Genomic DNA, 53,181 nt, shown 5'->3' with positions numbered 1-53,181 from the left:
GACCCTCGTGTAAAGTGCGGTCGTTTCCAGTTTGGAATGCCCGAGCAATGCCTGGATGATCCGAACATCGACACCGTCTTCGAGGAGATGGGTGGCGAAGCTGTGGCGAAGGGTATGGGGGCCGACCCGCTTGGCGATGCCCGCCGCCATCGCTGCCTCGACGACGATGCGGTGTAATTGTCTGGTGCTGACCGGCTTGAGATAGTGCTGCCCCGGGAACAGCCAGCCATCGGGGTGCATCACCCCCTGACGCTTGCCCACTCTCCACCATTCGCGCAGCAGCAACAGCAGATCATGGGCCAGCATGGCATTGCGATCTCGCCCGCCCTTGCCGCACTCGACCTTGAGCAGCATGCGCTCGCTGTCGATATCCCGGACCCTCAGGCGCGTGACCTCCGCAGCGCGCAGACCCGCACCGTAGGCGACTGACAGCATCGCCTGGTGCTTCAGGCTGGTCGTGGCCTGAAGCAGGCGTGCGACCTCCTCGCGGCTCAGTACCGTGGGCAGGCCGCGAGGGTGCTTAACGTGATGAAGCTTGCGGGCCAGATCCGGTCGGTCGAGTGTGCGGATATAGAAGAACCGCAAGGCCGAGACGACGGTGTTCATGGTCGTCACGCTCATGCCCGCCTCGCGCTGGGCAATCTGGAAGCGGCGTAAATCTTCGCCCGTTGCGGTGTCCGGAGGTCGGCCCAGAAAGGCCGCAAACCGGGCAACGTCCCTTACGTAGTTGCGCTGCGTCGCTCGGGCAAAGCGACGCAGATCCATATCTTCGAGCATTCGCTCGCGAAGGGTCTTCGTGGAAACTTCCGTGATGGCGTTGGTCATGGGTCGACTCCTCGGTTGAAGGAGTCGCAAAGGTCTGCCTCTGGCAGCCGCCGCTCAATCGAAGGGCCGTGGCAGCAGCTGCTCTACACCTCGCCGATTAGCGCCATTCCCGCGACAGCGGGTTCGTACAAGTCGGCGTTTGCCGCAACTTAAGGGCTTGCCGCCGCGGTTTCCCGCGGGAAACCGCCGGCCAGATGATCAATGAGTGCACGGACCGCGGGAGGCAGACCTCGCCGCGTCGTGAAGACCAGGTGCACGATCCCCTGAAGGCCGCGCCAAGCAGGCAAGACGCGAACAAGGTTACCTGCCTGCAATGCCTCGCGGCAGACATGATCGGGCAGGATCGCAACGCCCAGACCTTGTATCGCGGCGCTCCGCACCGCACCCATGTCCGCGCATCCCATGCGGGGTTCGACACGGACGATCTGCTTGCAACCGTCGTCGGCTTCCAGATGCCACTCTAGCTCGTCTGCAGAGTCATCGGTCGTCAAGACAGGCAGATGCGCCAAGTGTTCGATGCCGCCGATCTGGCTAGCCAGTTGAGGGCTTGCGACCAGGATACGTGTCGAAAGGCCAAGCGAGCGCATTGTGAGCGCTGCGTCCCCTGTCAGCGCGGCGCGGACGCGCAGGGCAAGGTCGATCCGTTCTTCTATCAGGTCGACCGCGCGGTCCGTCGCAATTAATTGAAGCCGCACCTTCGGATAGTGAGCGAGAAAGGACGAAATGAGATCGGACATCAGTTCGATCATGCCTGTCGGGCAGCTGAAGCGGATGCGGCCATGCGGTTCTGCCTGCGCCTGCAGGACAAGCGCTTCGGCTTGCTCGGCTTCGGCCAGGATCGCGCGGCATCGCTCGTAGAACGCCTGTCCGGTGTCGGTCACCCGGAAACGGCGGCTCGAACGTTCGATCAACCGGAGACCGAGCCGCTGCTCGAGGCCCGCGATGCGGCGGCTGAGTTTCGACTTGGGTTCCCGAAGTGCGCGTCCGGCTGCAGCGAAGCCGCCATGCGCCACGACCTCAGCAAAATAGGCATAGTCGTTCAGGTCGATCCGCATCATCGTTCCTCCAGCGGAACGCTAAGTGCCATAATTGCCGGCTACACGCATCATCGTTCTGACCGCATATCGAATGGGCAACGGCGCAAGGCCAACTGCTTCAAGGAGAATGACGATGACGGACAGGTTCAACAACAAGGTGGTCGTGGTAACCGGCGGCACCAGCGGTATCGGTCTCGCCACCGCCAAGGCCTTCGCTGCCGAAGGCGCCTCTGTTTTCATCACCGGTCGCCGGCAGGAAGCCCTGGACGCGGCAGTCAAATTCGTCGGCGGCCAGGTCACAGGCGTGCGCGGCGACATGGCCAATCTCGCCGACATCGATCGCCTCTATGATGCGGTCCAGCAAAAGCATGCGCTGATCGACGTGGTCTTCGCCAACGCAGGTGGCGGCGAGATGCTTCCCCTCGGCGCAATCACAGAGGAGCATTACCAGAGCATTTTCGACACCAATGTGAAGGGCGTGCTCTTCACGGTTCAGAAGGCCCTCCCCCTGCTCAAGGACGGCGCCTCGGTGATCCTGACGGGCTCGACGACCAGCGTGTCGGGGACGCCGGCCTTCAGCGTCTATTCCGCCACGAAGGCGGCGGTGCGCAATTTTGCCCGCAACTGGATCCTCGACCTCAAGGATCGCCGCATCCGTGTCAACACGATCAGCCCCGGCGTCACGGATACTGCCGGTCTCGATGAGTTGTTCGGCGGCGGCGAGCAGGCGGCGGGCGCCAAGGACTATCTGGCGACCCTGATACCGGCGGGACGTGTTGGCCAGCCCGAGGAAATCGCCAAGTCCGTGCTGTTCCTCGCCTCCGATGACGCCAGTTTCGTCAACGGCATCGAGCTCTTCGTCGACGGCGGCCAGGTTCAGATCTGATCACGGAAGCGCCGGGCAGCGCGTTGCACCGCGACCGCTGCCCAACTCTTGCTTCACCAAGAATATATATGATGTCCCAAGAAAATGTGACGAGCAGGATCCGCGAACTCCTCGAGCGCAATCTTCAGGAAGTCTTCGGCGAAGGCGACGATGCTCGCCGGCAGGCTGCTATCGCAGAGCTCTGGACCGAAGACGGCATCCTATACGCACCGTCAGGTGTGATCGCCGGTCGGGCTGCGATCGGCAGGTTCGCGGGAGATCTCCGCTCAGCCCACCCGGACTTCGTCTACACGCCGCATGGCAAGCCGCAGATCCTTCACGATGCCGGTCGGCTTGCCTGGGGATCGGGGCCGCCCGGACAAGCACCAGCTTATACCGGCTGGGACGTCATTATCGTTCGCGACGGCAGGATAGCGGCACTCTATGTCTTTCTCGACGAAAGCTCGGAAGAGTTCCGCCGCGCCCAGAATATACCGTAACGTCGCACAACGGACAGCTGAGCGCGAAACCTAAGTGCTTTGCAGCACTTTGACTCCAGTGGCCCGTCTCACCTTGGCAAACCGTCTGAACGAGCGTCGGCTCCTGTCGGTCAGAACTTGCGGCGTGAACGGCCGCAAAGTCGGCGAAATCAATCGATTGACCAGAGTTCTTTAATGTCTCCCTCAGGGCCGAACCTCGGCCTCGCGAAGCATCCGGATGATCTACTCCGCTAGGTACGTCTTCCGTGCCATTCCTCACTCATTCCAAGCGTAAAGTAGCCGGTTTTCTAACTCTCAAAATGGACCACTTTTCCCGCGACAGGCCAGTCACCTGATACAGCGTGTGCAAAAGCCGCATATGACGGTCTCTTCATATGACGTTCTCTTCATGCTTTGGCCACAGGCTGACCCCCAAGGATATCCTCCGGGGTCTCTTTAACGGACATCATGCCCGCCTCGGGATTGTTATCATAGCCTGGAGCGAACATGACGGTGGTCCAGCTACTGCCGCGACTTAGCGAGACCACGTGGTCTAAATTCAGGTAGATCGCTCGATCTTCGTTATATGCCGTGCACTTGACCCAGGTAGTCATCTCGCGTCCTCGCTTTGAGCTGGTTACGATATGGGGTTGCCGCCGGGCGGCTTCCATGCCGGCGTTGACGCATTTCGGCGGCATTTCCGCCGACCGACGCGCCTATCTCATTCTTTCTCGCGGCGGTTGGACCTTTCGTGGTCCCCATCATTTACCTTGTACAGGTGTGCGAGATCGTGGGCTGGCAAACGAGCTCGATCGCATCGCCTTCACAGGAGAGCGAAATGACAAAGACACTCACGGGACTATTTGACGACTATGACGATGCGCAGAATGCCGTACGGAACCTCGAAGCCGCTGGTGTTCCTAACGACGACATCAGCATCGTTGCCAACAATGCGAACGGTAGGCACCCGGCAGCCTCGGAAGCCGGCGAAGATGCGGGTGTCGGCGCGGGAATCGGTGCGGCTGTTGGCGGTGTCGGCGGTTTGCTCGCTGGCCTTGGTCTGCTCGCCATTCCTGGCCTGGGTCCGGTCGTCGCGGCTGGCTGGCTAGTGTCGGCATTAGCCGGTGCCGTAGGGGGCGCTGTCATCGGCGGCGCTGCCGGGGGGTTGGTCGGCGCTCTGACACATGCCGGCGTGCCCGAACAGGATGCGCATGTTTACGCGGAGGGGGTTCGCCGTGGCGGCACGCTTGTGACGGCCAAAGTCCCCGACGATTTGGTTTCGCCTGCGCAAGGTATCCTGAACGGTGACCGGAGCGTTGACGTGACGGCGCGCGGGAGCGCCTATCGCGAACAGGGTTGGGCCGGTTTCGACTCTGAAGCGCCCGAATATTCGGCTGACGAGGTCGCGGCTGAGCAAGCTCGGTATCGGTCGCTTTGAGCCAGCATAGAGGAATCTGAAATGAAAAAGCTCATCATAGCCTCTGCAATGACACTAGCGCTTTTGACAACTGCGGCCGCGCAGGGTGGACCCACTCAGTCGACAACTGCCATAAAGACGGCTCATACCGTCAACGCTGGCGCCGCTGAAACCGGTCGCAACTCTTTTACCGAGGGACAGGCCCGCGAACATATCGCTCACGCCGGCTTCGCTTCGGTCTCTCATCTAACAAAGGGAAATGATGGCGTTTGGCGCGGCACGGCTCGGAAAAGCGGCCATAACGTCCAGGTGGCTCTCGACTTTAAAGGTAACGTCTCAACGTCTCACCGATAGACGATAACGACTCTGTGGTGGAGGTGCTTTCCGCGGGCAGCGCCTCCACCAATCGCTCCACGAACTGCTTACGCATGCGGTCTAACCTCGACGGTGAGCCAAGGTGACGAACTGGACAGCTCCTTAGCCGTGGATGACTTTGGCCTCCATCGCCCGGATGGCGTTGCCGGGTTGCCCGATTTCGGACCTGCCAGAGGATGACGACGAGATCGCTGCCTTGCAGGTGACGATGACGTGTTCTGCGGGCCGATCATCTACGCCGACAGAGGAATGCGTTTCCGGCTCGCCTTGCGCCAGCGTCGACCCGGAATGAACGAGGCAATTGCAAGGTAGAATATGGCCGTTACGCCAAGCAGTAGGAAAAAACCACGACATACGAGAGTGGGCCACGGGAATGGCTATTGCGCGCCAAAGGCCTAGCTACCGCAATGAAAATCATCGCCAGTTTCAAGCTGCGCGCAGGCGGAGCCTTTTCGAACATCTGCATTTCCCCGCCGCCCTGCGGTTAGCAACATCTCCATCAGATCTGCTCATGTCAACTGGTCGCGCCCTACCTAGCCCCGCCTGCGCATATTCCCCCGCGGATTTTCAAATTAACCACTGAGGGCCTCACAACGGCGCGGCGTCTATGACGTACAGGCGTGGGGATGCCTGTTCTCTTGATGATACGTGATACAACCTTTCCCCCGCTTCGGCGGGGGTTTCTTTTCGTAAGCGAGCTATTTCATGTCGGAATTCGTTTGCGACCGCCTGAGCAGGTCTAGCCGAGCGTCGGCCAGTCGCTCTTGCCGTTTCCGTTCCGCGGAGATGCGCTGATTCCGGCGTTCTGCTAGCGCAGACCAGCGCAATGATAAAAGTCCGAAGCCTGCCAGAGCCGCCCCCACGGCCAGCATGATATAAGCCTGCATCCATTGCGCCCCTTTCCCAAGGGACTTACAAACCCATCACGCCTTGACGTTAACTTAGGTTATAAACACCAGTTCTGTGGCCGATCCGTTCCAATGTGAGACTGTCGCGAACTGTGCGAAAAGCCAATTTCCGATCGGTCTGAGCCTCGCCTAGGTCCGCCTTGTCCCGGATTGATACCCCCCGTGGCAAACGCACACTCTGCCCCCGCTTCGGCGGGGGTTTCTTTTGCGGATTGAGAATACACAACTGGTTCTTACTGCAAGGGAGGCTACGGATTGCGCGCGTGCGCGGGAACGCTTGCCAACAACATAGCAGGACCCTGGGACTAAGGCCCTCGCTTCAGCGGGGCTTTTCTTCGCGCGCTGTCGGCCTGGAGTCGATCTTGAGCCTCGCGCGACCGCTGTTTGCGTTCCGTCCAGTAAATGGTTGCCAGACCGCTGGCCGCTACCAATGCCCCGATAGCCATAACGAAAACTGCCTGCATATTTGCGCCCTTTTGAAGAGCGCTTGGCAGACCGCGGCGCTGGACGCGTTAACATGGATTATTGCGGTGTGCTGCCGCCTCGAACTGGTCAATGGCTTGGGGGCCTAGATCGCGACGACAGCACGGGTGCATAGGCGCCGGAAAGTGTTAAGCATTTGTGATATTAGGAATTATCAACCGTGACGGGCCTGCGCTGACGACGGTCATGCCTTTAGCTCGGCCTCATTATCGGGCGTCTTAGGATCGGTAATGTGCGGGTTGGCTGCCGTCCTGAGTGGATCTGCGGAGCCATCGGTGGACGGCAGCCAAGGCTTATACTCAACTCAAGCCCAACCGTTCCGCAGCTCGCCGCTTTGTCCGGCCAGATTTAACAACGGTTAATATACCGGCCTACAAGAGACGGGATGGAAATAGGCCGCAGGCAAGCGGTTGTCGCAAATTCAGAGGGACTTCGATGGCGGTATCAGAGGGTGTGATCGTCTCCCCCTATGGAGCGAACGGGGAAATGCGAAAGCTGTGGCAGATGGAGGCCGATGTCATCGAATACGCAATGCGTCGTTACGGTGGCAATGTGGCCGAAGTCGCCCGTCGGCTTCAAATCGGTCGCTCAACACTCCGTCGTAGACTGGAGCGATACGAGGACGTGAAACGCCGGTCGGTGAGCAGCGATCTTTCGGCCGACGCCTTATTCCAATCGGCCGCTTAAGTCAGTTCATAGAGAGGCAGGGTTCGCCGGCCTGTTGATGCGACGGCAGAACGGCAAGGTTGACTTATTTGTCTTTGCGCCACCGCTTTTCGGAAGCCATGCGAGCTGCTTCAGAACGCTCTTCCGCCGTCATTGTTACCATGCGTTGACTGCCCCCTTTTCTGCCTCGCTCTGCAGCTACAGCGCTTTTCCGCTCCGCGCCTTCGTCTCTAATAAGCGCTTGCGCCTCGGCGCGAAGTCGAACCTCCGACGCCAGGTCGTCCCACCTCTCGGCAGATCTCAAGTGTTGTTCGCGGACGTTGGGGAGGATCGCTGTCTCGGCGAGGGCTCGTTCCTCTCCCGCACGAACCAGACATTCTGAAGGGCTTTGTGCTGCCATTAGATCAATCCTTGCGTACGACGCACTCGCGAACTTATTGCCGCACTTCCCAATAGTTTGAGCGTGCATGGTCTACTCAACAGAGCAGCTCAACGCCGGTTCCGTAAGTTCGGCCGAATTTCGCGGACAGAGCAAGAAACCCTGGCCAGCCTCTGTGGGGCCAGCGCTTCATCGACAGTGATGATTTTTCCAGTAGCGATCCCAGGCCAGCGCCCACTGATTGCGCACCCTCGCGCACGACACGTCACACCGGCAGCAGTCGTGCACGATGCTCCCGTTCTGTTTCCGCCTGCGCCCATTCCCCTCGGGGCATCGGCAGGCTTCTCTTTGCACAACCTGCAAAACCGCTTCGGCTCAAATCGCTGGAAGCGCCGGACCAGGGTGTAACTCGGCAGGACAGCGTGTAGAGCTTGCCCGCCTGGAGCGGAATTGCCGGCCGCGTCGGCCAGCGCCGTCATGTACTGCGTGCCTGGCGAAGCGCTAATCTTCTTCGGCATGCAGTTGCACCAGAAGTATTCCGCCGCTCGCCCGATGACGTCGATGTGATCGTCATATCGGACCCTTCCCGCTGGACGAATATCGCCGTTTGGGAATCGCACTCAGATGGTAAGAAAGGGCTCCCCCATGAACAAGGCACTACGCATGCATTCAGCCTGAGGCGATGTCCTTCGTACTATTATTATCTCCACAAGGCAGGCCGAGACGGCCGCCCGCCCATGGAGGGGACAATGAAAAGACTACCTATCGCAGCCGCACTGGCCGCAGCGACAGTGATTGCGGCGTTGCCCGGCGCAGCTGCAGCCCAAAGCCGGTTCAGCGTTACGTTCGGCAGCGGCTATCCGGGTTATTATGACGCCTATGGTAGATACTACGATCCATATGATGGTTACCGCGATCCCTACTACCAACATGATGCCCGGCGCGCCTGGATCGAACGCCAACGTTGGGAAGAACGTCAGCGTTGGGAGCAGCGTAGGTATTGGGAGCAGCACCGAAGGTGGGAAGAACGGCGCTGGCACCGAAATCATGATGATGACGACGATGATTAGGACTGAGCGATAGCCGGACGTACGACTCGCGATCGGGCGCTGATCGGCGCCCGATTGTTCCGTCAACAACCGGATGTGCTCGCTAGCTCGCTGCGCGATGTTCCTCACGTGCCACTTCGGAGATTTCGTGCGCAGCGTCCGCGTTCATCATCGCAATCCCAATTCCGACGATCAGGTCTGGCCACGCAGAACGCCAAGCCAGTGCCGTCACCAACCCGCCGGCAATGATTGCAATATTGGCGTAGACATCGTTGCGAGCCGAGAGGAACGCGGCCTTGGTCAGGCTGCCGCGATGATGCCTGAACTTTGCAAGCATCATCGCGCAGATAAGGTTGATCACCAGCGCGCCGACGCCAGCGAGTGTTAGCGGAACTGGCGAAGGCGCCAGCGGTTGGTGGACCTTGGACCATGCGGTCCATAGCGTCGCCAGACCGGGAACAAGCAGCACGAGCGCCAGCGCCATGCCAAGCCGCGCGCGAGCACGGACCGACCAAGCGAGCGCCAGGGAAATCAGCAGGTTGACCGATGTGTCCTCGAGAAAATCGATGGAATCAGCGAACAGCGACACCGCGCCGATCGCGCGGGCAATCGCAAATTCGACACCGAAGCAGACGAAATTTAACACTGCCACGATCAGGACCATCCGGCGCAAGGCTGGCTGGTACATGTCCTGCGGCGTTGAATCGATCATGTTGATCTGCCCCCTTCTGAGTGGTCCAAAATCATTGTTATTTTGGATCATGAAGGAGTTTGGAAATGGGCAAGAGGCACAAGCCGGAAGAGATTATCGGCAAGTTGCGTGAGGCGGAGATCGTCCTGGCGCAGGGTGGGACGACCGCGGATGCGTGTCGACGGATCGGGGTTACCGAGCAGACCTATTATCGCTGGCGCAAGGAATATGGCGGCCTGAAGACCGACCAGGCGCGGCGCATGAAGGATCTGGAGAAGGAAAATCTGCGTTTACGGCGGGCGATCTCTGACCTGACGCTCGACAAGCTGATCCTGCAGGAGGCGGCGCGGGGAAACTTCTGAGCCCTGCGCGGCGACGGCGGTGCATCGATCATGTGCGTGGCACACTGGCAGTATCCGAACGGCGGGTCTGCCAGGTGCTTGGCCAGCATCGATCGACGCAGCGCAAGGTACCGCGCGGGGCAGATGACGAGGGAGCGCTCACCGACGACATCGTGACACTGGCACGCCAATATGGTCGCTATGGCTATCGCCGGGTGACGGCGCTGCTGCGTGATGCGGGATGGACGGTGAACCGCAAACGGGTCGAACGTATCTGGCGGCGCGAGGGCCTGAAGGTGCCGCAGAAACAGCCCAAGCGGGGCCGGCTATGGCTGAACGATGGCTCGTGCATCCGGCTGCGACCTGAGTACCCGGGGCACGTCTGGGCCTACGACTTCGTCGAGGGGCGCACCCATGATGGCCGCAAGTTCCGCATCCTGACGATCATCGATGAGGCCAGCCGCGAATGCCTCGCCCTGATCGTGGCGCGGCAGCTCAAACACGAAGAAGTGCTGGCGGCCCTGGCCGACCTGTTCATCGCGCGCGGTCCGCCTGCCAATATCAGGTCCGACAATGGCAGCGAATTTATCGCGACGGCGGTCCAGAAATGGTTGGCGCAGGTCGGTGTGAAGACGCTCTACATCACCCCGGCGTCGCCATGGGAGAACGGCTACAACGAGAGCTTCAACGGCTCGCTTCGCGACGAGCTGCTCAACGGCGAGATCTTCTACAGCCTCGCCGAGGCAAAGGTGCTGATCGAAGCCTGGCGGCGGCATTACAACACGATCCGCCCCCACAGCAGCCTTGGCTACCGACCGCCGGCCCCGGAAACGGCTTCTCCGCCATTGCCGCCTTCCGGTTCCGCTTCGCTCCACCTCCAGGCGGCAATGGCAACGGAGGCGACAATGCACTAACAATCAGCACGGACCACTCAGTGGGGGCCGGTCAATGTCGCTCATAGCTTTTCAAGCAATGCAGCGGTACCAACATCTTCTTGATGATAAAGACGTTCCCAGAGGCCGCTTACGGCCTGCCCATTATCTCCCAATCGCCACGCTTTCACGATGGGATCGACTTGCGAACCGTGAGCATCAAGCCAACGCGGGGTAATTATGACTGCGATCTATGCCGTCGCACCGTTCGCCGCGCAACGTCGGCTTTCGGGTGGCCGCTCGGGCATACCGAATGGCAGAAAAGGCGGCGATCCCCGCACTGATCAACCTGTCCTGGGAATTTCAGAGTCTGCCTGAGACTTCAGAACTTCCTCGTCGTCAACGATCAGCTTCTCGATGAGCTCCAACAAGGCGGATATGCCAAATGGTTTGCTCAACAGGGTGATATGAGAGAATTGAGCGCCGACGAAGCTGCGTGGGTGCGCGGTTGTGATAGCCCAGGGAATCTGCAGTTGATCCAACCGCCGGCCAACCTCAAAGGACATTTCGTTGTCAATTTGAAGATCGAGGATCGCCGCGTCGATACCCCCCATTTCGACAAGCCCCAGTGCCTGCGGCACGGTTCTCGCGGATCCCCTCACCTCGTGCCCAGCCAGTCTCAGTGTGTCTTCGATGAGCAACGCATTGAGTGCGTCATCCTCAAGTATCATCACGGTCGCAGGGCGAGTAGCGTGCTTTAGGCAGTTCGGCATCATGAGCCTTTCAGAAGGCCCCCACACGTAAGTGGTGAATGAACATCCTTTCCAAATGGTTAAAGCGCGCGCTGTCTTGGTGGATTAACGTCAGATCATCGCTAACGCCGGTGCGTTGTCCTGGTCCGTACGCGAGAGGCGCTCAAATCACAGACCTTGCCGAGCAGTACGAGGGTCGAGCGGAAACTCTCCGCAGATCCTCACTAGATATCTGCTGGCCAGTGATCGGTGAGCACTCAAGACGCCCGGTGTGCTGCCGTCGCTATCCGGTCAATGGCTTGGGGGCCTAGATAATGATGGCAGCACGCTGGCATTGACACCAAAACGTCTTATCCTTCTGTGTGCCGCGGGTTTAGGTTGGGGCTCAGCACCTTGGTCAGAGGTGCTGACCAAGATCGCAGAGGTTCGATTCAGGGTCGATCGTTTGCGGTCAAATTCTGAACCACGGCCGCCCCCTCGCTGTTCCAAGGGTAACAATTTTAATGCCCAACAATTGAGTTAAGGTTGGTTGGCAATTGGCTTTTTTCTCGCGCTCGGCGGCAGATCTTCGATCTCCATTTCATCCTGCCACGCTCAGAGACCATTACGCCTAAAAAAGCCTCGCGTCCCGGCACCATTTCAGCTCTCGGTCGTTTTAGTGCGGATGCGCCGGTCACCCGTCGGCAAACGACGCGTCATGGGGGCTGCTGGTCACTTCGGCCAACTAAGAGTCTCTCGGGAGGAATTGATGAAATTCACTGTTGCATCCAGCGCTGCGATCGCGCTCTCCATGATGGCGGCTTCTGGCGCCCACGCTGTAGTCGTCGGTAGTCTCGGCAGCAGCGGGTCTCCGTTCGTCACGATCGACTCGTTGGGCACGCGGTCCGGCGGCACGATCTACACCTCCGACCAGCCTTTCGCGGATATCCCGAAGGGCGGGGTCTACAACAACCAGTTTCTGGCCGTTGGGCAGACCGCGGGCTCCCCGTCGATCATTACATTTGCAAACGCCCTGAATTACCTGAGCTTCCTGTGGGGCTCCCCGGACACCTACAATCAGCTGACTCTTACCACCAACCTGGGCAATACGTTCAACTTTACGCCGCAAGGGCTGAACTTTGCAGTGACGGATGGCAATCAGTCGTTCTCTCAGTACGTCCAGTTCAAAACGGCTGGGGGCGAATTGATCACGTCAGCCAAGTTCGACGCGACGCCTCTGAAGGATGCCTTCGAAGTCGCGAACTTCAGCACCGGCGTGCCTGAACCGGCCTCTTGGGCGCTGCTAATACTGGGCGTCGGCTTTACAGGTGCAGCTTTGCGCCGCCGGCGGTCGGTCTCGGTCAAATACGCCTGACTGACTTCCAAGCGACCGAAAAGCAAAAGGCTCGGCGGGAACGATCCCGCCGGGCCTTTTGCTTGGGACCGTTCAGGTCGGCAAATGATCGCAAGCATCAAGTGTTTGGAATCTGCCAATGTCCAATTGGCGATCCGGGATTAATCGACCTCGAAGCGGCGCGACGACCTTGGCCCGCGGACCGCCTTTTCGTCCGCTCGAGCTCAGGTCTGTCCGCACCGAGAAACGGAACCGACATTCCGTTGGAGCCTTGGGTGCGATGATTACTTTGACTTCCACGGTTGGCAGTGCTCGCCGGCCTCAAGAGATGCACCAGAAGCGCTTAAAACGGGAATTGCAGCGAGCTGTCGCCATGCCTTGGCTGCCCTTTGCCAATTGATCCGGATTTGAGGGGCAATCGCCAAGTCCGCTTCCATACGACACGCGTCAGCTTGCCTACGGTAAAAAGCGGATTGCGGCATCGGGCTATCAGGGCAAACGCTTTCGCTCTTCGATACCAGACGCATCAGCCGAAGATCCTGGGCCGATTATCCCATCTAACGATCATTTCAAGAGCCTCCGATAGAGCGTCGTTCTGCCCACACCGAGATCGCGGGCGGCTTTGCCCAAGGAACCTCCGTTTACGCGTAGGGCCAGGTCTATAAGGTCAGCCTCGATATCGATCATCGGCCGTATATGGCCATCGTCTTCGAAAAGCCTCACGTTCGGCCGATCGGGCGGAAGTGGTGCGCGGAACGCTCTTACGCATGCGGGATGCTGCAGTATCTCGCCCATGCTATCCTCGCGATCAAAAGGAATGGGGACTTCCAACTTTAGGAGCGCAAATCGAGCGGCTGTTGATCCGCTTACGACGGAGACATGCCCTGCGATTCCAGTTTGCGGTAAAGCGTAGATCGCCCGATCCCGAGCCCGCGCGCTGCCTCCGCTACGCATCCACCGTAGATGCTGAGAGCAAGGTGGATGAGGTCGGCTTCAATCTCGTCGAGCGTTCGAACGTGACCGTCATCGTCGAGAATTGTGATGCCCACCTTTTCTCTGGGGCCTATCCGTGCAGCAGCTGTCCTTCCATCTGACCGTCCGTACATTCGCGATCCTCCTTCCTCTTCGACAAAAAAACGGCGCCCGGTCGGAACAGACAACCGGACGCCATTGAGGACCGGCTAATCGGGGGTAGGGTCGATCGCACGGCCTCAATCCCTGAATGCATTCCGAAGCTTGGACGTTCCGACATTGAGAAGACATAATGTCAGTGAATGTCGAACCTCGCAAAAAGGGGGCGCCGGACCGCCCCCCTTCAGCAATCGCCAGCGCGAGTCAGGCAAAGCGATATTTGATCGCCTGCGACTGCCGGCGGCGCATGACAGCACCGATCATGCCCACTCCCAGGATCATCATGCCCCAGGTCGATGGCTCGGGCACGGCATTCCCTAGATTGACGGCGAGCCAGCTTTCAGGCCCGCCCGCCGCATCCGATAGCGTGGATTCCAGCGCGATACGGTAATTGCCATACCCTTGTTGGGCGAAGACAAGGCTGTTCAGGAACGTTTGTTCGGCCGCATCGACCTTGAAGGCAAAGCCAGCGACGCCGTTGCCTGGGTTGGAATTGGCAAAGGTTTGCGAACCGTCGATCGCGCCCAGAAGCGTCGTGCCGTTATAGAACTTGAGCGTGACGTCCTGCACGTTGATCGAGTTTCCGCCCGGTTCGGTTGCATTGAACACGAGGCCGATGTCGGATGCCTGCTTCCATCCCAGCTGGGCAATCGTCGGGACGCCGAACTTCTGGTTGTCCGAAAGCGGATTTACCTCACTTCCGCCGGCATTGCTCACGCTATTTCCATCGTGGACGAGTGCGTCGGCGATGCAGGTCCCCGAGCCTCCGAGAAGCGTTCCGCCAGCGCCCACGCCGATGCAGCCTGATTCCGTCCCGTTGCCCTGGATCGTCAGCAGGCGGGGATTATTTCCGAAACCCTGAGCACTGACCAAGATGCTGCTATCGAAGATAAGCGCTGCGTTTGCCGGCGTAGCGGCGAAGCCGGTAGTTGCGATTAAAGTGGCGACAGCGAGCTTGATCTGATGCGACATCGTGAACCTCCAAGGGCAATTTGCCGGTAGCGACACGGCGATTCTCGGGCTTCGGAGTGTCGCGCGAAATATCATGGTCGCAGGGTCCGAACCGCGCGAGGAGGACCATGGTTCCTGCATTGGTTATTCCCAATGAAACTGAACGAAACGCGCGGCGTTGCAAGGCTGTCCGGGTATCGAGGTTGCGGGAGGCTGCGCTGTCTTCGGCCCGAGATCGTGGCCCGGCTAAGTCTGTAGGAAGGTAACGATGACACTGGTGATGACGCTGGTCGGATTGATCATCGCTATGGGTTGCAGTGCTCTCGCCTATCGCTGGCAGGCGAGAGATACAGGGGAAGCACGCTATCTTCAGGCCCCGGTTCAAGCATTTCAGGATAGTGTCCCTCGCGGCGAACCACGAGACAATAGGATGCATCCTTTACGTGGTCGATTGTGAGGAACGCCGGATCATTTGAGCGGGATGAGGTGATAAACTGCGCTTTGAAAGTCTATACTGCGATATAGACCCGCTGTAAAAATGCATTTGTCACGCCAGATCGGGATGAAGACTTTTCTTATCATATAGGCCATCAGCCATCATTTATCGAGCTCATCACCATTCTGCATCACGACGACAGTGTGAAGCTGACCTTCCTAACTTTGAGCTTTGAACCTGTCGGTTATCGTCCACATTCTCATTCCCGGCTGTGCCAAGACGAACGTGCATTATGTCGTCCTTCGCGGCGTTTAGACATTTTATTTTGGCTATCAACTTAGCCACTGACGACGACCATCGGCCGCTAGTATGTCGGCGCAAGCAGTCTCAAGGTTTCCACGCGGGGCATTGAAAGAGTCCGACTAGCTAATCTTTCCACCAACCCCGCGTTCGCGACCCCACACCACAGCGCCGCTGCGACGATTGACGCCGATCTTAGCGTAGAGGCGCGCGACATGGTTGCGAACGGTATTGCGCGAGAGGTCCAGCCGCGCGGCAATCGCCGCGTCGTCGAGATCCTCGCAGATAAGCTCGAGTATCTCTCGCTCGCGCGGACTGAGGTCGGCGTTCGAGCCCGACGTGCCCGGCCGTCGCAGCGACGCGAGCTTGTCGACGATCGAACGGCTCAGCCAGCTCGCATCCTTCATCACCTCGTCGATCGCCTGGACGAGCTCCAGCTCGCTTCGTCGCCGTTCAGTGATGTCCTGGAAGACCCACAAGATCAGCGACGTGCCATGCCTGTCGATCGCTTCGGCCGAGATGAGGCAATCGACTGCCTGCCCGTCCTTGGTCAGAAGCCGGGCATCGGCATTGCGCATCCGGCCTTGCGCTTCGACCTCGCGATCAGCGGCGGCGCGATCCTCGGAGCGCGCCCAGAGCTGCAGGTCGTCGATGGTCTTGCCGGCCGCCTCGTCCGAAGTGAACTGGGTCAGCTGGGAAAAGGCGGCGTTGACGTTGACGATCTGCCCGTCGCCGCGACCTATCACCGCCATAGGGATCGGTGCCATGTCGAAGATGGCGGCGAGGTTCTTTTCGCTCGCGGCGAGCGCCGCCTCGGCGAGCCGACGCGGCTCCAGGTCAGCGAATGTCAGCAACAGCGCATCCTCGCCGGTCACGTCGACCGGCTGGCCGGCAAACAGGACCAGGCGGCGCGACCCGTCCGCCACGAGGAGCCGTGCCTCTGTCTGCGGCACGACCTCGCCAGCCTCAATTATCCGGCGAAACTCCGACGCGTGGCCCACATCCTGAAGCAGATCGATGCCGAACAGGGTCTTGCCGATCAGCTGATCCGCCTCAAAACCGGTCAGGGACAGAAAGCCCGCGTTCGCCTGCGTGAGGCGCAAATCGCTCTGGCGCACAATCACCGCGGGTGCGGGGTTAGCACCGAACATCGCCTTGAACCGTGCCTCGGCGTCGAACCGCTCGGAGAGGTCGCAAATGACGAGTGCGAGGAAGTCGGGCTCGTCACCGTCGTCATCCATGGCGACGTCGCGGACCTGGTGCACCCAGCGCGCTTCGCTCTCCCCCCGCTGGGGCGACTTCGACAACCAGGTCGGGAAAGGTGTCTCCTGCGAGGAGACGGAAGAGTGGATAGTCGCGTCGCTTAAGCGGGTGGTGATCAGCCGAGAAGACTGTGAATCGCTCAGCATAACCCTCCGCCGTGGCTCCGAGCTCATCGACCGAGGCCACACCGTGCATGCGCAGCGCTGCGGTATTGGCACTGAGGATGGCGCCCGCCGTGTCGATGAGGATTATCCCATCGAGGAGCTGCGCCGTGAGCTGCTCAAGATGCGCGAAGGTCAAGCGACTGGCGTGATGACTGACGGCGGAATCCATTGCCTGGTAAGGCGATACCCGCAGAAAAGTTCCGCGCGCTTGTACTAGTCCCGTTGGTGCCTGTGCACCTATTCATGCTAGGGCGGGAAGAGCACGAACGGAACGCAACGACCAAGTCCAGGGTTTCTTCGGTTCCAAGAGTGCAGAAAGGTTATGCAATGGGTATCGTTATTCTTCTCGTTGTCGGAGGCCTGATCGGCTGGGTCGCGAGCATGATCATGCGCACCGATGCCCAGCAGGGCGTCCTCCTCAATGTCGTCGTGGGCATTGTCGGCGCGCTTATTGCAGGTTTTGTCGTCACACCGCTCATCGGCGGGGCGCCGATCACCAGCGGCGTGATCAGCATTCCCTCGGTGCTTGTCTCCCTGGTCGGTGCGATCCTGCTGCTCGCCATCGTCAATCTGTTCCGCCGCGGCTCGGTGCGCTGAGCGCTTCGTCGAACTGCATCACTCTCACGTGCCGCAGAAGCAAGCTCGCTCCTGCGGCACAATAATCAAGCTGGACCAGAGCGCGGCGAATCTGTGAGCCGTCGACGTGTTCGAAGATCTGCCCTCCAGCAAGCGCCTCCCTAGCTACCTTTAGGTGGCGCCTGGCATATGCCCCTATTCAATTCTGTTGATCGAATGAGAGGATCATGGACCGTCTTTTCACCAACATCGCCAGCAGATCGGCGCATGCGCTCGGAGAGCCACTCGCCTTCATCCTGTCGATCGTTCTTATCGTCGCATGGGCGGTCTCCGGTCCTTTCTTTCACTATTCCGACACGTGGCAGCTGATCGTCAACACGGCGACGACCGTGCTGACCTTTCTGGCGGTGTTCCTCATCCAAAACAGTCAGAACCGCGACGGCGCCGCGATCCAGGCAAAGCTAGACGAAATACTCCGCTCGCTCGATGCAGCGCGCAATCAGTTCGTCGGGATCGAACACCTCACCGATGCCCAGATCTGTCAGATCCGCGATGCGCTGGAGGAAGACATTCAGCGGGCGGACCAAGAAGGCGAGTCCGCAGAATCTTCGGTCGAGCGACTTCTCGATCGCCATTGATGTGGATCTCCACAGGATCGGGACCAGATAATTGCGCCTATTCTTAAAATATTTTGAAATATGATTGAGCGGTGTGAACAGGTCACTCATACGCCATTCATCGACGATGACGTAATTATGAGTTTCCGGCATTACCGGTGTAATCGCAACTTTGCGAAAAAAATAATAATAATGGAGACCGATATGCCCAATATCAAAAATACTGTCGCCATAGCTTTATCTCTTGTCCTACTGGGCAGTTCGCCGGCGATTGCGCAGGCGAATTGGCAGGGGGCCAATGGCGGGTGGCACGACAACGGCAGTGCAAGATCCAATGGCGGCTGGGATCGGGAAGCATTTTGGCGTGATGCTCCAACTGACCTGCGACAGCGGATCGATTTTGTTCAGCGCCGGATCGATAACGGCGTGCGCGACGGTACGCTGACTCGCCGAGAGGGTCGAGATCTCAACGGTCGGCTCAATTCGATCCGACGTGAGGCGCGGCGCGGCTACGGGAATGATGGTCGGCGCGATAGCCTGCAGTCGCAGCTCGATGATCTCAGCCGCCAGGTTCGCTGGCAGCGCCGCGACGGCGACAGCCGCTATGGCAACCGTGACAACATTGGCGGTGATCGCTCCGGCTATAACGGCAATGGCAATGGCAACCGCGACGACCGGTTCGCCACGCAATATGATGCATCGCGATATTACCGCGACGACCCGCGCTATACCGAGCGCCCTCTGAGCTACAGCGACGAGGTCTATCGGGGGTCTGATGGTCGATATTACTGCAAGCGAAACGACGGCACGACCGGCTTGATTGTTGGCGCGATCGGCGGCGGTGTTCTCGGCAACGTCGTTGACGGCGGTCATAATCGCGTCGGTGGAACGCTGATCGGGGGAGCTCTCGGCGCCTTGCTGGGTAAATCCATAGATCAGAACAGCGGCGCCAATAGCGACGTACGCTGCCGTTAAAACTTGGCGGAGATAAGCGAGGCCGGATCTGAAAGGGTTCGGCCTTGTGCGCCAAAAGCAGCCATACCTGCGAACGATCGATCGGTTCGACACGCTGGCGCTAGACGCGAGGGATCCCGGCAGATCTCAATATTATGAACAGAGGGCGGCTTTTAGGCGATGAGAAATCGACCTGGAACGTCTGCAAAGTCGAAGGGTTTCGGGCGCCGGCAGGCGTACTAAACCCGGACGAGTACGACCCGCGGTGGGTCTGGGCGTGAGCTATGGGGATTTCAATTTCGGCCGGGTCTGTGGTGTCAGCCAAGAGCTGCCTGGGAGCGATACAGATCGCATCGGCCACCCCCATTGCCGGGTGCGGTAGCCTGGGGCCGGTCGCTGTCTGCGTGCTTCATCGCCGAGTTTTTGGGCGATGATGGCTCTGGGTACGAACGCTACCGCTTCCGGCGGCATGATGACCGGAGGAACGGGTGTTTCCAGGCCATGCCGGATCATGGCGCAATCTCCCGGACGAGCTTGAGAGGCCGGGGCGGTGCGCGTGGCTGCTGCCAACGCACGAAGGTCTCGATCACTACCATATGGCCACCGCAGCATGGGCATGGCGGGCGATAGTCAGGCGGCTCCTCGTCGTCGGGCGGTGGCGGGGCCGGCGCTACGTGGAGCAAGGCGCGGGCTCGGGCGATCGCATCCTTGCGCGCCGAACCTGCGAGCAGGCCATAGTGCCGGATACGATGGAAGCCGCGCGGCAGGACGTGGAGCAGGAAGCGGCGGATGAACTCGTCTGCGGCAAGGGTCATGACACGTTGTCGGTCGAGGCCATCGCGGCGATAGTCTTTGTACCGCATGGTGACGCCGCGCTCGTCGAAGGCGATGAGGCGCCGGTTTGAGATCGCGACGCGGTGAGTGTAGCGCGACAGGTAGGCGAGCACGGCCTGGGGGCCTGCGAACGGGGCCTTGGCGTAGACGACCCAGCGCTTTTTCCTGACTGGCGCGATGAGGCGCAGGAACGCCTGGCGGCCAGCGAGCTCGCTGTTCTCGCTGCCGAAGAACAGGCGGCCAGCATCGTGAAGCGCAATCAGCCGGGTGACGAAGAGGCGGCGGAACAATGCGCCCAACACGCGCACCGGCAGCAGGAAGGCGGGGCGTGAGGATATCCAGCGCATCCCGTCGAGCGCGATGCCTCCGCCCGGGACGATCATGTGTACATGGGGATGGTGGGTCATCGCCGACCCCCATGTGTGAAGCACCGCCGTGATGCCGATGCGCGCCCCCAGATGCTTCGGATCCGCCGCAATCGTCAGCATCGTCTCCGACGCCGCCTTGAACAACAGATCGTAGACGACGGCCTTGTTCTGCCAGGCGATGGCTGCGATCTCGGCGGGCAGCGTGAAGACCACGTGGAAGTAACCCACCGGCAGCAGATCGGCCTCGCGTTCTGCCAGCCAGGTGCGTGCCGCCGCGCCCTGGCATTTTGGGCAATGCCGGTTGCGGCATGAGTTGTAGGCGATCCGCCAGTGGCCACAGTCCTCGCAGGCCTCCACGTGCCCGCCAAGCGCAGCGGTGCGGCAGTTTTCGACCGCGGTCATGACCTTGAGCTGATACAGGCTCAGGTGCCCCGCATGGGCTACACGATAGGCTGGCCCGGCAGCACAGAAGATATCTGCGACCTCGAGCGAAGATCGCACCGGCTCAACTGTCCGGCGCCCCCTGTGCACCGGGAAGCATCGCCAGCTTGTCCAGGGGGCTCACCACCGCCTTGACCGTCTTAATGGCGACCCTCGTGTAAAGTGCGGTCGTTTCCAGTTTGGAATGCCCGAGCAATGCCTGGATGATCCGAACATCGACACCGTCTTCGAGGAGATGGGTGGCGAAGCTGTGGCGAAGGGTATGGGGGCCGACCCGCTTGGCGATGCCCGCCGCCATCGCTGCCTCGACGACGATGCGGTGTAATTGTCTGGTGCTGACCGGCTTGAGATAGTGCTGCCCCGGGAACAGCCAGCCATCGGGGTGCATCACCCCCCTGACGCTTGCCCACTCTCCACCATTCGCGCAGCAGCAACAGCAGATCATGGGCCAGCATGGCATTGCGATCTCGCCCGCCCTTGCCGCACTCGACCTTGAGCAGCATGCGCTCGCTGTCGATATCCCGGACCCTCAGGCGCGTGACCTCCGCAGCGCGCAGACCCGCACCGTAGGCGACTGACAGCATCGCCTGGTGCTTCAGGCTGGTCGTGGCCTGAAGCAGGCGTGCGACCTCCTCGCGGCTCAGTACCGTGGGCAGGCCGCGAGGGTGCTTAACGTGATGAAGCTTGCGGGCCAGATCCGGTCGGTCGAGTGTGCGGATATAGAAGAACCGCAAGGCCGAGACGACGGTGTTCATGGTCGTCACGCTCATGCCCGCCTCGCGCTGGGCAATCTGGAAGCGGCGTAAATCTTCGCCCGTTGCGGTGTCCGGAGGTCGGCCCAGAAAGGCCGCAAACCGGGCAACGTCCCTTACGTAGTTGCGCTGCGTCGCTCGGGCAAAGCGACGCAGATCCATATCTTCGAGCATTCGCTCGCGAAGGGTCTTCGTGGAAACTTCCGTGATGGCGTTGGTCATGGGTCGACTCCTCGGTTGAAGGAGTCGCAAAGGTCTGCCTCTGGCAGCCGCCGCTCAATCGAAGGGCCGTGGCAGCAGCTGCTCTACACCTCGCCGATTAGCGCCATTCCCGCGACAGCGGGTTCGTACAAGTCGGCGACAGTTGATCTTAATGATTCGGGCCTAGCAGCCCATGCATGCGGCACTCGCCGTTGTCACTTCACCGAGTGGGATAGGCCCGGGGCTCACGCCTCGGGCTTTTTCGCTGAGGCGGCAAGCCTCCGGACGCATGAACCACCGACCGCTTCCAGGTAGCGCCGCGGCGGCTCACTATGTCAGATGTGTCGGCCGTTTTGGACAGAACGGAAACCACCGACGCGGGCGCCGCGTTACGCGTGCAGGATTTGCAGAGGAAATCACATGGGCACCTACACGCAGCGCAAGTGGTTCGATCTCGCGACGATGGCCGAGGAAGAGCAAAGGGTGTTCCACGATCCCGCCTTTCGGACTCCAGGCATCACGATCGAGACACGCCTGCACGGCGAAGGCACCGGCGCGTGGCTATACCTTACGCAGTCCGGGGACCTTGTGCAGGACGATAGTCTTCTGTTGCCTGATTGGGAGCTCGTACCTTAGCGGATTCCCGGGTGCGCCCATGTATTTGCAGCGCGCCTGCGGAACCGCGGTCCGACGAGCGTCACTCATCCACTCGCGTCAGGACTTCTCCTGTGGCGAGGTTGACGAAAGTATCGTCCGACGCTCGTCTGACGTCCTGGCCATCGAGCAAAAAGTAGAAGGCGGCGCGGCGCGGCCGCTTGGCCGCGGGACTCGCACTATCATCCTCGGCCATTTCGACCACGATCAGTAGCGCGCCTCTCTCATCGCGCACCCTATGCCGGGCAGCCTCATGCCACACGTTCGCGCCCCGCATTACATCCATTTTGGATATATTTGACGCCGCGCCCCGTCTTCGTCCGCAGTGATCGTGAGCAAGTATGTCGTAAGGCCGTGACGGCGCCCTAAATCTGTTGTGGTGCGCTTGGACCTGGTTCAGTCTTGCCGGCAGCAGTTTGCGCGAGGGGGGTGGACAGATCATGAGCACACGGCGAGCGGGCTTCGCACTGACATGGGCAGTAGCCGCAACACTATGTCTTGCCGGCTGCGTGGCCAACGATGCGCGGCAGAGCGCGGAATTTTCCAAATTTCTTCAGGCCCGCGTCCTGGATAAGCCTGGCGTCCACGTTCCCCAACTCACCGACGATGAACGGACGAGTTTCGGACATTACGCGGAACAATATGCGGTCATTACAGACTTCAATAAAGCGATGGACCAGAGCGTTTCGCCCAAACTGACCGCTGCCATGCAAGCTGGCTCCATCACATCGATCGGCGATCTTTCAGCCCGGCTGGCACAGTTGAAGGAAGCAAAGGCCGGGATCAACGCGATGGAGAGTGCCCTAGGCGAGCACGTCGCACGGGCCGATGCAGCGCACGCGAAGCTGGAACAGCCAGCTGACCTAAAACCCGTCTACGATAAGACGTATGACCGGCTCGTTACGCAACCAGCCGCAGCCCTCAAGAGCATCGCTCCTGTGATGAACAAGGTGCTGGATCAGGCGATCGATCTCGGGAGTTACATTGACCAACACCGAGCTAGCGTGCGGATTTCAGGACCGATGATAGAGACCGGTGATCCGGCAGTGCAATCCGCAATCAATGAGAAGTTGCAAACGCTGCAGACCAATCAGCAAGCGGTTCAGGCTGCCCAGTCTCGGCTCCGCTCGGTCGTCTACGGTAGCTAGCGCTGAGGAAGAGTGCACTGCATGGCGACAAAGCACCGCCGACCGCCTTGGTGAACAGGTAACCGCTTTCGCGCGGCGAAAGTAGCGCGCGAATAGCTGCGATGGCGGCGAGATCGGTTATGCCGCCGAGCGCAAATTTTAGCGAGAGGCCTGGGGTCACGCTCTCCGCAAACAAGTGGCCGCTCGTGGGCGTGGAAGAACTTACCTAGCGCTTACGCGCCTTGCGGGCGGCGTATCGGGCGTCGCGCGCAGCCTTCATCTCCTCAGCGGTGGGCAGCTTGGGCCTGGCTGCTTCTGCGGCGGCACGGGCCGCTTCGGCGGCAGCCGCAGAGGCTTCGGCGGCTTCGCGCTCGGCCTCCTCCTTCGCGTCCTTCTCGGCTTCGCGAGCAGCTTCGGCGGCAGCACGCTTCTCAGCTTGAGCGGCTTCCTTGGCGCGCTGGCGTTCAGCTCGTTCGGCGAGTTCGGCCTCACTGGGCTTGGGCTTGTTTTTAAGCATTTCCAACGCTCGAGCCTTGGCACTGTTGGCGGCAGCAACCCGGTCGTTGAATCCCGGTTCCTTGAATCCTCGCATCAAGCCTGTCTCGTTCCCGTTGTCGATTGTTAGGGTGAAGGGCGCCTCGTATAGAAAACTGCACTCCCTGTTCAACCCGTGTAACGCGGGGGTGGCATGTTCGTCACAGCGAGCACTTGAAATGGCTAGTCGCGGCAGCCAAATCCGCGCGGGCAGCCACCAGGAGAGCGAAGACCATCATGACGACGATGACCGAAGCCGCGCCCGAGACCCGTTCCTTCGAAGCCGACGTCACCAAGCTGCTGCACCTCATGGTGCACTCGGTCTATTCCGATAAGGACGTGTTTCTCCGCGAGCTCATCTCAAACGCGGCGGATGCCTGCGAGAAGCTGCGCTACGAGGCCATCGCCAGGCCCGAACTTCTTGGCGAAGATCCCCAGCCGCGGATTACGGTGACCCTCGATCCCGATCAGCGCCAGCTGACGATCGAGGATAACGGCATCGGCATGACCGAAGCCGAGATGGCCGAGGCGCTCGGCACGATCGCCCGCTCGGGCACCAAGGCTTTCATGGAGCAGTTCTCCGCTACCAAGGATGCCGAGGGCTCTCAGCTGATCGGACAGTTCGGTGTAGGCTTCTATTCCGCTTTTATGGTCGCCGATCGCGTCGATGTGACTTCGCGGCAAGCGGGAGCTGATGACGCCGCGATCTGGTCATCGGATGGCCTCGGCACCTACACCGTGGGCGAAGTGGAGGTGTCGCAGGCGCCGCAGCGCGGCACGCGGGTCGTGCTGCACCTCAAGGAAGAAGCCGCCGATTACACCCAGCGCTTCAGCGTGGAGCACAAGATAAAGACGCAGTCGGGTCACGTTCCGGTGCCGATTTTTCTTCGCGAGAAGCCCGATGGCGAGCCGCAGCAGATCGCCGACGGCGCTGCGCTCTGGACGCGCGCCAAGTCCGACATCAGCGAGGAGGACTATACCGATTTCTATCGCTCGAACGCGGGCCAGTTCGACGCGCCGGCGCTGACCTTGCATTACCGCGCCGAGGGTACGCACGAATATAACGTGCTGGCCTTCATTCCCGAGACGCGGCCCTTCGATCTGTTCGACCCGGATCGGGCCGGGCGCATGAAGCTCTACGTGCGCCGCGTCTTCATCACCGCCGAAGCTCGGCTCCTGCCCCGGTATCTAAGGTTCGTCCGCGGGCTCGTCGATTCCCAGGACTTGCCGCTCAACGTCTCGCGCGAGATGATTCAGGAAAGCCCGGTGCTCGCCTCCATCCAGAAGGGCGTGACCAACCGGCTCCTCGGCGAACTCGACAAGCTCGCGCAGAGCGATGGCGACGCCTATCTCAAGATCTGGGAGAACTTCGGCGCCGTGTTGAAGGAGGGCCTTTATGAAGACTATGCGCGGCGTGAGACGCTTCTCGGGCTCGCCCGATTCAGGACCAGTACCTCAGGCACCGACTGGCGTTCGCTCCAGGACTACGTCGCTGGGCTGAAAGAAAACCAGACTGCGATCTACTACGCGGTGGGAACTGACCTCGACCGGCTTGCCACGTCCCCTCAACTCGAGGGCTTTCGCGCTCGCGGTATCGAAGTCCTGCTGCTCACCGACCAGGTCGACAGCTTCTGGGTCACCTCGGGGCTCGACTTCGAGGGCAAGGCTTTCAAGTCGGTAACGCAGGGTCTTTCCGACCTCAGCCTGATCCCGCTACCCGGCGGCGAGCAGCCTTCGGCAGAGACCTCTGACGCCGTTTCCGCCTTCATCAATTTCGTCAAGACGACTTTGGGCGAAGCGGTTTCGGACGTCCGGGCATCCGAACGCCTGACAGAGAGCGCTGTCTGCCTCGTCGCGCCCGATAGCGGGATGGATCGACAGCTCGAACGCCTGCTCGCGAGTGCTGGTCAGCTCGGGCAGGCGAGCAAGCCCGTCCTCGAAATCAATCCGCGGCACGACCTCGTGACGCGTTTGAGTGCGCTTGGTGAAGACGAGGAAGGCCTGCGCGAGGACGCGGCCCATCTCCTTTTCGACGAAGCGCGCGTGGCCGACGGAGAGCTGCCTGTTGATCCGCGTGCTTTTTCGGCGCGGCTTGGCCGCATCCTGCTGCGCGGGATCGGCAGCGCTTGAACATCCATCCCGCGTGACCAGCTGGTTGATTTGGTCGATCACGTACTAAGGGTTCTTATGACGGGAGCGCGTGCACCGGTATAAGTCTCGCACATCCTCCGCGGCAGCTCCGCGAACAAATGGCTCCGAGCTTTTGCTTCAACACCTCGGACCTGTCGCAATGCGTTGGCCGGCCCATCATGGAGAGGGGTCGGCCAATCTCTCAGCGTCCAACTTCGCCAGACGCACCCATCCGCGTGCGCGCTTTGTTGCGCGCTCCCTCGGCCGGAATCAGTCCAGCGATCTTGCCCAAACCGAAAGCCGGCATGTTGCCATAGACTGTCTCGTAGCGGCCCGGATCAACGCAATAGGTCTCATGGAATATCCCGACGGCCTCTCCCTCGTTCGCCTTGCGATAGAAATCTTTCCATGCCGGCATATGGCTCTGACTTCGATCTTTGGCATAGGATTCAAGATGATCGAAGCTGCGCCAATATTGTATAGAAACAATTGTCCGAAGCCCGCTAAGCATGAATTCGCTGCCGAGAAATCCGCTTTCAGCATTGGCAGCCAGCTCGGCGATCATCGGTTTCATTGCGCGTGCTACCGGCAGCCATTTATCGATACGATGTAATTTATTTACTCGCATTCCGATTACAAAAACCGTAATCGGCCCTTTGAAATTGGCGGTGACGCGACCAAGGTGAAGAGTTTTGGAAATCTGTCTTATCCTAGCCCTGCTGACGACATCTACGAAGAATTCGTTGGATCGCTAGCGGATCGATCTTGTGCGATCGGCTAAGCGCATCACGCCGCGCGCGCAATAGCTCTTGGATGCGAGGCATTCAAAATGCAGTAGCGCGCCGCTTCCAAGCAAAGTTAGGTGGATCGGACTACGGACATTACTGGAGAATGTGATGGCGTCTTTCAGAAAGGCAGCATGAACGCATGAACGACCGGTTCGTCGCGGAAGCAGGCGCGCCGAATGCGGTTTGGGAGCTCCACCCTGCGGAATGAGAAACCTACGGCGCAGAGAGGCTGAAGTTCGCAGCCCTCCCCCGAGCAGTGGGCCCAGCTCGGTACCAGTTGGGCCTACCAGATCTCGGCAAGCATCTCAGCGACATTCGAGGCTTGCCGGCGTGTGTGACTCGCCAATTCGGATCTGTACAGCTTGGCAACGCGGCGATGCGCCGAAGCTATGCGTTCAGACCCGGCTTGCGCCGCGAGCGCCTCCTCATCAGCGATCAGCTTCTCATACCGTAGAGTTTGAAGTTGCGGCATCGAGTCCCTCCCACTTCCAGGCTCTCCCTACAACCGAACGCAAAGATGCGATTACCTCTTTTTTCGGACCACCAGCTTTTTGCGACGTCGCATGGAGCGAGCGCAGCGGGTAGCCGGGACTTTCTCAGGGTGCACATGCTCGATTGCCGAATATATGGTTCGTTCCAATCCGGTCCGCGAGCACCATATCGTCCTCGGAAAGCAAGCCCGCCCTCAGCGCGAGAGCGACGAGGTTCGTCGCGTTTCGTGCACCCAATTTCAGCCGCATTTTGCTCAAGTAGGTTTCGACGGTGCGCGCCGTGATGCCGCAGCGCAACGCCACTTCCTTCGAAGAAAATCCGTTTGCCAACAAAACCAAAATTTCAAATTCGCGGTTCGTGAGAACCGTGCCTTGCAGCCCCATATCGCCCCTAGTTTTCCGTACCGTGCCTACAACTAACATGAGTGCAAGTACATGGTATTCAATGATTTTACGAGGAATTGACTATGCGAATAAAGCGCCGATTCTCAAGCCTTCTTTTGCCTCAAAGATGTCGTTGTCCGAAGCAATCTGTGCGTGGCCGTCGATGCGTTTGTGGTTGCGTCGTCGCCCCCAGGGCTTTGCGCCGCCCCTATGAACGGACGAATGGAGGATTGCCTCCTTCCGATTCTGGTTATTTGACGTGTAAATTGTCGGCGAGTTCAACAACGCCGAACGAATGGTGGGCCCGGCAGGATTCGAACCCGCGACCTAGCCGTTATGAGCGGCCAGCTCTAACCGCTGAGCTACAGGCCCACCTGGTGCGGACGGCGGGACTCGAACCCGCACGGGGCTTGCCCAGGGGATTTTAAGTCCCCGGCGTCTACCATTCCGCCACGTCCGCGCCGGACGCGCGCAGTGGCAGACCGGGAGGGACGGCGCAAGTCGGCGAACGGCGTCGACCATTCCAGGGAACAGTTCAGCTCACCGTCGATGGATCGAAGCAGCAAAAGCCATGCTCGGTGATCAGCGCTTTGGCCTCCAGCTCGTCTTTCTCCGTGCCATCGAGAGAAGCAACCTTGAGGAAGGTCCAGGGGCCGAGTTCCTCCGGCAGGCTCACGCCAGCCTCGTCACCACAGAGCGCCCAAAGTCCGTTCGCGCCGACGAAACACCAGACCTGCATTTGTTGAACTCCGCATTTGGCGGGGTTCCTTAGAAGATGGGATCGCTGCAGGACAGCAGGGCCGGCGAATTTTCTTGTTCGGCCGGCCGCGCCCGATGACCGTTCCCGCGCTCGCAATGGGTCGTGGGGAAGGGGGGAGGTCACAGCCGGACCGTGGAGCCGCTGACGGCGCTCTCGAGACCGGCGTGAAGCACCTCCATTACGAGCAGGGCCTCGTCTACCGGCACCGGGTTAGGTTCATTTCCCTGAAGTGCACGGGCCAAGCGCCGCCAGAACATCCCGTAGTCGCCCCGTTCGTTGGCGATGGGAAGCTCCCGGTTACCCGCTTGAGTAAACATGCCCAGCTCTGGGTCGCAACCCAAATCCCGATCGCCGGGAGCGGATCCCGCAAGGACCGCCGCCTCCTGTGTGTCAACGCCTTGCTTAACCCAGCTTCCGCTTGTTCCGTATACTGAGAACCGCAATCGGTGGTCGGCCGAAAGCTTGCTGGAATGCAGGATCGCTCGCATCCGCGGATAGTGAAGGATAGCGTGAAACCAGTCGGGCGCCGGCGCGCCATCGCGCATCGTTGCGATGTCAGCCGTCACAGCGTCGGGCTTGCCGAACAGGCAAAGCGCCTGGTCGACAAGATGCGGGCCCAGGTCGAGCCACGACCCGCCCTCGCGCGCTTCTTTCCAAACTCCCCCGGGTTCCGGCCGCCAGCGGTCGAAGTGGCTTTCGAAATGAACGATGCGGCCAAGCCGGCCTTCGGCGATCAGGCGCTGCAACGTGAGGAAATCGGCGTCCCAGCGCCGGTTGTGAAATACCGTCACCTTCTTGCCCGCGCGATCCGCGGTCTCGGCGATCCGCCGGGCATCGGCGAGGGTGGTCGCGAACGGCTTGTCGACCACGACATGTTTGGCGGCGCGCAGCGCCGCGATCGCATGCTCGGCATGGAGGGCGTCCGGGCTCGATACGACGACGAGATCGATTCCATCCTGGGCCAGGAGGTCATCTACGGATGGAACGACCGCCATGTCCGGCAGCTTGCCAAGGACCTTAGCGGGATCGCGGGACACCACGGCGCGCAGCGCCAAGCCGTCGGTGGCTTGGATAAACGGCGCGTGGAACACGCGGCCGCCGAGGCCGTAGCCGATCAATCCCACTCCGACTTGTTTTAAAGCGTGCGCCATGGGCGCGCGCTAGCACATTGCTCGGTCGCATAGCGACTGGCCTGTCGTCCCAAATAAATATCTGCCAACGCGAGTCTAACGTCGTGTCTGTACTAGGGTTTTTCCCAAACGGCGCTAATAATCGATTCGCGACCCGAAGGGCTTGCTTCAGAAATGAGACAGGTTCTTTCCTAAAGGCGGCCAGTATTGGCCGCCTTTCTTTTATCCCACCGGCCTAGATGATTTGAAGTCGCGCGGGCCCGCGGCCGGGCCTCGCCATTTCAGGCAAGCGTCATGGCGAACGACAGGGCAGTCGTGCTCAAAGCGATGACGAGCGCGGTGACGGCGTGGAAAGTGCGGTGCATCTTCTATCTCCTGGAGGGCCGCGCGACTCGGCGCGCCCTTACGAGAAGATGTACTAACCTAGGTTAGTTATGAAGTAAACAAGCTTATTATAAGCATGGCAGGTATGTGCGTGGGCCGCGCCACAGCGTCCCTGTCGGGCCGCGCGCCAGGAGAGGGAAGGGGGGCGGGGCGGGGGGTGAGACCCCCTGAGCGATAAAGTGCTCCTGATCCGGGTCTCACGCTCCACCGGAGACTCCGCTCATGGAAAACATCACCGTTCCCTTCTCTTCGCTCGTGCTGTCGGACCTCAACGTCCGCAAGACGGCTGGCGACCTTGCCCTCGATGCGCTGGCCGCGAGCATTCTCGAGCACGGCCTTATCCAACCGCTCGTCGTCACGGCGATCAAGGCCCGCCGATCGACTTCCTATGCTGTCCATGCGGGCGGGCGCCGCTGCCGCGCGATTGCGCAGCTGATCGAGACGGGCAAGCTGCCGCAGGATCACGGCGTCGACGTGCGCGTCTTCGCCAACCGAGCCGCCGCCGCCCGAGAAATCAGCCTCGCCGAGAACCTGATCCGCGAGTCCATGTCGCCAGCTGACGAATGCCGCGCGTTCAAGGATATCATCGACACCGACGGCGCTGATGCCGAGGATATCGCCCGCCGCTTCGGCCTCACCGTCCGCCACGTCCAGGGGCGCCTGCGCCTTGCGGACCTCGCCGAGCCGATCTTCGCGGCGCTTGCGGCCGGCGACATCACGCTCGACATCGCCATGGCCTACTGCGCGACCGCGGACCGCGATCGTCAGCTCGCCGCCTGGGAGCGCCTGTCGGCCGGCTGGCAGGCGCAGAACGCGCAGACCATCCGCCGCGCTGTCGCCGAGACCGCGATTGCCTCGTCGCACCCGGTCGCCCTGTTCCTGGGCGAAGACGAATACCGCGCCGGCGGCGGCCGCATCGAGAGCGACCTCTTCGCCGCCAGCGGTGAGGGCATGTGGCTCGACGGCGAGATTGCTACCGAGCTCGCGACCAAGAAGCTCGCCTACGAGGCAGAAATCGCCGCGCTTGGCGGTCGCTATGGCTGGGTGACGCCGGTGCTCGCGGCGTACCTGCCCTACGAGCTCACCAAGGACCTGCACCCCTTCTATCCTTCGCGCGTCGATCCGGCGCCCGAGGTCCAGGCCCGCCTCGACGAAATCGAGGTCCGCATCGATGAGCTGAACGAGGTCGCCGAGACCAGTGAGGACGAGGCTGAGGTCGAGAAGGCCGAAGCCGAAATGGAACTCCTGTCGGCCGAATACGACAAGCTGGGCGAGACCTGCCAGGTCATCCGCGACGAGGACAAGCCCAATGTTGGCGTCTTCCTCATTCTCGAGAAGGACGGCACGCCTGCGCTGCACCATCAACTCTATACGACGGTGAAACCGGGCCGCGCTGCCGCTTCGGGCCAGGCCGGCAGCAGCACCGGTTCGGCCGGCACAGCGAAGACGGACGGCTTCAGCCGAAGCCTCGAGGAAAACCTCGCCAAGGAGCGGCGCGACGTTCTCGCGCTCCATGTCGCGACCGATCCCGCAATGGCGCTCGATCTCGTCATCTTCCGGCTGGCGATCGATTGCATGGGCTTCTTCACGGCCAATGATACGGGGCTTTCGATCAAGATCGGCGACCGGTTCGAGCCGGCGGGGCTCGTCGGGGTCCCGCCGAGCCAGGCGGTTGTCGATCTCGATGCCGTCCGCTCCGCGCTGCCGCACGAATGGAGCCAGGCCGACGACCTCTTCACCGCCTTCCTCGAGTTCCGGGGTCTCGACGAAGAGGCCAAGGCGAGCTGGCTCGCTTACGCGGTCAGCCAGAGCCTGAAAGCGAGCCTCGATGTGGGCTGGCGCGGCAACGCATTTCTGTCGGGCGTCGGCGCCATGATGGAGATCGATGTCGCCGCACATTGGCGGCCGGGCGCGGAAAACTACTTCGACCGCCTCAAGAAGGGCCAGATCCTGACCGCGCTGGGGCAGATCGATCCCGAACTGCCGGCGCGCTACGCGACCGCGAAAAAGGGCGAGCTCGCTTTGGCGGCAGCGAAGCTCTGCGCCGGCGACACGATCACCGATCCGGCGGTCAAGCAACGCGCGGCCGCCTGGCTTCCCGAGGCGATGCGCTTCACCGCCAAGGCGCCTGCCGAAGCGGATAGTGCGGCGCAGAGCGACGCCAATGGCGATGAGGGGCCCATCGCCTCGGGCGATTGCGATGCCGAGCTCATCGGCGATGGTGAAGATGGACTCGAGCAGGCGGGCGCGCCCGGCGAGCCGGCCGCTGACGTTGAGCCCGAAGACGGCCATCTGTCCGAGGAAGTGATCGCCGAAGCGGCCTGACAGCACAGCACAGGTGCGGGGGCCGTTCGGCGAGCTGCCGGCGGTCCCCGGCTTCCCCAACATCCAGGCCGCCAAGCGGCCCATCCCAAAAGCCTGAGCGGGAAAGGTGCGAGCGAGCACCGGTGCTCGCCTAGAAGAGGAGACATTCCATGACGCGACGTCATGACATCTACGCCGCCGTCACCGCCCAGATTGCGGCAGCGATCGAGGCAGGCGCGGGCCAGTGGCGCATGCCCTGGCATCATTCGGGGGCGCCGGTCATGCGCCCGACCAGTGCCGCGGGGCGCCGCTACAGCGGCATCAACCGCCTGATGCTTTGGGCCTCCGCCGAAGCCTGTGGCTACACCTCGGGCGTCTGGGCGACTTACAACCAGTGGAAGGATAGCGGCGCGCAGGTCCGCAAGGGCGCAGCCGGCACCCACGTCGTGCTCTGGAAGAAGATCGACCGCGTGGATGACGCCAGCGGATCCAGTGGCGGCGGTGATGATGGGAACGAACGCCGGGCGCGGTTCTATGCACGCAGCTTCGTCGTGTTCAACCGCGCGCAGGTCGATGGCGCCCCCGATGAGGCGGTCATCGAGGAGCGGCCGATGGAGGATCGGATCGCCGGCGCGCTCGGCTTCTTCGCGGGTCTCGGCATTCCCATCGAATACGGCCTCCACGACGCCTATTATCGTCCTGATCTCGACAAGATCTTCATGCCGGAGCAGCATGCCTTCGAGAGCGACCTTGGCCTTGTCTCGACGCTCGCGCACGAGATCACCCATGCGACCGGTGCGGCGCACCGGCTCGACCGCGAAACCCTGCGCGATTACTACAAGGGGCTCGCTATCCGCGCGCGTGAGGAACTCGTCGCCGATATCGGCAGCGCCTTCCTCCTCGCGGATTTGGGCCTCGCGCACACGCCGCGGCCCGATCATGCGGCCTATGTCGCTTCCTGGCTGAGAGCGCTGCGCGATGATCCGCGGGCGATCTTCACCGCGGCCGCCAAGGCGCAGGCAGCCTCGGACTGGATGCATGCGCAGCAGCCGGCGGCCGCTCCGCTGCCTTTAGCGGCATGAGGCCCGTCATGCTGCGATCGGCTTATCATCCGCCGGGCGCCCAGGCGGGCGTCCGCGGCCTGCCGGCGCCCGCCGACCCGCGCGATTGGCCGGCGGCCTATGCGGCCTTCGTCGCCGACATCCACCGCGAGGTGCCCGTCCATCTGCCCTCGTTCGAGCGTCGGCATGCCTGGCGGGGGCGGAGCCACCGCGTGCTCGCGCGCAACGTCCACGCCGATATCGGCATCTCGACCTGGCAAGGCGCCGCCTGGGTCTGGATTGCCGCGCGGTCGGACCGGGAATTTCGCCGGCGCGCCGAGTGGATCGACGCGCGCGGCGAAGCGCAGGCCTGGCTCCTCCAGATCGCGCCGCGCTTTGCGCGCCTCCTCACCACGCTCGGCTGCCAGCAGTCGCTCCCCGGCAGCGATGCCGCCAGCGATCAGCTCGCGGCCGCCTGACCATTCTACCCGGAGATATTCCATGACCTATCAACCGACCGCCGGCGGGTGGCGGGCAAGCCCGCTGCGCCAGAGCGGCGCATCCTGGCCGTTCGACTGGACGGGCGAGATCACCGCGATCGATCCCGCCGCGCGGAGTCACCGCTATGTCGCGACCGTCCGGCAAAGCGGAAGCTGCCCTCTGGCCGAAGCGCAGACGAACCTGCGCGTCATGGCCGAGGCCGCGAACATGCTCGGCGTGCTGAGGGCCACGGCGCAGGTGCTCGACATGAGCAATCCCGAGCACGACGCCTTTGTGGACAGCGGCGCCGATTGCCTCGACGCGCTTCTGCGCCAGGAACTCGCCATCCGGCAGATCCTCCACCGCATCGCCGGCTCGCCGCTCAGCGCGGCGGCCTAGTCGATCTTCATCACGGCGCGGCGCGGCGCGACCGGCTTCGCCGGCCGCCACCTTCCCCGCGCCCACGCATCACCGACATATCACAAGGAGCCCATCATGGCCGACCATTTCACGACCGCCGCCTTCGTCCTCGAAGTCGATGCGCACGAAGCTGAACTTCTCGATGAGGTCATCGAGATCGCCGAACAACTTGCGGAGGGTTTGGGCACTTCGGCCGAGGCGCAGGCGCTCTACGCCGGGGCCAGCTCGCAATTCCAGGCGCTGTTTCCTATCGTCGATGCCGACAAACCCTTCGCTAGTCTGCTCGCGCTCTTCGAAGATCCTTCGTTCCCGAGTCCGGACTCGCTCGTCTGGCATGTTCCGGTGGTCGGCAATCCCCGCAAGCGTAATGTCCATGTCGAGGGGGGAGAACGTCGCCGTGTTCTCGGTGGCCCGGCTTTTGCAGAAGGTCTGTGTTTCGGCTCTGCCGTTTCGGTTCGGTTGGGCGGACACGTCATTGCCGTTGCGGGTCGATGCCTTCGGCGGCGGCTATCTCGAGGTGCGCAAAGACCGGATCGTCCATCTCTGGAGCCCCGGCGACAATCCTGACGCAGCGCGCTTGGTCATCGCGCTGAAAGACGAGCAGTGCGGCCTGCTGTTCTGGAATACCAAGACCGGCTTCGGCTCGCTGAAGGAAGCCAGCGTGTTCACGCAAGACGAGGCTGACAGCTACCGCCTGCCATCCGCCCAAGGCGCGAAGCCCGGTTGGTTGGAGCTGCCGCCCACCCGCGACGTGGTTCCTGCGGCGGCTTAGGCCGCCCGCACACCAGCGCAAAAGGGGAGGGGGCTTGGAATGAGCGAGCCACGGCTCGTTCGAAGTTCGCGCGGGGGCAGGACCCCCAGCGCCGATCTCATCCTCCCTACCACCTTTCCGACAAGGAGACCGACGATGGCCACACAGGCCAGCGACGCCGCGCGCACCCTGACGATCGCCGAGCTCAACGATCGAGTTCGCCTGGGCCTCGACCGCAACGCCAGGGTTCTCATCACGTCCAATTGCCTCGAGACGCTTTGCGGCGAGGGCTGCGCGCCCACCGACCGCGTGCTGGTCCAGGCCGAACTTATGGCCGCGTTCCGGCATTGCCAGTTTTCCGAAGACAGCCCCGAACGCGATTTTGGCGTGGTCGAGCTGCGCGGCCGAACGGTCTGGATGAAGATCGACTACTACGACCTCACGCTCGACTATGGTTCCGATGATCCCGCCGACGCTTCGGTGACGACCCGGGTCATGACGATCCTGCTCCCCGAGGACTACTGATGTCGGCGCGGCTCGTCGTCGACCGCAGCGCCGAGCTCTTCGGATCCGCTGTCACGATCGCGGACCTTGCCATCTATTCGTTTCCTGCTCTCGATAGCCGCGGCGCCCATATCTACGAGGTCTGGGACGTGCTCGAGCGCGATTGGCACGGCGAGCTCGATCGTTCGGGCAGCACCATGGAATATGCGCTGGGCGTCTCGGCGCGGTTTCGGGACGGCTCCATCCTGCACATCGGCGCCTCGGCCGACTGCTGCGAGGGATCGGGCTGCCGGCATTGCCGCGCCTGACGCGCGTTGCCTGCCGGATCATCGCGCGCCGCGGGCGGCCGCCCTCTTCACCACAACCAACGAAAGGACATAGCCATGGGATGGCTCTTCATGTCGACCTGGGCGATGGGCGGCTTCGCCACGCCCAAAGCCTATCTCGACGACCAGTTCACCTATTCGCCGGATGAGAATGGCGGCCGTCAATACGGGCTTCGCATTCTTAAATCGGTCTGGTCGGGCAGCGAATACTACGCTGCGGCCGAGCCTTGGAACGCCGAGGGCACTCTGCCAGTCTTCGCCGTCGTCTGCCTGGTTCGCTGGAACCCCAAAGCGAAGAGCGGCGAGCACTTCGGGTACAAGGATATGACGGAATCGATGGGGCCTTGCTACTATCGGTGCCCCGCTTCGGTGCTCGACCTGCTCGGGCCGACCGACAGCGAATATGCCGCCGGGTGGCGGACGCGCTGCCGGCAGCAGCTGGCACTGACGCGCCGGCGCCGGCCGCGTCCCGGGGACACGCTGGTGCTCGCCGAGCCGATGCGGTTTTCGGATGGCTATGAGGGCCAGTCTTTCGCGGTGATCGAATACCGCAAAGGCATCGCGCTGAAGGGCCGCAACGGCGGCTATTACCGCATCTCGCGGCTGATGGAGCGGGCCTGGACACTGGTTCCGGCGAGCGCGGCAGTGGGAGGCGTCCCATGACAGACACGCGTGTTCATGCCACTTTCGAAAACGCATGGCGGCTCGCCGCGACGATGGCGGAGGTGCTGGGCCGAGATTTCGCCGTCGTGCGCACCGAGGATCCACAGAGGCCGTTCGTGCTTGAGGACGATATCGCGCATCTGGGCGTAGTTGCCGTGATTACTGCCCCGTGTGACGCTATCGGGAGCGTGACCTAGGAACAAACCTACATTTGTGGTAATGTGGGTTTGTAGTAGATTTATGAGGTTGCCAATGAGTCGCCTGACCATCGACATAACAGATCAGCAGCATCAGAGCCTGAAAGCGCTGGCCGCCCTGCAGGGCAAGACGATCAAGCAATATACTCTGGAACGCCTGTTCCCCCGCAGATGCGTCCGGTGATGAGGCCTGGCAGCAGCTGAAAACGCTGCTGGGGGAACGGATTGCGCAAGGCCTTGCAGGAAGCGTTTCGACCAAGAGCATCGACGACATCGTTGACGAGGAACTGGGCCGGGATCGTCTGTCTTGACCGCTGCCTACGTGCTGACGGATGCGGCGGAAACCGACCTGCGGGAAATCGTCCGCTACACGCGCAAGCAATGGGGTGACGAACAGGTCCGCAGTTACATTGCCAAGCTGAAGCACGGTATCGAACGATTGGCGAAAGGTTCGGGAGCGTCCAAGGAGATGAGCGATCTCTATCCAGGTTTACGGATGGTACACTGCGAACATCACTACATCTTTTGCCTACAGCGGGAGGACGCGCCCGCGCTTGTTGTGGCGATCTTGCACGAGCGCATGGACCTCGTGGCCAGACTGGCATCGCGGCTCCAATAAGCGGAAAAGCAATTGGCTTGAGATCCAGGCAGCCCTTGGCGCTGTCTGATCAGTTCAAACCCCACGACGGCGGGTAGTTTGGCGGAAAATCGATGTTCAGCGCTTCGGCGGCGGCAGATAAACGCGGCTCTGTGCATCGGGCAGGCGGTCGCCGGGCCGCCAGGTCACATGGGTCACGCCCGGCGTGCGCATCAGCGCGGCTAGCGCCTCGTCATAGGCGGGGTCCGGCATGTTGCGCGCGAGGTGTATCGCGGCGGCCTCGGCGCCTGTGTCCTTGAGCGCGATGCTGGCGATCGGCGCCTCGAGGCCAAGGTTGACGCGCAGGCCTTTGACGAAGCGGCGCTTCTCCTGGACGGCCTTGGCAACCAGCGCGCGTTCTTCATGGCTTTCATAGGGAAGCCAGTGCCGGTTCACTGGCATGACCGCGATTTCGAAAAGCTGCGGCAGGCCCGAAGCGCCGACCGCGAAGCTTGCCGCCATGACCAGATGGCCTTCGGCCTCTTCGGAACGCCAGAGCTCTTCTTCTACGGCGAAGCGCTTGTGGAAGCGCCGAGCCATGTCAGCATCCATCAGGAATGGCCAATCCGGCAGGTGCCGCACCAGGATCTTCTCGCCGTAGCGCGCGGGCTCGATCGCTTTGACCTCGCCGATCACCACCATGATCGCATCGGGCGAAGCATAGGCCAGTTCCAGCTCCGACAGACGCCGGCCGGCGATTTCGTCCTTGTGGTCGAGATTGAAGGTCTCGGGGATGAACACCGCGCGCGCCAGGCTGTCGCCGCGCACCTTGCAGCCGAGGCGCGCCTGGATCAGCGCGCGGCGCACGATGAACCAGTTTCGCTTGCCCGCCATCTTGGGATGCCAGTGGGTGAGTTCCGCCTTGTCCCAGAGAAAGTGCAGTAACCCCCGCATCGTCAGCTTCTGCCCGTTGGTCTTTACCGACGGCTTGTCATTCGTGAACGACGACGGCGCGGCGCGGGCCGGGCCTCGCGACAGCGGGAAGGCGAACTTGAGCGAGGTTTCGCCGCTCTCCTCATCCTCGACGATCGCCGAGCCCCGGACCTGGCCAAGCCCTGTCAGGAAGTCCGGCGCTTCGTAGTGATCGCAGGTCGGTGCATGGCGCGGGCCGGTGCCGGGCCAGCGCGCCAGGTGGTGGCTGTTCTGGCGCCGCGCGATGTAAAGCGGCAGCGGGATGTCCCGGCGGCACAGGCACTGCGGCTTTTGCTTAAGCGAATAGGCCCGCGCGAGGACGGTTTCGAAGCCGTCTTCGTCCGGCCCGATCTCGACATCGAGCATCTGGTATCGCTGCATTGGAAGAGCCCGGTTCTAGCGGCGGTCGGCGATGCCGTCCCAGTGCGCGCCGAGCCGGAAGGATGCCTGAAACTGGCCGACAGGTCCTTCGGGACCGTCGGTCACGTAAGGATCGGGCCGCTTGACGACATTTTGGTCCTGGCCCCGGCGGCGGAGCCACAGTTCTGCGCGCGTCGCGAGGATCCCCGTGAGCCAGTGCAGGTCAGCGGCGACGCAAAGCGCGCCGCGGCCTGCGACCGCATACCAGAGGCTGCGCTGATAGTCGTTGCCATCCCGCCCGAGGATACGGGCAAGGCCGGCTTTGCCTTCAAGGTTCCCGCCCACCATCAGGCGGACCGCTTCGACCAGCTCTTGCGCGCCTTCATAGGCGTCCATCGGATCTACGCCGACGCTGGTCCCAGCGAGCGCGCGCCGGGTCCATGGCTCGTCGGGATCGTCACGTGTTTCGAGCAAGGTTAGATCGACGTCGATGCCGTCGAGCCAGCGTTCCATCGTCATCGAAATCCCCTGGTAGTAATCGCGGCGTCATACATAAATTGATTGGCTGGCGGCCCGCAAGGCGCTGAGTTGATATCAAAGTCCAAAATGACTTTTTACTACCAGGATAACTGGTCTTTTGGCAGGCGTCCGCCCGGATCGAACACGATAACGCGGGTCGGAAGGTCCGGTCCCCAGCTCCAAAGGATGAGGTTTTGGTTATCTGCGGTTGCGCCGGGCGCGAAACTGGGCGCTATCAGCCCAGCAAAGCCTTCGGCTTTGAGTCGATCGGCAACGAGCCACGAGGGCGCGTCGCGTCCGCTGCGCTGATAGCGCAGCCATGGGCAGGCGAGATCTTCGAGCGATACGCCGTGCGCTGATCGGCCATCATCGGTGCGCAGGTCCGCAACGGGCTCGCAGTCGACGTCGTATTCGCACATGGTCAGCGGGTGCAGGCGCTGGGTCAGCCCCTGCGTGCATTCGGCAAACGACGTCATGATGTCGAGCGAGAGGTAGAGTGTGGGCTCACCCCTGCGGTTGAAGCGGCCGCCGGTCTTGGCCGCGCCATCTCCCGACAGCGGCGAGAACGACCACATCGGATCGTGGCCGCGGTAGCACCTGTGAGCAAATCTCAAGCAAAGCCGCCCAGCGCCAGATGATCGAGATAGTCGCGGACCGCGCCCGCTTCCCCGGCCTTGACCAGCGCCTCCGGGGTTCGACCATCGAGCGCCGGGATCGGCTGCGCGCGGTACCAGGCCATCGCCTGGGTCTCGCCGCCAGCCCATTCGCGAATGCGCGAGAGGATCTCGAGCATCTCGCGAACGCGGGACTGCGTCCGGGGTGCGGTCCGCCGCTCGGCCTTGCTCATGGTGGCGACGCCGAGGCCAACTGTCTCGGCCAACTGGTTCTTCGTCATGCGGAACGTATCGGCGACCTGGTCGACATCGACGATGCCGCTCTTGTCGATGAAGTGGGTTACGAAAGCCGCACCGGCCGCCATTGCTTGAGGCGGCGCTTTCGCGGCGCGAGTGCGGGCCTTGGTCATGATGCCGGTCGCCTTACGCTTGGCAGTGGTTCCGGGGGCAGTTGGCATGTCCCATTGCTCGGACGATTTGTGGACATAATATGGGACAGTGTGCCCGGCTTGGCAAGGAGCCGCTTGACCGATGTCCACGTGCCTCCGGTTATTTGCGGGTCTGTGTCCAGAACGATGTGCGCGCTTGAGCCACTTCCTCATCGATGAGGCTTTGGAGCTCATCCAGATCGACATCCGCGTTGCGGGTTTGCACATGACGGATGGTCGCCCGCAGGGAAGCGCGGCCCTTCGTCGTCATGCCAGTGGCCTCACGCCTGGCAGGCGGTTCGTTTTGCGTTGGCATGGCCCGGTCTCCAACCATTCGAATACAACATGGTTCGCGGCATCTGGTCTGGCAAGCGCGGGTAAGGGAGAGGGATGGCCTCTCCCCGCCCGGCTGCGCCGGCCGGGACCGCGCTCTATTCGCTAAGGCCGGCGCCGGCCATGCGGCCGACCCCGACCTAAGCTCACGAAGCCAGCCCTGCGGTCTGTCTTCGCCCATTCGGGTCACGAACGCATGAGGGAAGGGGGGAAGGGCTCCGCCGGACGAGGACGTCCGGCTCCGCGTGTGGGCGCGCGCAGGCTTATCCATCCCCTCCTACGCCGCCATCGCAGTCTCCCGGCGTCGCACGTGCGGGCGCAAAGTCAAAAGCTGCCTCAGCCCAAGGTCCGCTAGCCCATCCCCCGCCGGCCGGCTTTCGTCCGCTTTGGCGGACGGCCGGCGGGGGATGGGCTAGCTCCCCTAGGGCTCAGCGCGACGTCTTTTGACTTCGCTCATCCCGCACGTGCTCCTTGGGGACTGCGACGGCGGCTCCGGAGGTGATGGACAAGCGGGCAGGCGTTTCGCTTGTCCGCACCAGGGCGGAATGGCCTTGCGGCCATGCGTGGCTTGTTTGCGCGCTACCGCACCGCATTTTGATGCTCCGGCTCACCAGAGATGATGGGCAAATCTGTCAAGAAATCAATGAGATAGACCCAATTTGAGGGCGGCGCTATTAAGTAATGGTCAAGACGGAAACGCCGCTTGGCAAGTCAAACGGGCACCGCCCTAGTATCTGGAAAGTGAATATCATGGCTAACATTGGTTATGTTCGTCCGAATGCAAATGGCGCTCTGATCGGCAAGATCGAATGCCTCGCCTTCAACAATGTGATTGGTCTCTCGCCCGTCGAGAGCAACAACCCCCGCGCGCCCAAGTACGAGATCATGGCGCGCAGCGGAAATAGCTGGGTTCGGGTCGGGGCTCTGTTCGAGCAGACGGCGCGCACCACGGGGGAGGTTTTCTATCAGGGCCGCATTGACGATCCCAAGATGGATAAGCCGCTCGATGTTGCCCTGTTCGGCAACTCCGGCCCCGAAGGCGGCTACAATGTATCGTGGACCCGTCGCCGTGCGCGGCAGGACTTCGGACAGGCCGCGCCGGTACGCGGGGACGAGGGCGAAAGCGAGGGCGATGGCCTCGGGGAAAGCACTACCGGCCGCGAGATCGAAACCGATCCTTTCGCCGGTTTCCCGAACTGAATGGAGACGAGGCGGGGAGGGTCAATCTCCCCCGCCTCTACCAAACTCGGCTAACGTTGGTCCGCCTCTTATAATCGGTGCGGACCTTGCCAGACAAGGGCAACCCCATGCGCAGCTTTTCGAATTTCCCCGACTTCGCCGAACACTATGCGAGCCTTACCAGCGCCGACACTTTCGGCCAGGCATTCACCGCAGAAATCGAGGCGAGCCAGCTTTCCCACCACGAGGAACCGACCGCCGCCGATATGCCGGATAGCGAGGCCGCGCGCGGCGGCTGCGTCGAGCAGATGGTCGGCGATCTGTTCGCCCTGTTTTGCGATACCCGCCTCGCCCCCATGGCGGCGCGCGTTGCTTGGGGAATGGTCAACTCCTTCCACAAGGTGGCGCAGCAAATCGCGCGCGAAGAGGACAGCGCCGCGCGCGAACTTGGCGAGCTGGCCCGGATCAATGACCCTTCAGAAATCCACGCGCTCGAAGTCGAGGGAAAAGCAGCGTCATTGCCAATCGCTGCACGAAGCGCTCGCCGCCTTGGGATGCATGCGCGATCGTGCCGCCGAGGTTTACCGCGTCGAAACCGGCCAGCCTTGGTCAGCCGTCTATGGCAGCCGCACCTCCAAATCGCTGATCGCCTCGCAGATCGAAGCGCGGGACTTTCTCGCCGCGCGCGCGCATCGCGCCGCGAAGCCCATGCGCCCACCGGGCCCGTCGTCGTCGTATCGGGCGGGGCAGGCTGGCAGCATCATGAACCGATCTGGACCCGGCTCGATGCATCCGGGCGCGCGTCCCATCGATGACGCTTGTCACCACCGCGCAGCGCAGCGGCACCGACGCAATCGCCGCCGCATGGGCCGCCGCGCGGGGCGTGCCCACCGTGAACTTTCGGCTCAATCGCAGCCTCGGCAACCGCGCCGGTTTCGATCGCAACAAGATGCTTGTTCGCCTCGCCCCCGTCGAGGCGATCATCTGTGAAGGCAGCGGCCTGCAGGTCAATTTGGCCGAGCGTTGCCGCGACGCCGGCGTGCCTGTCACCATCATGAGGGACAGGGATTTTGCGAGCTTAGCCCAAGCGGCCGGCTGAGAGCTAGCGCGGCGCCGGCCGGACACGTCCGGCCGGCGATTGCCCCCGCGATAAACGATCGTGATGCAGCGCAAAAATCGCGCGGCCCGGCACGCTAAAGCGCGCCGGGCCGCAGGTGTTTTCGCGTTCGGTGTCCGCGATCAATCGCGTTCGACCGGCTAGGCTTTGGCCGCCAGTAATTTCGCCGCCTGCGCCGCCCAGCTTGCCGATTGCGGCGGCAATCGCTTTCGCGTCCTGCCGGTTCATCTCGCCGATCTTGACCTTGCACAGCGCACCGAGCAGCACCGGGCGGCCCGCATCGCGCGCCGCCTCAAGCGCTTCCTTTTCCCGCGCCGCCAATTCCGCAAGCTGCGCTTCGAGCTTCTCGCGCTGCGCGCAAATCGAGGGCAGATCGTTTCCAACTTTTTTGGGCCTTGCCACGTCTTCACTCCAGTTTTCGTCTGACCGGCGCAGTGGTAGCCAAATAGAAACAGAGTTCCAGAGCCGCACTCTCCAGCCCGAAGCGGGCAAGGAGCCCTACCGGAGCCCGAGGAAGGGCCACGCCCGGTGATCTCGGCGCCAGATCGGTCAAGGGTCATCCATGGGGGAGTGACCCTATAAGGTCAGCACCTCATGCACCGGTGGCGCGGAGCCAGGATAGCCCTTTGCCAAGCAATATCGGGGATTTGGTCGGTCCTAATATCGCAAACATGGGGTTTGCGATCCAATGAGCGTCCTAGATATATTATCGCAAACCAGTTTATGGCCTGTATTACGGCGCTATGCGGCGACAAAAGCCGTCGTAAGATCGCAAACGCCAGTCTTTGGGCGATCGCTCCGGCTTGACAATTGGAGCCCTTTGGCTAGGTAGTTCGAACTCGCTTTTGCCTTGCGAAGTACCCGCCTCGACCCGCCCCCAGCGGTGAGGCAAATGGCTGTACTTTATTCACTGAAATTTCCCGAGGACGTTCTCGAACGCCTGACGGAATTCTCCGCCGGGACCGGCGTCACCAAGGCCGAGCACATTCGTGCGGCCGTCGTGCAATACCTCGATTTCCATGCGGGCAAGGCGGCGAACCTGCAGCGGCTCGCCGAACTCAGCGAGTTCAACCAGCTCGTGCTCGACCAGCTGGTGCGCCTGCAGTTTCCCGATCTGCGCGACAAGATCCTCGATGCCGTCGACGAGCGCATGGAGAAGTTCCATGGCAAATGAACGGACCAGTAATCCGAGGCCGCGCAATCCCAGGCCCTGGTCGGGGCACGGCGATGCCAAACGCAATGCAGGCCACTTCACCCGCGGCTCGCAGCTCATCGGTCATCAGTGGTCGATGTGGCTGCGCGGTGCGCGCGTACCGTTCTTCGTCTGGGCCGGTCTATTCGCGCTGATCCTGTGGGCGCGCCTCACTGTCGTGCTCGACAATTACGAGTTCCAGATGATCAGCATGAAGGCGCTCGCCGGCGCCTGGGACTATATCGGGCTCTCGGATATGAAGCCCGTAAACGTGACGCTGAAAAGCGGCGCCGTGCTCCACACCTATATGGGATACGTGCCCTATATTGCCGACGTCGAGATTGCCTGGGCCAAGCTCATCCGCTCGCTGATCGGCAGCTTCCTGTTCGCCTCTGCGCTGACCGGACCCTTCACATTGTGGTTCGTCAAATGGGCACGCCACCGCGGCGAGGGCGATCCTCGCCGATCATCACGAACGCGGCGTCGAGCTCGTCGAGAGCGATGATCTCAGGCGCATGATCGAGCGCCACAATGCGGCGCGGCTGCGCGAGCGCGCGCATGACAATTGCCCTGATCTGAAGCGTCGCTGAAGCCATGGCGCTGCCGTGGATCGACCGGAAGAAATATGGCCTCGTGCCGTCCTATTCGTTCGGCACGCTGCCCTTTCCTCTCGGGCACGAACAGAGCCATGCGATGGTCATCGGCACGACGGGTTCGGGCAAGACCACGGCGCTTCGCGGGCTCGTTAAACAGGCGATCGAGCGCGGCGACAGCTGCGTCATTTTCGATCTAACCGGCCACTACATGGAGGCGTTCTACGAGCCCGAGCGCGACCACGTTCTCAACCTAAATGACGCCCGCTGCGAAACCTGGTCGGTGTTCAACGACTGCGACACCCGGAGCGAATTCGTATCGGCCGCCTCCGCCCTGATCCCGCCCGAGCATGGCAGCGATGGCGGCTTTGGGAGAAGGCGGGGCGCATGCTTTTCGTCAGGATGTGCGTCAAATTGAAGGCGCAGGGCCTGCGACCAACAAGGCGCTGTCGGACGAATTATTGAAGCCTGCCCAAGCGGATCGACGCACGGCTCAAGGGTACCGTCGCCGATCCGCTGACTTCCTCCCGACGCGGCGCGCATGGCGCAGTCGATCCGCGCCGTTCTCAAGCCTACGGCGAACCGCGCGCTTCCTGCCCGAGAACGGTCGCCGTTTTCGATCCGCGACTGGACCCGGCGTGAGGAAAAGGTGGGCTCAATCTTCTTCATCACGGCGCAGTACGCGATCTCGACATGGACCCGTCCGCTGCTCACGCTGTGGATGAACATCGCCATCAATACGATGATGACGCTGAAGCACACGCGGACTTTGCGGACTTGCTCCGTGTTCGACGAACTCGGCGCGCTCCATCAGCTCCCAGCGCCTCACTCGGGGCTTCGTAAACCGCGCGCAGCTACGGCGGCGCTTTCGTGCTCGGCGTGCACAGTTTCTGCGGGGCTTCGTGAAGTCTACTGGCTGGAAGAACGGCGCGCGCAACATCATCAGCCCGGACGGGTCGAAATTGATCCTCAGGACCAGCGACCGCGACATCGCCGAGGAGCGCTCGAAGCTCATCGGATTCCAGAAGGTGCGCACGATGGATGAGGCCTATTCCTACGGCGCGCACCAGACCTTCGATGCTTCGACGATCTCGCCGACGACCAAGGAGGAGGGTAGATCCTCACTGGTCATCGCCGACGACTTCACCAGCCTGATGAACCTTCACGGGCATGTCCACTTCCCTGAGCGCTTCCGGTGGCGCACATCAAGATGGATTACGTCCATTACCCGTCGATCGCCGAGGGGTTCGAACTGCCTCCACTGCTTCCGGTCATCGCGCCTCCACCTCGATGACGGCGATGAGGATGACGATGAGCTGGCCGAAGAGGGCGGAGGCCGTGACGGCGCCGAGGCCAAACTGCGCGATGGCGAAATGCGCCTGGTCGACCTATAGCGGGAGGGCACCCTCTGGCGGCCGCGGGAGGAGGGAGCATCCGAAGCCGAGCCCCGTATTGAGGAAGCGCTAGCCCGGCCCTCCGTGAACGAGCGAACCGCTTCGCGATCTCCCGGCAGGATCAGCCAGGGAACTCCGATGATGCCCGGTCAGCCGATCGTGGCCGGGACGCGCGCCTCGCACGTCGCTGCGCGATAGCGGCGGCCTCGAAAACCAGCGCATGGCCCGGTTCCGACGCGGACCGGGAGCTGGCGAGGCAGAGCGAGCGTCCCGCAGAAACCCGGTCCAAGGTGACCGGCAAGGACGACCGGTCAAGCGAGTGCGAGTTCGGCGGCCAGGCAGGTTCGGCGCGAGTTGCAGATGGATTTTGGTGAAGATGAGCATCGCCGTGCGGGCGGAGCTGAACTCGAGGCCGAAGCCCGAGACATCGACAACGGCCTGGGACTTGAGCCATGACCAGGTCGATGGGCGCCGTCCGGTCGGCAGGCGGTGTTGCAAAATACTCGCCTGACAATTACTACACGGCTGAGCAGGCTGAGGCGGCGTCTGAATGGTCGGGCGGCGGTGCGGCCGATCTGGGGCTTGCCGGGACCGTCGATCGCACCGATTTCGAAGGTGTGCTTGGCGGCAAGCTTCCGGGCGGCAAGCAGGTCGGCGAGGAGGAAAACCGGGCGCACGGCACCGACTTACTCGATGTCGAAATCCGCCTCGCTGCTTGCCTATGTTTCGGCGACAAGCGCCCGCTCGCGGCCAACATGGCCGCGGTCAAGGAGACCATGGCTTGGGCCGAGGCGAACCTCGCGGAGGCCCGGATCAAGAAAGATGGCAAAGCCGTCCTCGATCCGCACGGCAACCTCGCTCCATGCGCTCTTCCCGCACGACACGAGCCGTTCGCTCGATCCCCAGGCGCATATTCACGCTGTCGTCGCCAACCTGGACGCGCCTGCCTAAGCAGCTCCGCAATCCTGACCGATTGGGGGCAAATGGAGAGGTCATTCGCGATGATGGCTGGCGGGCCTGGCACACGGTGAGATGTGGAAGGCCAACGCTGTGCTGGCCGCGATCTATCATTCCGCCCTGCGTGATAAGATCGAGCAGCTGGGCTACACCACGCGGCTTGCAGGCAAGCACGGCGCCTTCGAGATAGTCGGCGTGAACCGCGAGGCGATCGACGGTTTTTCCAAACGCCGCGAGGACATCGAGGCCAAGGCCGAAGCGCTCGGCATCAAATCGCGCGAGGGCCTGCTCGAGGCAACGCCGCGCACGCGAGATCCCAAGCTCGATGCCGGCGACCGCGCGGCGCTTGGTGCGCGCTGGGCAAGAGGCCAAGTCCTACGACTACAATGGTGACAAGGTCTTTGCAGCGGCGCTCGACCGTTCGCGCGAGCGGAGCGGCAGGATGGAACGCGGCGCGATCGCTGTCGGCGCCGCGGTCGTCGATGCACGCTCGCGGCTTGCCGACCCTCTGCGCCGGCCGCACGATCCGCTCGTCGACCAGGGGCTCGCGCGCATCCCCTGCTGCCTTCGACCGCGCGCGCACCCAGTTTGCCTGTCGCCAGCGCCATTCGCATCCTCGCCGAGCGCGAAGCGGCATTCCGCAGCAATGACGTATTGAAGACCGCGCTCAATCTTGGCCTGAAGGGTGTGACCCACGAAAGGTCGAGCGGCGCATGGCGCAGCTTGCCGAGAAGGGCGAACTGATCCCCGAGAAATCCGAACGCTACGACGGCGCCATCGATCTCGTGACGACGCGCGAAGCATTGCGGCAGGAACGGTGGATCCTGCTCGCGATGGAGTCGGCGTGGGGCAGGCGCGGCCGCTGATGCAGGCCGATGCCGCCGCCGCCAAACCGGAGTTAGCCGGCGAGCGGAAGCTCAACTCGAGCAGTTATCCGCTGCGATCCAGATGGTCTCGTCTGAAAATCGGATCGTGCTGGTCCAGGGGCGTGCCGGAGCGGGCAATCGACGATGCTCTGCAGCCGGTAGCGCCGAGGCGCTCGATGCCGCGGCGCGAAGCAGGCCCCGCGGCGCGTGGCAAGAAAGCCATGCTGCTCACCGCAGATACCAAAGGCGATGCGAAAGCGCTCGCCTTCCAGAACAAGATGGTCGCGGATCTGAGCGCCGACACCGGGCCTTGAGGCGCTGACGGTGCACAGCTTCCTATTCCCACGTGAATATTCCTGAGCGGCCAGAATTCGGCCAGCGCGTATGCCGGTAAGAACAAACTCCAGGTACCTATCTCATCTTGACGAGGCCTCGGATGATCTCGAACGAGCAGATGGACAAGCTCACTGCCCTTGCCAATCTCATGGAGGTCGGCCGCCTCGCCATCGTCGGCGACCGCAAGCAGCTTTCGGCGATCGAGGCCGGCAAATCCTTCGCGGTCATGCAGGCGCGGACTGGCGTGACGAATTACCGCCACCTACCCGTCAACACCAACATGCGCCAGCAGCCTCGCTGATGCGCGCCGTCGCCGATCTCGCCGATCTGGGGCAGGTGCGCGCGCGGCGATCGAGTTGCTCGGCGAACGCGTGGTTCAGTCCGATGATCGGGTGCTCGATGCTGCCTAGCCTGGCTGGCGCTTGTCCCAGAAGATCGGGCGACGACGACGCTATTGCCGTCGAGCCGGGAAGGGCGGGCTGCGCCAACGAGATCATCCAGGATGGGCTAAGATCAGAAGGAACGCTCACCGGTGAGGGCCGCGTGCTTACGGTGCGTGAGCGCGTCAACGTTGCCCACGAGGCGCTGCGCTATGCGCATTTCTGGAAGGACGCGCGCATTCTTGAGGTAGCGCATCCTCGGAATAGCCTGGGCCTGGATCGTGGCGATTACCGGATCGAGCGGATCTACGCGAATGGCAGGATTGGCCTGCGTGATGAACGCGGCCGCCGGAACCGCATCGATCCTGCAAAATTCGATCCCATGAACCGGCGCGACGGCCTGCAGCTCAAGAATGACAAGACGATCCGCGTCCATGAGGGTGAGACAATCCGCTGGACCGCTAACGACAAAGCCGCGAGATGTGGAACGCGACCATCGCGCGGGTAGAGAAGGTCGACCGGGACCAGATCGTGGTGCGACTGGCGAGCGGCGATCAGCAGACCCTTCGCGCAGGCGATCCCATGCTCAAACGGATCGATCTTGCCTATGCTATCAACACGCATATGGCGCAGGGCATCACCAACGAGACTGTATTCGCCGTCATGGGTTCGGCCGAGCGTAACCTGTCGAATGCGCGGTCCTTTTGGCGAACCTTACGCGGCAGCGGTCCGACGTGCGGCTCTTCACCGACGACGCGCACAAGCTCGCGCGGCAGCTGGAGAGCAACCACGGAAACAAGTCGTCCGCGCTCGAGACCGTCGGGCGAACTGCGGGTTGGAAGCTCTGTTGTCGGGGCGCGGCAAGGCCTTCTCGATCCCGGGCCGCTGTCGGACGACCTCGGCATGCCAGGTGAGAGGCGCGATGGCGACTGCGTTGCGGGGGCAGTGCGGGCAGGGCGAGTTTGCGGAGCTGGGTCGCGGGCAAGAGCGTTTGTAAGAGCCGGATCAGCCAAGCGTGATCATGGCCGTAACGACTTGGCCAGGGTCCCGAAGGCGGCGGCCTGGTCGCCCGGTACGAAGGCCTCGGTGCGGATCAACCTGAACTTGATCGGTCGAAGTGGCCAGAACCTAGCGCTGGCTCTGCCGGTCTAGAAATCGTCCGGCGGGATTTCGTCGGGATAGAAGGTGTCGTCTGGCTCGTCCCCGCAAATCGGCGCTTTTTCGGCCGGCTCGGGCAGGATCGGATCCTCGCCGGAAAAGCTCACCCGAATGAGTGCGCCACCTTGACCCTCGACTGGAACACGGCGCGCAGGTCCTCGCCGTAACGAAGTTTGGCGCCGATCCATCCGCAGCGTTCCGCGCTCAGATAACCGATCTGGATGCCGCGTGCGCTCACCACCGCAACCGCAGAGGCGTCGTGCTTATTCTTCGGCTCGGGGAGCAGCTCAATCGCCTCGCTCTGGAACGCAGAGGGCTATCTCGAACAGGCGGTTGCTGCCGTCACCGTTCGGATGCATCGCGCCTAGCACGGACAAGGTCATGTCCGGCCGGCTCATTGGCTCCCGGACAGGCAGCGGGGCTGGGCAGATCGCGGCAAGATTGCGGGTCAGGGGATGGGGACACGCAGCGCGATCTATGCCGAAATCGATCGACGATGAAGTCTAAACCCGCCGGACGGGTGCAACATCGACGTTCCACTTTGGCCCCATGTGGGCGTCGATGGACCGGGTGCCGGCGGTGCTGCAAAGGCTCTTCAGGGCTGCCAGTCCTGAGTCTTTGCCGCGATATGATGCTGACACAAAAACGTTTCTTCGCTACCGCGAGTTCCCGCGAACATTCGCCCGTTATGGCCCAGACAGAGACGATTTCGGAAGGGGTCGCTCGCCGGGGCCAGGGCAGAAGCTGTCTCAGTGACACTTACCCGGAGCCCAACCGAGCCTTTTCCCGTCGAGGGCCAAGAGCCTCGTTTTGCGTAGGGCGGCAATGATGAGCGGAGGAGATCCTCTGGCCTCAGTAACCCAGCTTCAATGACACTTGACCCCGGGCAGTGTCACCCCCGACAAAGCGGAGAAAGGCGCAGAAATGCGGGAAAACATGACGATTTGGGATTCACATGATCCATTTTTCGTGCTCAATTTATCCCCGTTATGTTTGCCAGCAGGATCCAGCCTCCCCTCAGGCAAAACAGCGACCTTCGCTGCTGCTCGATGAGCTCGCCAAGTCAGCACGCGGCCGCGCTACGCCTTCATGTTACTCACCTGATCGCAGATGTCGCGCACGCTAATGGCAGCAGGCCCCTTCCGTGTAGCGATAATGCCTTTGGTTCCCTTGCGGGATTGGCTGAGCGACCCTGACGCCGATCGGAGCACTGGACGGCAGCGCTGGCGCTGGCTGTGAGGGTTCAGGCTGAGCTGAATGCGAGGGCCGACTACCGGCCGATCCTGCAGAAGCGCTCCGCAATGGTCGAAGATGAAGTGCGTGACCGATCCGCGCCTCAGGAAAGACCAAGCTCAGCCGCGCCGTGACCGAGCTGGTCAAAAGCTGGCCTGCTGCGTCGGCACTATCAGGGTTTCTCGCTGTCGATCATCTTAACCGCGGTGCACAGCGCCATGCGGTTTATACGCTCATGGGGCGATCCAAATGCCTGCTCGGCCGGCAGACGCCCAAATCTGCACGCGCGGCGCGGCAGGGTGAGCTGACTTTGCGGCCGGGGCGTAGCGACTACCGGTAGATCCTGGCGAAGTCTCGTCATCGCGTAGTGTTCCGACCACTTGAGCACTTCATCGAAAGTCGCCCGCGCGCGTGGCGGGGATGCGCAGCGTCCGATAGCCCGCAGTGCCGGTCATGGCATCGCGCGCCCGTCTCTGCTGGGATCATGGCTTCGGCCATCGACCTCTACCAGGGCTACAACCCGGCCCGTGGCAGGATCTTCAACCACAAAGTCGATGATCTTTTGAGCAAAGGCGTTGCGATCGGAATGGTGCGACCGTCGGCCCGGTCGTGCTGGCGCCTTCAGAAGTGCGCCCATCGCCACCTGGGCATGAATTCGATACGCCGGGAGAATGCGCTCGAGTTGAACGAGCACTGCTCGCTCGCGCTGTGTCATGAGCGGCCTGGCTACTGGCGCGAGAGGACCTGACCCCCCGTTCCCCTTTAGCCAGGCCACAAGGATCGCTGTCACGCCGCCCAAAACAATCAAAGGAATTGCTCTGCCCAGGAAAGAGCTGAGCGGTGCATCGCGTTCGAATTCATGGGAACCTCGCAACAAGCGACGATCGTTTTGCCGCAATTGGGCGCGGTCTGAGCGCCGGCGCAGCTTCGAGTTCAAGAGTTCGCCAGTTCACGAGGATCTGCCGCACGTAATTTGCGTTTCAGTGATCCTCGGATGCGCCAGGCCTTGCGAACCCGGGCTGGGCCTGCGTTGTAGGCTGCCAGCGCGAGGGGTACTTGACCAAATTCACCGATATGTTGGCGCAGGTAGCGCGCCGCGCCCGCGATATTGTCGCGCAGATCGTACCGATCGACGCCGAGCTGGGCCGCCGTCCCGGGCATCAACTGGCCGAGGCCGAACGCTCCCTTGGGACTCGTCGCCAGCGGGTTGTAGCGGCTTTCGGATCAGCAAGGCGTCCATCAGGCCACTCGGTAGGCCCGCCTCGCAGGCCACAGAGCGAACGACGGGATAGAGAATGCGGCGGCGCTCCTCCGCGCTCCGTCTCAGCAGGCTCGACGGGATGTAGGGACGAGGCGCACAGTCACCGTCTATTGCCAGCGCGCTTCCTGAAGCGCCCGAAACGCCTGCAGGGGGCGCGCCGCGCATCCAGGCGGGGATGCGAAGGCCGGGAACGCGCGAAGAAACGATCCGAGAGTGGGGTCGGTGCCATTAGAGCTGGCGTTCTTGTTGTCGCCCAAATCGGCGAATTGTTCTTCTAACTGCGACCCCAGTCCCGTCTCCCGCCGCTGGTCGTGGATCAGGCACTGGCCCCCTACCCAACCGCGCCAGTAATATCCGCGCACGGGCAGGGAGATCTCCGGCACAGGCTGGCGACCCTGCCGCGATGCAGGCGGCGCCCACAGCAAGAACGATAGGACTGGTCGAACGAAGCATCGGGCTGCCCTCACAGCCGCGGCAGATCAGTAGCCGATCTCCGCCTGCGTAAATCTCGCTCCTGATTGCGAATGACGATGTCGGCTATCCAGCTTGCGAGTTGGTTCTGCGCCGCATTCGTCAGTGGTTCGATCGCCGCAGTGGCGCTTTCGTTGATCCGGTTCACCACGGGTTTGATCAGGCTCAGCGTAACCTGCAAGGTGATGTCATAGTAGAACAGCCCCCCGCCCATGCATTCGATGCGCATGGGGGGCGACCACTCGGTCGACACCGACCGCGGCGCAGATCGCAATGATGTCGCGCGCGCGCAGTTCCCGGGCACCCGTGATCATGCGCTTGAGGCTCCGGCGATTGTAGCCGGTCTCCTTGGCCAGCGCCGTGATAGTGAGTTTCCGGCGGTCGATCTCGTGAGCGATGAGCTGTCGATACGAACCAAGCAGGTGCCCTTCCATCATGCATACTTCCGTATGGAGTGAGCCAACAAGTTGACCAGCGTCGAGCATCTGTTTCCCCTCTGCAAAGATCCGGCGCGGCCGGTCAGGAGAGGGTGCATGTCCTTGCCAAGAAGGCGAAAAGCCCGGACTTGCACTGTTTTGGAGGCGTTACTCGCCAGTGACTATAAAGATGCATACTCGCATGGCTTCGGCCACGCTGACCGGACGGCCGAGCTGTGCGGCAGCATGCTCGCGAAATTCGCGGAGCAGGTCATTGTGACGAGATTCCAATCCGAAC

General features: G+C 62.0%; 63 protein-coding genes, 2 tRNA genes and 5 pseudogenes (1 of these 70 only partly in view). 39 read left to right on the top strand and 31 right to left on the bottom strand.

Annotation, left to right across the window (positions count from 1 at the left end):
• Positions 1-825, bottom strand: the 5' portion of a protein-coding gene (locus KRR38_RS34055) for a site-specific integrase (RefSeq protein WP_217408192.1). 150 nt of this gene lie to the left of the window's left edge; 825 of the gene's 975 nt are visible here — the first part of the coding sequence; the start codon lies at positions 823-825; its stop codon lies beyond the left edge, outside the window.
• Between the two features lie 149 nt (positions 826-974).
• On the bottom strand, positions 975-1,880 hold the full coding sequence (locus tag KRR38_RS34050; RefSeq protein ID WP_217408365.1) for a LysR family transcriptional regulator: 906 nt from the start codon (positions 1,878-1,880) through the stop codon (positions 975-977).
• A gap of 115 nt (positions 1,881-1,995) precedes the next feature.
• Between KRR38_RS34050 and KRR38_RS34045 the strand changes: the two genes are divergently transcribed.
• The 5 genes from KRR38_RS34045 (at position 1,996) to KRR38_RS34025 (ending at position 8,504) form a co-directional block, all read left to right on the top strand.
• Positions 1,996-2,748 (top strand): SDR family NAD(P)-dependent oxidoreductase, encoded by a 753-nt coding sequence (locus KRR38_RS34045; RefSeq protein ID WP_217408191.1) that lies wholly within the window; start codon positions 1,996-1,998, stop codon positions 2,746-2,748.
• A gap of 86 nt (positions 2,749-2,834) precedes the next feature.
• Positions 2,835-3,227, top strand: a complete 393-nt coding sequence (locus KRR38_RS34040; RefSeq protein ID WP_309141255.1) for a nuclear transport factor 2 family protein — start codon at positions 2,835-2,837, stop codon at positions 3,225-3,227.
• 817 nt (positions 3,228-4,044) lie between these two features.
• Positions 4,045-4,644, top strand: a complete 600-nt coding sequence (locus KRR38_RS34035; protein WP_217408190.1) for a general stress protein — start codon at positions 4,045-4,047, stop codon at positions 4,642-4,644.
• 2,180 nt (positions 4,645-6,824) lie between these two features.
• A complete protein-coding gene (locus KRR38_RS38155) occupies positions 6,825-7,076 on the top strand; it encodes a helix-turn-helix domain-containing protein (protein ID WP_217408189.1) in 252 nt (83 codons plus the stop codon).
• A gap of 1,107 nt (positions 7,077-8,183) precedes the next feature.
• The gene (locus KRR38_RS34025; protein ID WP_217408188.1) at positions 8,184-8,504 is read left to right on the top strand and encodes a hypothetical protein; all 321 of its coding nucleotides are present in this window, start codon (positions 8,184-8,186) and stop codon (positions 8,502-8,504) included.
• A gap of 82 nt (positions 8,505-8,586) precedes the next feature.
• Here the strand turns inward: KRR38_RS34025 and KRR38_RS34020 are convergent, their stop codons facing one another.
• The gene (locus KRR38_RS34020; RefSeq protein WP_254515901.1) at positions 8,587-9,195 is read right to left on the bottom strand and encodes a cation transporter; all 609 of its coding nucleotides are present in this window, start codon (positions 9,193-9,195) and stop codon (positions 8,587-8,589) included.
• Between the two features lie 65 nt (positions 9,196-9,260).
• Between KRR38_RS34020 and KRR38_RS34015 the strand changes: the two genes are divergently transcribed.
• Positions 9,261-10,429 (top strand): IS3 family transposase gene (locus KRR38_RS34015; RefSeq protein ID WP_217408187.1). Its coding sequence is split into 2 segments (ribosomal slippage): positions 9,261-9,522 and positions 9,522-10,429, totalling 1,170 coding nucleotides; the frame shifts between segments, so codons are not numbered across the junction.
• Positions 10,430-10,731: 302 nt separating this feature from the next.
• Here KRR38_RS34015 and KRR38_RS34010 read toward each other — a convergent pair.
• Positions 10,732-11,118: a response regulator gene (locus tag KRR38_RS34010; protein WP_217408186.1), complete on the bottom strand. Its 387-nt coding sequence runs from the start codon at positions 11,116-11,118 to the stop codon at positions 10,732-10,734.
• A 769-nt stretch (positions 11,119-11,887) separates the two neighbouring features.
• Between KRR38_RS34010 and KRR38_RS34005 the strand changes: the two genes are divergently transcribed.
• Positions 11,888-12,493, top strand: a complete 606-nt coding sequence (locus KRR38_RS34005) for a PEPxxWA-CTERM sorting domain-containing protein (protein WP_217408185.1) — start codon at positions 11,888-11,890, stop codon at positions 12,491-12,493.
• Between the two features lie 543 nt (positions 12,494-13,036).
• On the opposite strand, the gene KRR38_RS38150 is transcribed toward KRR38_RS34005, so the two are convergent.
• The 5 genes from KRR38_RS38150 to KRR38_RS38145 form a co-directional block, all read right to left on the bottom strand.
• Positions 13,037-13,159: a helix-turn-helix domain-containing protein gene (locus KRR38_RS38150; protein ID WP_375293508.1), complete on the bottom strand. Its 123-nt coding sequence runs from the start codon at positions 13,157-13,159 to the stop codon at positions 13,037-13,039.
• 179 nt (positions 13,160-13,338) lie between these two features.
• Positions 13,339-13,521, bottom strand: a complete 183-nt coding sequence (locus KRR38_RS33995) for a helix-turn-helix domain-containing protein (protein WP_375293504.1) — start codon at positions 13,519-13,521, stop codon at positions 13,339-13,341.
• Between the two features lie 286 nt (positions 13,522-13,807).
• Positions 13,808-14,575, bottom strand: coding sequence for a PEPxxWA-CTERM sorting domain-containing protein (locus KRR38_RS33990; RefSeq protein ID WP_254515900.1), 768 nt, complete (start codon positions 14,573-14,575; stop codon positions 13,808-13,810).
• A gap of 837 nt (positions 14,576-15,412) precedes the next feature.
• Entirely contained in the window at positions 15,413-16,531 is a 1,119-nt protein-coding gene (locus tag KRR38_RS33985; protein WP_256449664.1) for a helix-turn-helix transcriptional regulator, read from the bottom strand.
• Entirely contained in the window at positions 16,524-16,886 is a 363-nt protein-coding gene (locus KRR38_RS38145) for a PAS domain-containing protein (RefSeq protein ID WP_375293503.1), read from the bottom strand. Before KRR38_RS38145 ends, KRR38_RS33985 begins: the two co-directional genes overlap by 8 nt.
• A gap of 158 nt (positions 16,887-17,044) precedes the next feature.
• On the opposite strand from KRR38_RS38145, the gene KRR38_RS33975 reads away from it, so the two are divergent.
• The 3 genes from KRR38_RS33975 (at position 17,045) to KRR38_RS38140 (ending at position 18,885) form a co-directional block, all read left to right on the top strand.
• On the top strand, positions 17,045-17,314 hold the full coding sequence (locus KRR38_RS33975) for a GlsB/YeaQ/YmgE family stress response membrane protein (protein WP_217405710.1): 270 nt from the start codon (positions 17,045-17,047) through the stop codon (positions 17,312-17,314).
• A 206-nt stretch (positions 17,315-17,520) separates the two neighbouring features.
• Positions 17,521-17,931, top strand: coding sequence for a low affinity iron permease family protein (locus KRR38_RS33970; protein WP_217405712.1), 411 nt, complete (start codon positions 17,521-17,523; stop codon positions 17,929-17,931).
• 183 nt (positions 17,932-18,114) lie between these two features.
• Positions 18,115-18,885 (top strand): glycine zipper 2TM domain-containing protein, encoded by a 771-nt coding sequence (locus KRR38_RS38140; RefSeq protein WP_217408179.1) that lies wholly within the window; start codon positions 18,115-18,117, stop codon positions 18,883-18,885.
• Between the two features lie 488 nt (positions 18,886-19,373).
• Here the strand turns inward: KRR38_RS38140 and KRR38_RS33960 are convergent, their stop codons facing one another.
• Positions 19,374-20,567, bottom strand: coding sequence for an IS91 family transposase (locus KRR38_RS33960; RefSeq protein WP_217401357.1), 1,194 nt, complete (start codon positions 20,565-20,567; stop codon positions 19,374-19,376).
• 4 nt (positions 20,568-20,571) lie between these two features.
• Positions 20,572-21,481, bottom strand: a pseudogene (locus KRR38_RS33955) (tyrosine-type recombinase/integrase).
• Positions 21,482-21,880: 399 nt separating this feature from the next.
• Here KRR38_RS33955 and KRR38_RS33950 point away from each other — a divergent pair.
• Positions 21,881-22,096: a hypothetical protein gene (locus tag KRR38_RS33950; RefSeq protein WP_217408178.1), complete on the top strand. Its 216-nt coding sequence runs from the start codon at positions 21,881-21,883 to the stop codon at positions 22,094-22,096.
• A 61-nt stretch (positions 22,097-22,157) separates the two neighbouring features.
• Here the strand turns inward: KRR38_RS33950 and KRR38_RS33945 are convergent, their stop codons facing one another.
• Positions 22,158-22,349, bottom strand: a complete 192-nt coding sequence (locus tag KRR38_RS33945) for a hypothetical protein (protein ID WP_217408177.1) — start codon at positions 22,347-22,349, stop codon at positions 22,158-22,160.
• A 205-nt stretch (positions 22,350-22,554) separates the two neighbouring features.
• Here KRR38_RS33945 and KRR38_RS33940 point away from each other — a divergent pair, with 205 nt between their 5' ends.
• On the top strand, positions 22,555-23,262 hold the full coding sequence (locus KRR38_RS33940) for a DUF3053 family protein (RefSeq protein ID WP_217408176.1): 708 nt from the start codon (positions 22,555-22,557) through the stop codon (positions 23,260-23,262).
• 205 nt (positions 23,263-23,467) lie between these two features.
• Here KRR38_RS33940 and KRR38_RS33935 read toward each other — a convergent pair whose 3' ends face one another.
• Positions 23,468-23,833 (bottom strand): DUF6481 family protein, encoded by a 366-nt coding sequence (locus tag KRR38_RS33935; RefSeq protein WP_217408175.1) that lies wholly within the window; start codon positions 23,831-23,833, stop codon positions 23,468-23,470.
• Positions 23,834-24,012: 179 nt separating this feature from the next.
• Here KRR38_RS33935 and htpG point away from each other — a divergent pair, with 179 nt between their 5' ends.
• Positions 24,013-25,905, top strand: coding sequence for a molecular chaperone HtpG (htpG, locus tag KRR38_RS33930; RefSeq protein ID WP_217408174.1), 1,893 nt, complete (start codon positions 24,013-24,015; stop codon positions 25,903-25,905).
• 202 nt (positions 25,906-26,107) lie between these two features.
• On the opposite strand, the gene KRR38_RS33925 is transcribed toward htpG, so the two are convergent.
• The 6 genes from KRR38_RS33925 to KRR38_RS33900 all read right to left on the bottom strand — a co-directional run bounded on the left by KRR38_RS33925 (position 26,108) and on the right by KRR38_RS33900 (position 29,479).
• Entirely contained in the window at positions 26,108-26,554 is a 447-nt protein-coding gene (locus KRR38_RS33925; RefSeq protein WP_309141263.1) for a DUF4188 domain-containing protein, read from the bottom strand.
• Positions 26,555-27,289: 735 nt separating this feature from the next.
• Positions 27,290-27,568, bottom strand: a complete 279-nt coding sequence (locus KRR38_RS33920; RefSeq protein WP_217408172.1) for a response regulator transcription factor — start codon at positions 27,566-27,568, stop codon at positions 27,290-27,292.
• Positions 27,569-27,864: 296 nt separating this feature from the next.
• Positions 27,865-27,940, bottom strand: a tRNA-Ile gene (locus KRR38_RS33915).
• Positions 27,941-27,943: 3 nt separating this feature from the next.
• Positions 27,944-28,028 (bottom strand) — tRNA-Leu (locus KRR38_RS33910).
• A gap of 75 nt (positions 28,029-28,103) precedes the next feature.
• The gene (locus KRR38_RS33905) at positions 28,104-28,307 is read right to left on the bottom strand and encodes a hypothetical protein (protein ID WP_217408171.1); all 204 of its coding nucleotides are present in this window, start codon (positions 28,305-28,307) and stop codon (positions 28,104-28,106) included.
• A 140-nt stretch (positions 28,308-28,447) separates the two neighbouring features.
• Positions 28,448-29,479: an oxidoreductase gene (locus KRR38_RS33900; protein WP_217408170.1), complete on the bottom strand. Its 1,032-nt coding sequence runs from the start codon at positions 29,477-29,479 to the stop codon at positions 28,448-28,450.
• A 585-nt stretch (positions 29,480-30,064) separates the two neighbouring features.
• On the opposite strand from KRR38_RS33900, the gene KRR38_RS33895 reads away from it, so the two are divergent.
• The 4 genes from KRR38_RS33895 to KRR38_RS33880 all read left to right on the top strand — a co-directional run bounded on the left by KRR38_RS33895 (position 30,065) and on the right by KRR38_RS33880 (position 34,065).
• Positions 30,065-32,167 (top strand): ParB/RepB/Spo0J family partition protein, encoded by a 2,103-nt coding sequence (locus tag KRR38_RS33895; protein WP_217408169.1) that lies wholly within the window; start codon positions 30,065-30,067, stop codon positions 32,165-32,167.
• A 149-nt stretch (positions 32,168-32,316) separates the two neighbouring features.
• Positions 32,317-33,228 carry an ArdC family protein gene (locus KRR38_RS33890; protein WP_217408168.1) on the top strand — a complete coding sequence of 304 codons (912 nt, stop codon included), beginning with the start codon at positions 32,317-32,319 and terminating at the stop codon, positions 33,226-33,228.
• An 8-nt stretch (positions 33,229-33,236) separates the two neighbouring features.
• A complete protein-coding gene (locus KRR38_RS33885; RefSeq protein ID WP_217408167.1) occupies positions 33,237-33,665 on the top strand; it encodes a hypothetical protein in 429 nt (142 codons plus the stop codon).
• 22 nt (positions 33,666-33,687) lie between these two features.
• Entirely contained in the window at positions 33,688-34,065 is a 378-nt protein-coding gene (locus KRR38_RS33880; RefSeq protein ID WP_217408166.1) for a hypothetical protein, read from the top strand.
• Between the two features lie 69 nt (positions 34,066-34,134).
• Here KRR38_RS33880 and KRR38_RS33875 read toward each other — a convergent pair whose 3' ends face one another.
• On the bottom strand, positions 34,135-34,461 hold the full coding sequence (locus KRR38_RS33875) for a hypothetical protein (protein WP_217408165.1): 327 nt from the start codon (positions 34,459-34,461) through the stop codon (positions 34,135-34,137).
• 22 nt (positions 34,462-34,483) lie between these two features.
• Here KRR38_RS33875 and KRR38_RS33870 point away from each other — a divergent pair, with 22 nt between their 5' ends.
• The 7 genes and pseudogenes from KRR38_RS33870 to KRR38_RS33840 all read left to right on the top strand — a co-directional run bounded on the left by KRR38_RS33870 (position 34,484) and on the right by KRR38_RS33840 (position 37,146).
• The gene (locus KRR38_RS33870) at positions 34,484-34,858 is read left to right on the top strand and encodes a hypothetical protein (protein ID WP_217408164.1); all 375 of its coding nucleotides are present in this window, start codon (positions 34,484-34,486) and stop codon (positions 34,856-34,858) included.
• Between the two features lie 135 nt (positions 34,859-34,993).
• Complete coding sequence (locus KRR38_RS33865; RefSeq protein WP_217408163.1) at positions 34,994-35,362, top strand: DUF3768 domain-containing protein; 369 nt, start codon at positions 34,994-34,996, stop codon at positions 35,360-35,362.
• The gene (locus tag KRR38_RS33860) at positions 35,362-35,649 is read left to right on the top strand and encodes a hypothetical protein (protein ID WP_217408162.1); all 288 of its coding nucleotides are present in this window, start codon (positions 35,362-35,364) and stop codon (positions 35,647-35,649) included. Before KRR38_RS33865 ends, KRR38_RS33860 begins: the two co-directional genes overlap by 1 nt.
• Before the next feature lie 75 nt (positions 35,650-35,724).
• Positions 35,725-36,330 carry a DUF6927 domain-containing protein gene (locus KRR38_RS33855; protein ID WP_217408161.1) on the top strand — a complete coding sequence of 202 codons (606 nt, stop codon included), beginning with the start codon at positions 35,725-35,727 and terminating at the stop codon, positions 36,328-36,330.
• The gene (locus KRR38_RS33850; protein ID WP_217408160.1) at positions 36,327-36,527 is read left to right on the top strand and encodes a hypothetical protein; all 201 of its coding nucleotides are present in this window, start codon (positions 36,327-36,329) and stop codon (positions 36,525-36,527) included. Before KRR38_RS33855 ends, KRR38_RS33850 begins: the two co-directional genes overlap by 4 nt.
• A gap of 55 nt (positions 36,528-36,582) precedes the next feature.
• Positions 36,583-36,838 (top strand): annotated as a pseudogene (locus KRR38_RS33845) (antitoxin).
• A complete protein-coding gene (locus tag KRR38_RS33840; protein WP_217408159.1) occupies positions 36,835-37,146 on the top strand; it encodes a type II toxin-antitoxin system RelE/ParE family toxin in 312 nt (103 codons plus the stop codon). The pseudogene KRR38_RS33845 and the gene KRR38_RS33840 overlap by 4 nt, the downstream one beginning before the upstream one ends.
• Positions 37,147-37,242: 96 nt before the next feature.
• Here the strand turns inward: KRR38_RS33840 and KRR38_RS33835 are convergent, their stop codons facing one another.
• The 5 genes from KRR38_RS33835 to KRR38_RS33815 form a co-directional block, all read right to left on the bottom strand.
• A complete protein-coding gene (locus KRR38_RS33835) occupies positions 37,243-38,457 on the bottom strand; it encodes a DUF1173 domain-containing protein (RefSeq protein WP_217408158.1) in 1,215 nt (404 codons plus the stop codon).
• Between the two features lie 15 nt (positions 38,458-38,472).
• Positions 38,473-38,955, bottom strand: a complete 483-nt coding sequence (locus tag KRR38_RS33830) for a hypothetical protein (RefSeq protein WP_217408157.1) — start codon at positions 38,953-38,955, stop codon at positions 38,473-38,475.
• A gap of 98 nt (positions 38,956-39,053) precedes the next feature.
• Positions 39,054-39,569, bottom strand: coding sequence for an RES family NAD+ phosphorylase (locus KRR38_RS33825; protein WP_254515898.1), 516 nt, complete (start codon positions 39,567-39,569; stop codon positions 39,054-39,056).
• Positions 39,566-40,027, bottom strand: coding sequence for an MbcA/ParS/Xre antitoxin family protein (locus tag KRR38_RS33820; protein WP_254515897.1), 462 nt, complete (start codon positions 40,025-40,027; stop codon positions 39,566-39,568). The genes KRR38_RS33825 and KRR38_RS33820 overlap by 4 nt, the downstream gene beginning before the upstream one ends.
• A gap of 91 nt (positions 40,028-40,118) precedes the next feature.
• Positions 40,119-40,268, bottom strand: a complete 150-nt coding sequence (locus tag KRR38_RS33815) for a hypothetical protein (RefSeq protein WP_217408156.1) — start codon at positions 40,266-40,268, stop codon at positions 40,119-40,121.
• Between the two features lie 812 nt (positions 40,269-41,080).
• Here KRR38_RS33815 and KRR38_RS33810 point away from each other — a divergent pair.
• The 3 genes from KRR38_RS33810 to KRR38_RS36825 all read left to right on the top strand — a co-directional run bounded on the left by KRR38_RS33810 (position 41,081) and on the right by KRR38_RS36825 (position 42,608).
• Positions 41,081-41,530, top strand: a complete 450-nt coding sequence (locus tag KRR38_RS33810) for a DUF736 family protein (protein ID WP_217408155.1) — start codon at positions 41,081-41,083, stop codon at positions 41,528-41,530.
• A 107-nt stretch (positions 41,531-41,637) separates the two neighbouring features.
• Positions 41,638-42,324 carry a hypothetical protein gene (locus KRR38_RS33805; protein ID WP_254515896.1) on the top strand — a complete coding sequence of 229 codons (687 nt, stop codon included), beginning with the start codon at positions 41,638-41,640 and terminating at the stop codon, positions 42,322-42,324.
• Entirely contained in the window at positions 42,321-42,608 is a 288-nt protein-coding gene (locus KRR38_RS36825; RefSeq protein WP_254515895.1) for an SLOG family protein, read from the top strand. Before KRR38_RS33805 ends, KRR38_RS36825 begins: the two co-directional genes overlap by 4 nt.
• A 3-nt stretch (positions 42,609-42,611) precedes the next feature.
• Here KRR38_RS36825 and KRR38_RS33800 read toward each other — a convergent pair whose 3' ends face one another.
• Positions 42,612-43,097: a hypothetical protein gene (locus KRR38_RS33800; RefSeq protein WP_217408154.1), complete on the bottom strand. Its 486-nt coding sequence runs from the start codon at positions 43,095-43,097 to the stop codon at positions 42,612-42,614.
• Positions 43,098-43,518: 421 nt separating this feature from the next.
• On the opposite strand from KRR38_RS33800, the gene KRR38_RS33795 reads away from it, so the two are divergent.
• The 12 genes and pseudogenes from KRR38_RS33795 to KRR38_RS33745 all read left to right on the top strand — a co-directional run bounded on the left by KRR38_RS33795 (position 43,519) and on the right by KRR38_RS33745 (position 48,852).
• Positions 43,519-43,800, top strand: a complete 282-nt coding sequence (locus tag KRR38_RS33795) for a CopG family transcriptional regulator (RefSeq protein WP_217408153.1) — start codon at positions 43,519-43,521, stop codon at positions 43,798-43,800.
• Positions 43,790-44,323 (top strand): hypothetical protein, encoded by a 534-nt coding sequence (locus KRR38_RS33790; RefSeq protein WP_217408152.1) that lies wholly within the window; start codon positions 43,790-43,792, stop codon positions 44,321-44,323. The genes KRR38_RS33795 and KRR38_RS33790 overlap by 11 nt, the downstream gene beginning before the upstream one ends.
• An 89-nt stretch (positions 44,324-44,412) precedes the next feature.
• Positions 44,413-44,829 (top strand): type IV secretion system DNA-binding domain-containing protein, encoded by a 417-nt coding sequence (locus KRR38_RS33785; RefSeq protein ID WP_217408151.1) that lies wholly within the window; start codon positions 44,413-44,415, stop codon positions 44,827-44,829.
• Positions 44,830-44,952: 123 nt separating this feature from the next.
• A pseudogene (locus tag KRR38_RS38135) lies at positions 44,953-45,264 on the top strand (type IV secretion system DNA-binding domain-containing protein); the annotation flags it as partial.
• Between the two features lie 49 nt (positions 45,265-45,313).
• Complete coding sequence (locus KRR38_RS36820) at positions 45,314-45,805, top strand: type IV secretion system DNA-binding domain-containing protein (protein WP_309141253.1); 492 nt, start codon at positions 45,314-45,316, stop codon at positions 45,803-45,805.
• Positions 45,806-46,257: 452 nt separating this feature from the next.
• Positions 46,258-46,653: pseudogene (locus KRR38_RS33775) on the top strand (relaxase domain-containing protein); the annotation flags it as partial.
• Positions 46,628-47,155 (top strand): annotated as a pseudogene (gene mobF, locus KRR38_RS38130) (MobF family relaxase). The pseudogenes KRR38_RS33775 and mobF, both read left to right, overlap by 26 nt.
• A complete protein-coding gene (locus KRR38_RS33765) occupies positions 47,112-47,420 on the top strand; it encodes a hypothetical protein (protein WP_217408147.1) in 309 nt (102 codons plus the stop codon). The pseudogene mobF and the gene KRR38_RS33765 overlap by 44 nt, the downstream one beginning before the upstream one ends.
• A 55-nt stretch (positions 47,421-47,475) precedes the next feature.
• Positions 47,476-47,628 (top strand): hypothetical protein, encoded by a 153-nt coding sequence (locus tag KRR38_RS33760; protein ID WP_217408146.1) that lies wholly within the window; start codon positions 47,476-47,478, stop codon positions 47,626-47,628.
• Positions 47,628-47,942 (top strand): hypothetical protein, encoded by a 315-nt coding sequence (locus KRR38_RS33755; RefSeq protein ID WP_217408145.1) that lies wholly within the window; start codon positions 47,628-47,630, stop codon positions 47,940-47,942. The genes KRR38_RS33760 and KRR38_RS33755 overlap by 1 nt, the downstream gene beginning before the upstream one ends.
• 107 nt (positions 47,943-48,049) lie before the next feature.
• The gene (locus KRR38_RS33750; protein WP_375293502.1) at positions 48,050-48,265 is read left to right on the top strand and encodes an AAA family ATPase; all 216 of its coding nucleotides are present in this window, start codon (positions 48,050-48,052) and stop codon (positions 48,263-48,265) included.
• On the top strand, positions 48,265-48,852 hold the full coding sequence (locus KRR38_RS33745) for a hypothetical protein (protein WP_217408143.1): 588 nt from the start codon (positions 48,265-48,267) through the stop codon (positions 48,850-48,852). Before KRR38_RS33750 ends, KRR38_RS33745 begins: the two co-directional genes overlap by 1 nt.
• 753 nt (positions 48,853-49,605) lie before the next feature.
• Here KRR38_RS33745 and KRR38_RS38125 read toward each other — a convergent pair.
• The 5 genes from KRR38_RS38125 to KRR38_RS33720 all read right to left on the bottom strand — a co-directional run bounded on the left by KRR38_RS38125 (position 49,606) and on the right by KRR38_RS33720 (position 52,952).
• Entirely contained in the window at positions 49,606-49,743 is a 138-nt protein-coding gene (locus KRR38_RS38125) for a hypothetical protein (protein ID WP_375293501.1), read from the bottom strand.
• Between the two features lie 1,443 nt (positions 49,744-51,186).
• Complete coding sequence (locus KRR38_RS36815) at positions 51,187-51,450, bottom strand: DUF2726 domain-containing protein (RefSeq protein ID WP_254515930.1); 264 nt, start codon at positions 51,448-51,450, stop codon at positions 51,187-51,189.
• Positions 51,451-51,668: 218 nt separating this feature from the next.
• Positions 51,669-51,896 carry a transglycosylase SLT domain-containing protein gene (locus tag KRR38_RS36810; protein WP_254515894.1) on the bottom strand — a complete coding sequence of 76 codons (228 nt, stop codon included), beginning with the start codon at positions 51,894-51,896 and terminating at the stop codon, positions 51,669-51,671.
• Between the two features lie 563 nt (positions 51,897-52,459).
• Positions 52,460-52,681, bottom strand: a complete 222-nt coding sequence (locus KRR38_RS33725) for a hypothetical protein (protein ID WP_217408142.1) — start codon at positions 52,679-52,681, stop codon at positions 52,460-52,462.
• Entirely contained in the window at positions 52,656-52,952 is a 297-nt protein-coding gene (locus tag KRR38_RS33720) for a helix-turn-helix transcriptional regulator (protein WP_217408141.1), read from the bottom strand. Before KRR38_RS33720 ends, KRR38_RS33725 begins: the two co-directional genes overlap by 26 nt.
• Positions 52,953-53,181 lie beyond the last annotated feature (229 nt).

Source organism: Novosphingobium sp. G106, from assembly GCF_019075875.1.
Taxonomy (GTDB): Bacteria; Pseudomonadota; Alphaproteobacteria; order Sphingomonadales; family Sphingomonadaceae; genus Novosphingobium.
The sequence above is the reverse complement of the archived record's forward strand: the minus strand, read 5'-3'. Positions and strand labels throughout refer to the sequence as shown.

Excerpts from the sequence above, each read along its gene's own strand:
- KRR38_RS33950 (WP_217408178.1), top strand. The coding sequence starts at position 21,881 with ATGGGCACCTACACGCAGCGCAAGTGGTTCGATCTCGCGACGATGGCC.
- KRR38_RS33815 (WP_217408156.1), bottom strand. The coding sequence starts at position 40,268 with ATGACGACGAAGGGCCGCGCTTCCCTGCGGGCGACCATCCGTCATGTG.
- KRR38_RS33975 (WP_217405710.1), top strand. The coding sequence starts at position 17,045 with ATGGGTATCGTTATTCTTCTCGTTGTCGGAGGCCTGATCGGCTGGGTC.
- KRR38_RS33875 (WP_217408165.1), bottom strand. The coding sequence starts at position 34,461 with ATGGACATTACGCTTGCGGGGATTGCCGACCACCGGAACATGCCAGAC.
- KRR38_RS33885 (WP_217408167.1), top strand. The coding sequence starts at position 33,237 with ATGCTGCGATCGGCTTATCATCCGCCGGGCGCCCAGGCGGGCGTCCGC.
- KRR38_RS33900 (WP_217408170.1), bottom strand. The coding sequence starts at position 29,479 with ATGGCGCACGCTTTAAAACAAGTCGGAGTGGGATTGATCGGCTACGGC.
- KRR38_RS33890 (WP_217408168.1), top strand. The coding sequence starts at position 32,317 with ATGACGCGACGTCATGACATCTACGCCGCCGTCACCGCCCAGATTGCG.
- KRR38_RS34010 (WP_217408186.1), bottom strand. The coding sequence starts at position 11,118 with ATGATACTTGAGGATGACGCACTCAATGCGTTGCTCATCGAAGACACA.
- KRR38_RS33795 (WP_217408153.1), top strand. The coding sequence starts at position 43,519 with ATGGCTGTACTTTATTCACTGAAATTTCCCGAGGACGTTCTCGAACGC.
- KRR38_RS33760 (WP_217408146.1), top strand. The coding sequence starts at position 47,476 with ATGGCGCAGCTTGCCGAGAAGGGCGAACTGATCCCCGAGAAATCCGAA.
- KRR38_RS33895 (WP_217408169.1), top strand. The coding sequence starts at position 30,065 with ATGGAAAACATCACCGTTCCCTTCTCTTCGCTCGTGCTGTCGGACCTC.
- KRR38_RS34005 (WP_217408185.1), top strand. The coding sequence starts at position 11,888 with ATGAAATTCACTGTTGCATCCAGCGCTGCGATCGCGCTCTCCATGATG.
- KRR38_RS33855 (WP_217408161.1), top strand. The coding sequence starts at position 35,725 with ATGGGATGGCTCTTCATGTCGACCTGGGCGATGGGCGGCTTCGCCACG.
- KRR38_RS33940 (WP_217408176.1), top strand. The coding sequence starts at position 22,555 with ATGAGCACACGGCGAGCGGGCTTCGCACTGACATGGGCAGTAGCCGCA.
- KRR38_RS33905 (WP_217408171.1), bottom strand. The coding sequence starts at position 28,307 with ATGCAGGTCTGGTGTTTCGTCGGCGCGAACGGACTTTGGGCGCTCTGT.
- KRR38_RS33755 (WP_217408145.1), top strand. The coding sequence starts at position 47,628 with ATGCAGGCCGATGCCGCCGCCGCCAAACCGGAGTTAGCCGGCGAGCGG.
- KRR38_RS36825 (WP_254515895.1), top strand. The coding sequence starts at position 42,321 with ATGACGCTTGTCACCACCGCGCAGCGCAGCGGCACCGACGCAATCGCC.
- KRR38_RS33850 (WP_217408160.1), top strand. The coding sequence starts at position 36,327 with ATGACAGACACGCGTGTTCATGCCACTTTCGAAAACGCATGGCGGCTC.
- KRR38_RS34045 (WP_217408191.1), top strand. The coding sequence starts at position 1,996 with ATGACGGACAGGTTCAACAACAAGGTGGTCGTGGTAACCGGCGGCACC.
- KRR38_RS33785 (WP_217408151.1), top strand. The coding sequence starts at position 44,413 with ATGGCGCTGCCGTGGATCGACCGGAAGAAATATGGCCTCGTGCCGTCC.
- KRR38_RS34050 (WP_217408365.1), bottom strand. The coding sequence starts at position 1,880 with ATGCGGATCGACCTGAACGACTATGCCTATTTTGCTGAGGTCGTGGCG.
- KRR38_RS33860 (WP_217408162.1), top strand. The coding sequence starts at position 35,362 with ATGTCGGCGCGGCTCGTCGTCGACCGCAGCGCCGAGCTCTTCGGATCC.
- KRR38_RS38145 (WP_375293503.1), bottom strand. The coding sequence starts at position 16,886 with ATGGATTCCGCCGTCAGTCATCACGCCAGTCGCTTGACCTTCGCGCAT.
- htpG (WP_217408174.1), top strand. The coding sequence starts at position 24,013 with ATGACGACGATGACCGAAGCCGCGCCCGAGACCCGTTCCTTCGAAGCC.
- KRR38_RS33985 (WP_256449664.1), bottom strand. The coding sequence starts at position 16,531 with ATGGATGACGACGGTGACGAGCCCGACTTCCTCGCACTCGTCATTTGC.
- KRR38_RS33830 (WP_217408157.1), bottom strand. The coding sequence starts at position 38,955 with ATGACGATGGAACGCTGGCTCGACGGCATCGACGTCGATCTAACCTTG.
- KRR38_RS36815 (WP_254515930.1), bottom strand. The coding sequence starts at position 51,450 with ATGACACAGCGCGAGCGAGCAGTGCTCGTTCAACTCGAGCGCATTCTC.
- KRR38_RS33920 (WP_217408172.1), bottom strand. The coding sequence starts at position 27,568 with ATGGGGCTGCAAGGCACGGTTCTCACGAACCGCGAATTTGAAATTTTG.
- KRR38_RS33835 (WP_217408158.1), bottom strand. The coding sequence starts at position 38,457 with ATGCAGCGATACCAGATGCTCGATGTCGAGATCGGGCCGGACGAAGAC.
- KRR38_RS36810 (WP_254515894.1), bottom strand. The coding sequence starts at position 51,896 with ATGCCCGGGACGGCGGCCCAGCTCGGCGTCGATCGGTACGATCTGCGC.
- KRR38_RS38155 (WP_217408189.1), top strand. The coding sequence starts at position 6,825 with ATGGCGGTATCAGAGGGTGTGATCGTCTCCCCCTATGGAGCGAACGGG.
- KRR38_RS33810 (WP_217408155.1), top strand. The coding sequence starts at position 41,081 with ATGGCTAACATTGGTTATGTTCGTCCGAATGCAAATGGCGCTCTGATC.
- KRR38_RS33880 (WP_217408166.1), top strand. The coding sequence starts at position 33,688 with ATGACCTATCAACCGACCGCCGGCGGGTGGCGGGCAAGCCCGCTGCGC.
- KRR38_RS33745 (WP_217408143.1), top strand. The coding sequence starts at position 48,265 with ATGCGCGCCGTCGCCGATCTCGCCGATCTGGGGCAGGTGCGCGCGCGG.
- KRR38_RS33865 (WP_217408163.1), top strand. The coding sequence starts at position 34,994 with ATGGCCACACAGGCCAGCGACGCCGCGCGCACCCTGACGATCGCCGAG.
- KRR38_RS38150 (WP_375293508.1), bottom strand. The coding sequence starts at position 13,159 with ATGATCGATATCGAGGCTGACCTTATAGACCTGGCCCTACGCGTAAAC.
- KRR38_RS34035 (WP_217408190.1), top strand. The coding sequence starts at position 4,045 with ATGACAAAGACACTCACGGGACTATTTGACGACTATGACGATGCGCAG.
- KRR38_RS33935 (WP_217408175.1), bottom strand. The coding sequence starts at position 23,833 with ATGCGAGGATTCAAGGAACCGGGATTCAACGACCGGGTTGCTGCCGCC.
- KRR38_RS34025 (WP_217408188.1), top strand. The coding sequence starts at position 8,184 with ATGAAAAGACTACCTATCGCAGCCGCACTGGCCGCAGCGACAGTGATT.
- KRR38_RS33720 (WP_217408141.1), bottom strand. The coding sequence starts at position 52,952 with ATGCTCGACGCTGGTCAACTTGTTGGCTCACTCCATACGGAAGTATGC.
- KRR38_RS33990 (WP_254515900.1), bottom strand. The coding sequence starts at position 14,575 with ATGTCGCATCAGATCAAGCTCGCTGTCGCCACTTTAATCGCAACTACC.
- KRR38_RS38140 (WP_217408179.1), top strand. The coding sequence starts at position 18,115 with ATGCCCAATATCAAAAATACTGTCGCCATAGCTTTATCTCTTGTCCTA.
- KRR38_RS33790 (WP_217408152.1), top strand. The coding sequence starts at position 43,790 with ATGGCAAATGAACGGACCAGTAATCCGAGGCCGCGCAATCCCAGGCCC.
- KRR38_RS33970 (WP_217405712.1), top strand. The coding sequence starts at position 17,521 with ATGGACCGTCTTTTCACCAACATCGCCAGCAGATCGGCGCATGCGCTC.
- KRR38_RS33820 (WP_254515897.1), bottom strand. The coding sequence starts at position 40,027 with ATGCCAACTGCCCCCGGAACCACTGCCAAGCGTAAGGCGACCGGCATC.
- KRR38_RS33805 (WP_254515896.1), top strand. The coding sequence starts at position 41,638 with ATGCGCAGCTTTTCGAATTTCCCCGACTTCGCCGAACACTATGCGAGC.
- KRR38_RS33725 (WP_217408142.1), bottom strand. The coding sequence starts at position 52,681 with ATGGGCGGGGGGCTGTTCTACTATGACATCACCTTGCAGGTTACGCTG.
- KRR38_RS34020 (WP_254515901.1), bottom strand. The coding sequence starts at position 9,195 with ATGATCGATTCAACGCCGCAGGACATGTACCAGCCAGCCTTGCGCCGG.